The organism is Thalassospira tepidiphila MCCC 1A03514, from assembly GCF_001662875.1.
Lineage (GTDB): Bacteria > Pseudomonadota > Alphaproteobacteria > Rhodospirillales > Thalassospiraceae > Thalassospira > Thalassospira tepidiphila.
In genome coordinates this window covers 57,210-114,880 of the sequence record NZ_JPVZ01000002.1, presented here as the reverse complement: position 1 = coordinate 114,880, position 57,671 = coordinate 57,210, and the positions used below count along the sequence as shown (strand labels likewise).

The 57,671-nt window shown below is 55.1% G+C and carries 49 protein-coding genes and 3 tRNA genes (2 of these 52 cut by a window edge); 31 read left to right on the top strand and 21 right to left on the bottom strand.

Annotated elements, in window-relative coordinates; genetic code table 11:
- The 3 genes in view from TH4_RS04515 to hemC are tightly spaced (at most 57 nt apart) and all read right to left on the bottom strand, a layout consistent with a single transcriptional unit that may run on beyond the window.
- Nucleotides 1–302, bottom strand: partial view of a COG4223 family protein gene (locus TH4_RS04515; protein ID WP_064780112.1) — the start only. The gene continues 1,213 nt to the left of window position 1, outside the view; the window shows 302 of its 1,515 coding nt (coding positions 1–302); the start codon lies at nt 300–302; its stop codon lies beyond the left edge, outside the window.
- Nucleotides 303–359: 57 nt separating this feature from the next.
- Entirely contained in the window at nt 360–1,079 is a 720-nt protein-coding gene (locus TH4_RS04510) for a uroporphyrinogen-III synthase (RefSeq protein ID WP_064780108.1), read from the bottom strand.
- A gap of 37 nt (nt 1,080–1,116) precedes the next feature.
- Entirely contained in the window at nt 1,117–2,061 is a 945-nt protein-coding gene (gene hemC, locus TH4_RS04505) for a hydroxymethylbilane synthase (RefSeq protein WP_064780107.1), read from the bottom strand.
- 289 nt (nt 2,062–2,350) lie between these two features.
- On the opposite strand from hemC, the gene tsaD reads away from it, so the two are divergent.
- The 5 genes from tsaD to TH4_RS04480 all read left to right on the top strand — a co-directional run bounded on the left by tsaD (nt 2,351) and on the right by TH4_RS04480 (nt 5,613).
- A complete protein-coding gene (gene tsaD / locus TH4_RS04500) occupies nt 2,351–3,409 on the top strand; it encodes a tRNA (adenosine(37)-N6)-threonylcarbamoyltransferase complex transferase subunit TsaD (protein ID WP_064780105.1) in 1,059 nt (352 codons plus the stop codon).
- A gap of 68 nt (nt 3,410–3,477) precedes the next feature.
- Nucleotides 3,478–4,482, top strand: a complete 1,005-nt coding sequence (locus TH4_RS04495; protein ID WP_064780103.1) for an NAD(P)H-dependent glycerol-3-phosphate dehydrogenase — start codon at nt 3,478–3,480, stop codon at nt 4,480–4,482.
- 103 nt (nt 4,483–4,585) lie between these two features.
- A complete protein-coding gene (locus TH4_RS04490) occupies nt 4,586–4,864 on the top strand; it encodes a YciI family protein (protein ID WP_008888584.1) in 279 nt (92 codons plus the stop codon).
- 3 nt (nt 4,865–4,867) lie between these two features.
- Nucleotides 4,868–5,281: an EVE domain-containing protein gene (locus TH4_RS04485; RefSeq protein ID WP_064780101.1), complete on the top strand. Its 414-nt coding sequence runs from the start codon at nt 4,868–4,870 to the stop codon at nt 5,279–5,281.
- A complete protein-coding gene (locus TH4_RS04480; protein WP_064780099.1) occupies nt 5,278–5,613 on the top strand; it encodes a Rieske (2Fe-2S) protein in 336 nt (111 codons plus the stop codon). The genes TH4_RS04485 and TH4_RS04480 overlap by 4 nt, the downstream gene beginning before the upstream one ends.
- 38 nt (nt 5,614–5,651) lie before the next feature.
- Here the strand turns inward: TH4_RS04480 and TH4_RS04475 are convergent, their stop codons facing one another.
- Nucleotides 5,652–6,461: an alpha/beta hydrolase gene (locus TH4_RS04475; protein ID WP_064780097.1), complete on the bottom strand. Its 810-nt coding sequence runs from the start codon at nt 6,459–6,461 to the stop codon at nt 5,652–5,654.
- A gap of 39 nt (nt 6,462–6,500) precedes the next feature.
- On the opposite strand from TH4_RS04475, the gene TH4_RS04470 reads away from it, so the two are divergent.
- The 4 genes from TH4_RS04470 to TH4_RS04455 all read left to right on the top strand — a co-directional run bounded on the left by TH4_RS04470 (nt 6,501) and on the right by TH4_RS04455 (nt 9,959).
- On the top strand, nt 6,501–7,733 hold the full coding sequence (locus tag TH4_RS04470; protein WP_245227736.1) for a glycosyltransferase family 4 protein: 1,233 nt from the start codon (nt 6,501–6,503) through the stop codon (nt 7,731–7,733).
- The gene (locus tag TH4_RS04465; RefSeq protein ID WP_083996973.1) at nt 7,730–8,764 is read left to right on the top strand and encodes a glycosyltransferase family 9 protein; all 1,035 of its coding nucleotides are present in this window, start codon (nt 7,730–7,732) and stop codon (nt 8,762–8,764) included. Before TH4_RS04470 ends, TH4_RS04465 begins: the two co-directional genes overlap by 4 nt.
- 223 nt (nt 8,765–8,987) lie before the next feature.
- Nucleotides 8,988–9,503 (top strand): translation initiation factor IF-3, encoded by a 516-nt coding sequence (infC, locus tag TH4_RS04460; protein WP_008888578.1) that lies wholly within the window; start codon nt 8,988–8,990, stop codon nt 9,501–9,503.
- A gap of 51 nt (nt 9,504–9,554) precedes the next feature.
- Nucleotides 9,555–9,959 (top strand): response regulator, encoded by a 405-nt coding sequence (locus TH4_RS04455; RefSeq protein WP_064780096.1) that lies wholly within the window; start codon nt 9,555–9,557, stop codon nt 9,957–9,959.
- 63 nt (nt 9,960–10,022) lie between these two features.
- On the opposite strand, the gene TH4_RS04450 is transcribed toward TH4_RS04455, so the two are convergent.
- Entirely contained in the window at nt 10,023–10,973 is a 951-nt protein-coding gene (locus TH4_RS04450; protein WP_064780095.1) for an AEC family transporter, read from the bottom strand.
- Between the two features lie 253 nt (nt 10,974–11,226).
- Here TH4_RS04450 and rpmI point away from each other — a divergent pair, with 253 nt between their 5' ends.
- The 4 genes from rpmI (at nt 11,227) to pheT (ending at nt 15,396) form a co-directional block, all read left to right on the top strand.
- Complete coding sequence (rpmI, locus tag TH4_RS04440; protein ID WP_008888575.1) at nt 11,227–11,424, top strand: 50S ribosomal protein L35; 198 nt, start codon at nt 11,227–11,229, stop codon at nt 11,422–11,424.
- Between the two features lie 17 nt (nt 11,425–11,441).
- Complete coding sequence (gene rplT / locus TH4_RS04435) at nt 11,442–11,798, top strand: 50S ribosomal protein L20 (protein ID WP_008888574.1); 357 nt, start codon at nt 11,442–11,444, stop codon at nt 11,796–11,798.
- A 114-nt stretch (nt 11,799–11,912) separates the two neighbouring features.
- The gene (gene pheS / locus TH4_RS04430) at nt 11,913–12,983 is read left to right on the top strand and encodes a phenylalanine--tRNA ligase subunit alpha (RefSeq protein ID WP_064780093.1); all 1,071 of its coding nucleotides are present in this window, start codon (nt 11,913–11,915) and stop codon (nt 12,981–12,983) included.
- Between the two features lie 4 nt (nt 12,984–12,987).
- Complete coding sequence (pheT, locus tag TH4_RS04425) at nt 12,988–15,396, top strand: phenylalanine--tRNA ligase subunit beta (protein ID WP_064780092.1); 2,409 nt, start codon at nt 12,988–12,990, stop codon at nt 15,394–15,396.
- A 79-nt stretch (nt 15,397–15,475) separates the two neighbouring features.
- Here the strand turns inward: pheT and TH4_RS04420 are convergent, their stop codons facing one another.
- Nucleotides 15,476–15,949: a hypothetical protein gene (locus TH4_RS04420; protein ID WP_064780091.1), complete on the bottom strand. Its 474-nt coding sequence runs from the start codon at nt 15,947–15,949 to the stop codon at nt 15,476–15,478.
- Between the two features lie 100 nt (nt 15,950–16,049).
- Nucleotides 16,050–18,125 carry a sensor histidine kinase gene (locus TH4_RS04415; protein ID WP_064780090.1) on the bottom strand — a complete coding sequence of 692 codons (2,076 nt, stop codon included), beginning with the start codon at nt 18,123–18,125 and terminating at the stop codon, nt 16,050–16,052.
- Nucleotides 18,126–18,659: 534 nt separating this feature from the next.
- Between TH4_RS04415 and lepA the strand changes: the two genes are divergently transcribed.
- Nucleotides 18,660–20,465: a translation elongation factor 4 gene (gene lepA, locus TH4_RS04410; protein WP_064780089.1), complete on the top strand. Its 1,806-nt coding sequence runs from the start codon at nt 18,660–18,662 to the stop codon at nt 20,463–20,465.
- 131 nt (nt 20,466–20,596) lie between these two features.
- The gene (locus TH4_RS04405) at nt 20,597–21,061 is read left to right on the top strand and encodes a heme-degrading domain-containing protein (RefSeq protein ID WP_083996972.1); all 465 of its coding nucleotides are present in this window, start codon (nt 20,597–20,599) and stop codon (nt 21,059–21,061) included.
- A gap of 76 nt (nt 21,062–21,137) precedes the next feature.
- On the opposite strand, the gene TH4_RS04400 is transcribed toward TH4_RS04405, so the two are convergent.
- The 3 genes from TH4_RS04400 to TH4_RS04390 form a co-directional block, all read right to left on the bottom strand.
- On the bottom strand, nt 21,138–21,410 hold the full coding sequence (locus tag TH4_RS04400) for a hypothetical protein (RefSeq protein WP_008888565.1): 273 nt from the start codon (nt 21,408–21,410) through the stop codon (nt 21,138–21,140).
- A 172-nt stretch (nt 21,411–21,582) separates the two neighbouring features.
- Nucleotides 21,583–21,981 carry a GFA family protein gene (locus TH4_RS04395; protein ID WP_064780088.1) on the bottom strand — a complete coding sequence of 133 codons (399 nt, stop codon included), beginning with the start codon at nt 21,979–21,981 and terminating at the stop codon, nt 21,583–21,585.
- Nucleotides 21,982–22,017: 36 nt separating this feature from the next.
- Entirely contained in the window at nt 22,018–23,040 is a 1,023-nt protein-coding gene (locus tag TH4_RS04390; RefSeq protein ID WP_063086586.1) for an NAD(P)/FAD-dependent oxidoreductase, read from the bottom strand.
- A 241-nt stretch (nt 23,041–23,281) separates the two neighbouring features.
- Between TH4_RS04390 and tsaE the strand changes: the two genes are divergently transcribed.
- From tsaE to trxA (TH4_RS04360), 6 genes are all read left to right on the top strand, one after another.
- Complete coding sequence (gene tsaE / locus TH4_RS04385) at nt 23,282–23,758, top strand: tRNA (adenosine(37)-N6)-threonylcarbamoyltransferase complex ATPase subunit type 1 TsaE (RefSeq protein ID WP_064780087.1); 477 nt, start codon at nt 23,282–23,284, stop codon at nt 23,756–23,758.
- Nucleotides 23,755–24,879: an aminoglycoside phosphotransferase family protein gene (locus TH4_RS04380; RefSeq protein WP_064780086.1), complete on the top strand. Its 1,125-nt coding sequence runs from the start codon at nt 23,755–23,757 to the stop codon at nt 24,877–24,879. The genes tsaE and TH4_RS04380 overlap by 4 nt, the downstream gene beginning before the upstream one ends.
- Nucleotides 24,876–25,637, top strand: a complete 762-nt coding sequence (locus tag TH4_RS04375) for a nucleotidyltransferase family protein (protein ID WP_064780085.1) — start codon at nt 24,876–24,878, stop codon at nt 25,635–25,637. The genes TH4_RS04380 and TH4_RS04375 overlap by 4 nt, the downstream gene beginning before the upstream one ends.
- On the top strand, nt 25,637–28,798 hold the full coding sequence (gene addB / locus TH4_RS04370; RefSeq protein WP_064780084.1) for a double-strand break repair protein AddB: 3,162 nt from the start codon (nt 25,637–25,639) through the stop codon (nt 28,796–28,798). Before TH4_RS04375 ends, addB begins: the two co-directional genes overlap by 1 nt.
- Nucleotides 28,795–32,259, top strand: coding sequence for a double-strand break repair helicase AddA (gene addA / locus TH4_RS04365; protein ID WP_064780083.1), 3,465 nt, complete (start codon nt 28,795–28,797; stop codon nt 32,257–32,259). Before addB ends, addA begins: the two co-directional genes overlap by 4 nt.
- A 162-nt stretch (nt 32,260–32,421) precedes the next feature.
- Complete coding sequence (gene trxA / locus TH4_RS04360; RefSeq protein WP_008888557.1) at nt 32,422–32,742, top strand: thioredoxin TrxA; 321 nt, start codon at nt 32,422–32,424, stop codon at nt 32,740–32,742.
- A gap of 79 nt (nt 32,743–32,821) precedes the next feature.
- Here trxA (TH4_RS04360) and TH4_RS04355 read toward each other — a convergent pair whose 3' ends face one another.
- From TH4_RS04355 to glnK, 5 genes are all read right to left on the bottom strand, one after another.
- The gene (locus TH4_RS04355) at nt 32,822–35,266 is read right to left on the bottom strand and encodes a DNA translocase FtsK (protein ID WP_063086600.1); all 2,445 of its coding nucleotides are present in this window, start codon (nt 35,264–35,266) and stop codon (nt 32,822–32,824) included.
- 53 nt (nt 35,267–35,319) lie between these two features.
- Nucleotides 35,320–36,510 carry an aminotransferase class I/II-fold pyridoxal phosphate-dependent enzyme gene (locus TH4_RS04350; RefSeq protein WP_008888555.1) on the bottom strand — a complete coding sequence of 397 codons (1,191 nt, stop codon included), beginning with the start codon at nt 36,508–36,510 and terminating at the stop codon, nt 35,320–35,322.
- A gap of 200 nt (nt 36,511–36,710) precedes the next feature.
- A complete protein-coding gene (locus tag TH4_RS04345) occupies nt 36,711–37,949 on the bottom strand; it encodes an ammonium transporter (protein WP_063086602.1) in 1,239 nt (412 codons plus the stop codon).
- Nucleotides 37,950–38,280: 331 nt separating this feature from the next.
- Nucleotides 38,281–39,609: an ammonium transporter gene (gene amt / locus TH4_RS04340; protein ID WP_064780082.1), complete on the bottom strand. Its 1,329-nt coding sequence runs from the start codon at nt 39,607–39,609 to the stop codon at nt 38,281–38,283.
- Between the two features lie 23 nt (nt 39,610–39,632).
- Complete coding sequence (gene glnK, locus TH4_RS04335; RefSeq protein ID WP_008888552.1) at nt 39,633–39,971, bottom strand: P-II family nitrogen regulator; 339 nt, start codon at nt 39,969–39,971, stop codon at nt 39,633–39,635.
- Nucleotides 39,972–40,545: 574 nt separating this feature from the next.
- On the opposite strand from glnK, the gene ubiH reads away from it, so the two are divergent.
- Nucleotides 40,546–41,769 (top strand): 2-octaprenyl-6-methoxyphenyl hydroxylase, encoded by a 1,224-nt coding sequence (gene ubiH / locus TH4_RS04330; RefSeq protein ID WP_064780081.1) that lies wholly within the window; start codon nt 40,546–40,548, stop codon nt 41,767–41,769.
- A 198-nt stretch (nt 41,770–41,967) separates the two neighbouring features.
- Nucleotides 41,968–42,624, top strand: coding sequence for an OmpW/AlkL family protein (locus TH4_RS04325; RefSeq protein WP_063086606.1), 657 nt, complete (start codon nt 41,968–41,970; stop codon nt 42,622–42,624).
- Between the two features lie 105 nt (nt 42,625–42,729).
- On the opposite strand, the gene TH4_RS04320 is transcribed toward TH4_RS04325, so the two are convergent.
- The 5 genes from TH4_RS04320 to TH4_RS04300 all read right to left on the bottom strand — a co-directional run bounded on the left by TH4_RS04320 (nt 42,730) and on the right by TH4_RS04300 (nt 45,641).
- Nucleotides 42,730–43,116 carry a gamma-butyrobetaine hydroxylase family protein gene (locus TH4_RS04320; protein WP_064780080.1) on the bottom strand — a complete coding sequence of 129 codons (387 nt, stop codon included), beginning with the start codon at nt 43,114–43,116 and terminating at the stop codon, nt 42,730–42,732.
- 20 nt (nt 43,117–43,136) lie between these two features.
- Complete coding sequence (locus tag TH4_RS04315; protein ID WP_008888548.1) at nt 43,137–43,325, bottom strand: Trm112 family protein; 189 nt, start codon at nt 43,323–43,325, stop codon at nt 43,137–43,139.
- Between the two features lie 47 nt (nt 43,326–43,372).
- Nucleotides 43,373–44,065 (bottom strand): LON peptidase substrate-binding domain-containing protein, encoded by a 693-nt coding sequence (locus TH4_RS04310; protein WP_063086610.1) that lies wholly within the window; start codon nt 44,063–44,065, stop codon nt 43,373–43,375.
- Entirely contained in the window at nt 44,062–44,988 is a 927-nt protein-coding gene (gene trxA, locus TH4_RS04305; protein WP_083996971.1) for a thioredoxin, read from the bottom strand. Before trxA (TH4_RS04305) ends, TH4_RS04310 begins: the two co-directional genes overlap by 4 nt.
- 134 nt (nt 44,989–45,122) lie before the next feature.
- A complete protein-coding gene (locus TH4_RS04300; protein ID WP_064780079.1) occupies nt 45,123–45,641 on the bottom strand; it encodes a prolyl-tRNA synthetase associated domain-containing protein in 519 nt (172 codons plus the stop codon).
- 218 nt (nt 45,642–45,859) lie between these two features.
- On the opposite strand from TH4_RS04300, the gene TH4_RS04295 reads away from it, so the two are divergent.
- The 4 genes from TH4_RS04295 (at nt 45,860) to TH4_RS04280 (ending at nt 46,910) form a co-directional block, all read left to right on the top strand.
- A tRNA-Gly gene (locus TH4_RS04295) sits at nt 45,860–45,934 on the top strand.
- 37 nt (nt 45,935–45,971) lie between these two features.
- A tRNA-Gly gene (locus TH4_RS04290) sits at nt 45,972–46,046 on the top strand.
- A 37-nt stretch (nt 46,047–46,083) separates the two neighbouring features.
- Nucleotides 46,084–46,158, top strand: a tRNA-Gly gene (locus tag TH4_RS04285).
- Nucleotides 46,159–46,268: 110 nt separating this feature from the next.
- A complete protein-coding gene (locus tag TH4_RS04280) occupies nt 46,269–46,910 on the top strand; it encodes a DUF488 domain-containing protein (RefSeq protein WP_064780078.1) in 642 nt (213 codons plus the stop codon).
- 8 nt (nt 46,911–46,918) lie between these two features.
- Here TH4_RS04280 and fabI read toward each other — a convergent pair whose 3' ends face one another.
- Entirely contained in the window at nt 46,919–47,677 is a 759-nt protein-coding gene (fabI, locus tag TH4_RS04275; RefSeq protein ID WP_064780077.1) for an enoyl-ACP reductase FabI, read from the bottom strand.
- 369 nt (nt 47,678–48,046) lie between these two features.
- Here fabI and TH4_RS04270 point away from each other — a divergent pair, with 369 nt between their 5' ends.
- The 4 genes from TH4_RS04270 to TH4_RS04255 all read left to right on the top strand — a co-directional run.
- Nucleotides 48,047–52,882: an NAD-glutamate dehydrogenase gene (locus TH4_RS04270; RefSeq protein WP_064780076.1), complete on the top strand. Its 4,836-nt coding sequence runs from the start codon at nt 48,047–48,049 to the stop codon at nt 52,880–52,882.
- A gap of 296 nt (nt 52,883–53,178) precedes the next feature.
- The gene (locus tag TH4_RS04265) at nt 53,179–53,817 is read left to right on the top strand and encodes a TetR/AcrR family transcriptional regulator (RefSeq protein ID WP_064780075.1); all 639 of its coding nucleotides are present in this window, start codon (nt 53,179–53,181) and stop codon (nt 53,815–53,817) included.
- A gap of 135 nt (nt 53,818–53,952) precedes the next feature.
- Complete coding sequence (locus TH4_RS04260) at nt 53,953–55,128, top strand: efflux RND transporter periplasmic adaptor subunit (protein WP_245227734.1); 1,176 nt, start codon at nt 53,953–53,955, stop codon at nt 55,126–55,128.
- Nucleotides 55,129–55,166: 38 nt separating this feature from the next.
- On the top strand, nt 55,167–57,671 hold the 5' portion of the coding sequence (locus TH4_RS04255; protein ID WP_064780074.1) for an efflux RND transporter permease subunit. 675 nt of this gene lie beyond the right edge of the window; 2,505 of the gene's 3,180 nt are visible here — the first part of the coding sequence; the start codon lies at nt 55,167–55,169; its stop codon lies off the right edge, out of view.

The following is a 57,671-nucleotide window of genomic DNA, read 5'->3' as shown; positions in this document are numbered from 1 at the left end:
TTCGCTGTAGATGTCTTTTTATCGTCAGCGGCTTTGGTGTCGGGTTTTGACGTATCGGTTGCTGCGGCAGTTGTGCTGCTTGCGGTTTTGTCCGCAGGGCCGCCGTCCTTTTTCGCAGTGGTTTCACCAGATTTGATCGTACCTGAGTTTGGCACGCTGGATTTGGCAGTTGTGCCGGTATCGGCCGTTTTGGCGGACGATTTCGCATTGCCTTTGCTGTCGACGGAAATGGTGTCGGACGACTCTTTGGTGTCGGCCGATTTTGCGGAAGCATTGGTTTTTGGCGTTTCTGGTGTTTTCACGATCAGACCATTGCAGTTTGCGGTTATTCCCAAAACGGCGTCAGGCGCAGGAAGCCATTACGACAGGGACCCTAGCTCGGAAAGAAGGTATTCTTGTGTCGGTTGTGATGCAACGCGTGTTCTATACCATGTAAGATCGGATATCTTCGATTGCACCGCCGGACTTAGGCAAATCGCGCTTGTTCCGGACAAGTCTCTTTCCAGCTTATAGCTGCGGACCAGCTTAACAAAGGTTTCCGCAGTGCGGGGAGAGAAAAATAAAACAGCTTCAATATGATGATTGCGAAGCGCCTCTAAAACGTCTTCTGGGACCGAATTGCTTTCGTGTGCTTCATAAACGGTTTGCCGATCGACTTCATATCCATCAGTCAAAAGCATTTGGCCAAGATCACCCGCCGTTTTACGTGCGGCTGGATGGAAAAGTGGTCCATGTGCAGGATCAACTTTTTTGCGAATTAACGTTGCCAGATCGTTGATGTCACCATTAGCCGAATAAACATCATCAAAGCCAAATGTGGCGCACATTCTGGCCGTTGCGTCACCAACACAATAGGCAGGAAGCGACCGATCCCCGGTCAGTTTGGCAAATGCCCGGACCCCGTTCGCCGATGTGAAAATCACCGCTTGGTATTTCTTGATATCAAGCGGGCCTGTGGGCACTGGAAAGGTAATATTCAGCATTGGCGCAGACAGGTGACGATAGCCGCGCTTATCAAGTGCTGCCAAAAGGTCGGTAGAGTCGGTATCGGGCCGGGTATTTAGCACCAAGGGTCCCATCTGCGTCCCTGTCTGTTGCCTAGGGTCCTGATTCTAGTCAGGCGGTAATGAAGTCCGGTCCGCCACGTTGCTTGAGTTCTTCACCGGCATCCGTGCCAGCCGCCATCGCTGTTGCGATATCGGGTTTGGCGACCATGCGTTCGGTATCAAGGCGTTCGCTGCCGTCCGGGCGCACAATCGATACACGCAGGCGCAGGCTGCCATCATCCTGAAACTCGGCCAGTGCTGCGATCGGGGTGCGGCATGATCCATCAAGTGCCTTAAGCGCTGCACGTTCTGCTGCCACGCGAATGGCAGAGGTTTCGCAATGAAGCGCAGCAAGCCATTTTTTGCACTGTGCATCATCTTCACGGATGGTAATGCCAATGGCGCCTTGCGCAACTGCCGGCAACATATCGTCTTCGGAAATCGGGGCTGTGGCGATGTCGGGCTGCCCCAAACGGTTCAGGCCCGCCATTGCCAGAAGTGTGGCATCAACCTGTTCTTCGCTGAGTTTGCGCAAACGGGTTTGCACATTCCCGCGGAACGTCACCACCTTGAGGTCGGGATATTTGTTCAGGATCATGGCCTGACGACGAAGGCTGGCCGATCCGATCACGGACCCGGCGGGCATTTCGGCAAAGCTTTTGTATTTCAGCGAAATAAATGCATCGCGGACATCTTCGCGCGGCAGGATGGTTGGCAGGATCATGCCATCGGGCAGAACAGTTGGCACATCCTTCATGCTGTGAACAGCCAGGTCGATTTCGCCACCCAGAAGGGCGTCATCGATTTCCTTGGTAAACAGTCCCTTGCCGCCGATTTCCGACAAGGCGCGATCAAGGATCTTGTCGCCGGTTGTGGTGATCACGGTGACGGCAATTGCACCTTCTTCGGCTAGTTCCGGATGGGCATTTGCCAGTTTGTCACGGACCTCATGCGCCTGTGCCAAAGCCAGGGGCGAACCGCGGGTACCGATGCGAAGTTTTGCTGTATCTGTCATGAGTGAAGTCTTAGTCTTAAAACTGTTTAAAAACAAGGTCCGCGGGCAGCCTAGTGCCACCGGCAACAGGCTGAATTTTCGGTTATTGTAATCGCTCGAAACTGGGCTGCATTGATTTAGGTCGCGGTTCAAAATTTTCGCTGCCTTCGTGAAGCGCGATAACTGCATATGGCACTTGCGCTGCACGGGGGTGGAAAGCGCAGGAACTTTCCGCTACATCATCGTCACACCTGTAATAGGATTCCGATTGCCGTCCGTGTCGGCAGAGTTGGTAAAACGGATCAGGATCATGATCGTTCTGGGTATCGAAACAAGTTGTGACGAAACGGCCACTGCTGTCGTGAACGACAAGCGCGAAATTCTGGCAAACCGTGTGCTGTCTCAGCTTGACGATCATCGACCCTATGGCGGTGTGGTGCCGGAAATTGCCGCACGTGCCCATCTTGAACATCTTGATCGTCTGGTGGCCGAGGCCATGGATGATGCCGGTGTTGATTTTGATGATCTTGATGCCGTTGCTTGCACCGGGGGGCCGGGGCTGATCGGTGGCGTGATGGTTGGTACCATGACGGCAAAGGCGATTGCCTTTGCCGCCCAAAAACCTTTTCTTGCCGTCAATCATCTGGAAGGTCACGCGCTGACTGTGCGTTTGACCGATGACGTCGCCTTTCCCTATCTGCTGTTGCTGGTGTCCGGTGGCCATTGTCAGGTCCTGATCGTCGAGGGTGTTGGCAAGTACAAGCGCATCGGCACCACCATTGACGACGCGGTCGGCGAGGCGTTTGACAAAACCGCCAAGATGATGGGGCTAGGCTATCCCGGTGGTCCCGCGCTTGAAAAGGTCGCCGCCAAGGGTGATCCGAACCGGTTCGGTTTGCCGCGCCCGTTGCGTGGAAGGCCAGGGTGTGACTTCTCCTTCTCGGGTCTCAAGACAGCTGTTCGGACCTATCTGGATGGCTTCCCGGTCGAACAACAAACCGATGAGGTCAAAACCGACCTTGCTGCATCTTTCCAGCGTGCGGTGGGTGACACCCTGATTGATCGCGCGCGCAATGCCGTGTTTGAATTCATGCGCGATTACCCCGGCGGCAAAACGCTGGTGCTTGCCGGCGGGGTTGCGGCCAACAAGTATCTGCGTGGGCGTCTTGTGGAACTGACCGATCAGGCCGGGATGGAGCTGGTCGCGCCACCGCTTCACCTTTGTACCGACAATGCCGTGATGATTGCCTGGGCAGGGTTGGAGCGATTCCGTCTGGGTGAACGCGATGATCTTGATTTCAAGCCGCGTCCGCGCTGGCCACTGGATCCTGAGGCCCCCAAACGCCCGGGTGCCGGGGTCAAGGCGTAAGGTCCATCTGCCGCGTTTGACGTATTTGCCGATCCTCGAAACAACTTCATTTTTGCCGGACAAACATCATGAAAAAGCGCATTACAGTTGTGGGTGGCGGTGCTTGGGGAACGGCTCTGGCTGTGCAGGCTGTGCGGGCCGGTGAAGACGTTGAACTGATTTTGCGCAATGAAGAACTGACTGATCGGATCAACACCAAAGGTGAGAACGATCTTTACCTGCCGGGTATAGAGCTTCCGGGGGCGTTGCGGGCAACCACACATTACGAAGGTCTGCGCGATTCTGATGCGGTTTTGCTGGTGACACCGGCACAGCATTTGCGTGAGACCCTGATCAAGCTGTCATCGCATTGGCCAGATCAGCTTCCGGCGGTAATTTGCTGCAAGGGCATTGAAAAGGAAACCGGTGCCCTGATGGCACAGGTGGTCTCCGAAACCCTTGGAAACGTGCCGGTAGCGGTTTTGTCTGGCCCGACCTTTGCCAAGGAGGTCGCGATCGGCCTGCCAGCCGCAATCACGCTGGCCTGTGAAGACCGTGCCTTGGGCAAACGGCTGGTGGAGTTGATCGGCACGCCGGAATTCCGCCCCTATTTCAGTACCGACGTAGCTGGTGTTGAGGTGGCTGGCGCGATCAAGAACGTTCTGGCGATTGCCAGTGGCGTGGTGGCCGGACTGAAACTGGGTGACAACGCCCGTGCAGCCCTGATTACCCGTGGTATTGCCGAAATGTCACGTCTGGCGGTTGCTATGGGCGGCCGGGTTGAAACCATGCTGGGCTTGGCCGGTCTTGGTGACTTGACCCTGACCTGCACCGGCACGTTGTCACGCAATTACACCTTTGGCGTCGCACTGGGCGAAGGTCGCAAGGCACAGGACATTCTGGCCGAACGCCGTTCCGTCACTGAGGGCGTGCATACCGCGGCATCCATCACCGCCGTTGCCAGCAAATATGGTGTCGAAATGCCGATCTGTACGGCTGTTGATCAGGTCGCCAATCACGATGCGGATCTGCGCAGCACAATTAATGCCCTGCTGCAGCGCCCGTTCCGTGACGAGCTTGAAAAGGCCGACTGATTTTTCACATCGCGGATTGGCACAGTGTTGGTTCGGCTTGAGAATGGCTGAACCATCTGTCACATTACGGTCATTGATCCCATAAAGTAGCAGGAAACAGTCCATGCATTTCTACATCCGTTGTGTTGACAAGCCCGGCCACCTTGATGTGCGCAAGGCCAACCGCGAAGACCATCTTGCCTATATCAAAGGCGGTTTTGCTGATCGCATCGTTGCGGCTGGTCCGACCCTTGATCCCGATATGGAAGGCATGAATGGTTCGGTCTTTATCATCGAGTTTGATGCCATCGAAGATGCGCGCGAATTTGCTGCCAATGATCCTTATGCCAAGGCTGGCCTGTTCGAATCTGTTGTTATTCGCCCGTTCAAGAAGGTCTTCTGATCCATGGCGTATTGGCTGGTCAAAACCGAACCGGGAAGCTGGTCGTGGGACGATCAGGTCAAGAAGGGTGTTGAAGGCTGGGATGGTGTGCGGAACCATCAGGCAGCCAAGAACCTGCGCGCAATGAAAATCGGCGACAAGGCGTTCTTTTATCACTCGGTCAATGAAAAACGCATAGTCGGGATTGTTAAAGTGGTGCGCGAATATTACCCGGATCCGACCGATGAGAAGGGCAAGTTTGTTCAGGTTGATTTCGAGACAGTCAAGCCGCTGAAAACGCCAGTGACCCTTGCCGATATCAAGGCCGATCCGCGCTTTTCTGATCTCGCCTTGCTCAAGCAATCGCGTCTGTCGGTCATGCCGATTGATGAAGCGTCCTGGGCTGCGATCTGCGAGATGGGCGGGGTCGACCCATGAGTGACCTTCCTGCGGCGGGAACGGTCCTTTGCGCGCTTAGCGATCTTGATGCCACCGGCGCAAAGGGTCTTAATCTTGGCGGCACAGGCATTTTTGTCGTGCGCAGTGGTGACGACGTCTTTGGCTATATCAACAGCTGCCCGCATATCGGTGTACCACTGGATATGGAACCAGATGAATTCATCAGCGACTTTGGCGATGAAATCATCTGTTCGACCCATGGCGCACGCTTTCGCATCGAGGACGGTGAATGTTTATCCGGCCCGTGCACGGGTGATATGCTTGAACCGGTTGCAGTGAAAATAAAAGACGATCAGGTCGTTTTGGCCTGATCGTCTATCGGCATAAGTAATTTATGCGAGATAGCGCATTATCCCGTCGTCTTTGCGATCACTTCGTCGATATGTTTGGTGATCACGTCAAGCTGATCTGGCTCCGAAAGGCGGTGATCACCGGTCTTGATCAAATCTACACGGACATCCTCAGATACCAGCGCCTCGGTCAGGCGGATCGCTGTCTGCCACGGTACATCCGGGTCCTGCATGCCCTGAACCAGCCGGACCGGGCATTTCAGATTAATCCGCTTGCGCAATAAAAGCTGATTGCGGCCATCCTCAATCAGATCGCGGGTGATCGTGTATGGATCATCGCCATATTCGGTCGGCTCGATCAGCGCGCCTTTATCCATAATGGTCTTTTTCTGTTCTTCGCTGAACTGCGCCCACATCAGGTCTTCGGTGAAGTCGGGGGCAGCAGCAATGCCAACCAACCCGGCAATGCGTTCCGGTCGGGCGAGGGCTGCGAGAAGCATGATCCAGCCGCCCATCGAAGAGCCGACAAGAATCTGCGGGCCAGAGGTGATTTCATCAAGAACTGCAATGGCATCACGTGCCCACTGACCGATGGTGCCGTCGGCAAATTTGCCTGACGATTGTCCGTGACCAGTGTAATCAAAGCGGGTATAAGCCACCCCCTGCCGAATGCAGTGCGCCTCAAGGTGGGTTGCCTTGGTGCCGGTCATGTCTGACATGAACCCGCCGAGAAACATTACACCGGGTGTATTGTGCACCTGTACGTCAGATGGCTTGCCCGGCACGTGATGGTATGCGATTTTTAAGCCATCTGGACGGTTGAGATATTCGGGCTTTGCAGGCTGTGGCGTTGGCAAGTCATGGGTCATCCGGGGCAATTGTCCTTGGGTGTTGGTGGTTGGAGTTGCATGAGCGCGTCAGAAGTAATGACAGAAACAGTCTATCGATCAGAGCCCCAAGCGCAAGGCGGGGACTATCGGCCTGCCGTTATTTTACAGGTGCTTCCCGAACTTGATGCCGGTGGTGTGGAGCGCGGAACAGTTGATATCGCGCGCGCAATTGTCGATGGCGGAGGCAAGGCGCTTGTCGCATCCCAGGGCGGTCGGCTCGAACGTGAACTTGATCGGTTTGGTGCCAAGCACATCACCCTGCCGCTTAAATCAAAAAATATTCTGACCATGCGCAAGAATATCGATGCGTTGGTCAAGCTGATCCGCGAAGAGGGTGTTGATATCATTCATGCCCGTTCGCGCGCCCCGGCCTGGAGTGCCTATTTTGCGGCGCGCAAGACCGGCATTCCGTTTGTGACGACCTTCCACGGCACCTATTCCGGATACAACAACCCGTTTAAGCGCCGCTATAACGCGATCATGACCATGGGTGATCAGGTGATCGCGATTTCCAAGCACATCGCCAATCACATCAACAAATATTACAAGGTCGATCCGGATCGTCTCAATATCGTCCCGCGTGGGACGAATGTTGATTTGTTCAATCCGGAAAATGTCAGTCAGGAACGCCTGATTGCGCTTTCCAACCAATGGCGTTTGAATGGTGAGGAATATGTCATCATGTTGCCGGGGCGTATCACGCGCTGGAAGGGGCATGGTTTCCTGATAAAGGCACTGCCGGCCGTTCTTGAGGCACTTGGACACCGGAAGGTTCGCTGTTTGATTGTTGGATCCGATCAGGGCCGCACAGGCTATCGCGAAGAGGTCTTGCAGATCACGCATAAGCTGGGTCTTGAGGATGTTGTGCACATTGTAGACCACTGCAACGATATGCCAGCAGCATACATGCTTGCTGATGTCGTGGCCTGTCCGTCAACTCAGCCGGAGGCTTTTGGTCGTATCCCCTCTGAAGCGCAGGCAATGGGGCGGCCAGTTGTTTCTACGGCGCATGGCGGGGCGATGGAAACTGTACTGCCCGGCGAAACTGGTTGGCTCGTAAGTCCAGGCAAGGTTGATCAACTGTCCCGTGCTTTGGTTCAGGTTCTTAGCCTGACACCTGAAAAGCGCGCCAAGTTGGCGATAAAGGGACGGGATCATGTGATTGCAGAATTCTCTTTGGAACAAATGGCTGAGCGGACACTAAATGTCTATGCCAAGACGCTGAAACGGGTCATCGGGAACGCCGCATGACCGACAATAAAACCGAAAGCATGTCCGTGAATCCTGATGATTTCTGGGTTGATGAACAGCCTGTGGAAGGGACGGAAGAGTCCAAGCGCAAACGCATACTTGTCATCAAACTTTCTGCGCTTGGCGACGTTGTCTTGGCGATGGGTCCGTTTGCGGCCATCCGTGCCGCCCATCCAGATGCGCATATCACGGTGCTGACCACGCGGCCTTATGTTGATCTGATGAAGTCCAGTGGCTTTTTTGACTCAATTGCCATCGACCGTCGCCCGAAGCTGAGCCAGTTGCGCGAAGTCTTGGCACTGCGCCGGTTTTTGCGGAACGGTAATTTTGATCGGGTTTATGATCTGCAGACCTCGGATCGGTCCGGATTTTACTACAAGCTGTTTTGGCCGGGACCCAAGCCGGAATGGTCAGGGATTGCGCGTGGGTGCTCTCATCCACATGCCAATTCTGAGCGCTCAAATATGCATACGATTGATCGACATGCGGACCAGCTTGCTGATGCCGGTATCAAGGATGTTCCAGCACCATACATTTCGGGGCCCGATATAGACCTAGACCGCTTTGGCATTCGAAGCCCGTTTGTCCTGATCTGTCCAGGTGGTGCACCGCATCGCCCGGCAAAACGCTGGCCGGCTGAGCGGTTCGGTCTTCTTGCCAAGAAACTGGCAGACTATAGGTTGACCCCGGTTCTGATCGGAACCAATAGCGAAGCAGATGTTCTGAACCGGATTGATCAGATGTGCCCGAAGGCACGCAATCTGATGGGTCGTACCGGGTTTCTTGATATTGCATCGCTTGCAGCGCGTTCGGTTTTGGCGATTGGCAATGATACAGGGCCAATGCATATCGCCGCCGCTGCTGGAGCACCATCAGTTGTATTGTTTTCGCGTGACTCAGATCCGAAACTCAGTGCGCCGCGCGGTCATGGGCCGAATGCAGTCAGTATTGTACGCGAGAGTGATCTGCGCCAACTCACCGTTAACCGGGTGATGGAAGTCATTCGCGAACGTCTCGATTTGACAGACTAAAAATTCAGGTTTCAGTGTAATTTGGCGATCTCGGACAAAGGCGCGGAAAATGGCGCTTTGAGGGCGCTGTAATTGCCTAAAATCATTGCTTTCTGAACGCACGTGGATATGCTAGGTCAGGTTTCAAGGAAAACATCCCTGAACGTCCTTGCGTGTTTTTCTGTTTCTAACCGATTTGTTTGATGACCATAGGAGATTATCCATAGCACGACCACGCAAACCGATGCAGCCGACCAAGGAAGGTCCGCGCGTCAATGAGGATATCAAAGCCCGTTCCATCTGTGTTGTTGACTCTGAAGGCAACATGTCCGACCCGATGACGGTGCGTGAAGGCATTGAAATGGCAGCGGAAGCTGGACTTGATCTTGTCGAAGTCGCTCCGAATGCCGAGCCGCCAGTTTGCAAGCTGATTGATTACGGCAAGTTCAAATACGAACAAAGCAAGAAGCAAAACGAGGCCAAAAAGAAACAGAAGGTTATCGAGGTCAAGGAGATCAAACTCCGTCCGAACATCGATATCCATGACTACAACGTCAAACTGCGTGCTGCGCAGAAGTTTCTTGGCGGTGGAGACAAGGTGAAAGTCACGTTGCGTTTCCGCGGACGTGAGATGGCTCACCAGGACCTCGGTCTTGGCATGCTCCAGCGTTTTTCGGGGGACCTTGAGGACCTCGCAAAACCGGAGATGATGCCAAAGATGGAAGGCCGTGTTATGATTATGGTACTGGCGCCGCGTTAAGACGCGGCGTTTTGCCTTTTACCCCAAGGTTCAAGCCAAAGAGGGAATGCCATGCCAGTCGGAAATGATCTTTTGATCGTGGGCGTCGATGATGACCCCAAAAGTCTGGTTCTTCTGAAACGAATCGTCGAAAGCGGCGGGTTCACGTTTCAGGGTGTTTCCTCTGGCAAGGATCTTCTTAAACTTCTCATGACCAAACGTCCGCGCATCATCCTGATGGATATCATGATGCCTGACATGAACGGGTTCGAGACCGCGATCAATGTCCGGACCCAGTTTCCCGATCTGGCCTGCGCAATCATTTATGTCACGGCGCGTCAGGGGGAAGAAGACCTGCGGGGTGGTGTTGCCGCCGGCGGCAATGATTTCGTGTTGAAACCGATCAATCGCGAAAAACTGATGAGCCGAATCGAAAAATGGATCGGTAGGGCACACACTATCAAGACCGCTATCTGACCGTTGCCTGAAGCCCATGATGTTTTCGGCCATTCTTGCTGATCTCAGGCTGCTCCGGCCCTTTTAATGGCCAAGCCACCCGGCAATCGTCTCAATATAGACCGAGAAGATGGAAAAGCTGACCACGCCAAGTGCGGTGGTCACCAGCACGATCGACGAACTGCGCACGATATAGCGGTCATAGGTCGTTGCTATCACGAACACATTTCCCGCTGTCGGAAGAGCTGCCAGTAACAAGACGGCCTTTGTTTCAAGCCCGCTTGCCGAGCCAACAATCCAAAACCCGATAAATACTGCAATGGGGTGCACAATCAGTTTGGCAACCGACATGGTGGCAAGTTCGGCGCGCTTTTCGGCAATCGGTCGCCCAACCAGCGCAACGCCAATGGCAAACAATGCCGCCGGGCCTGCACTTTGCCCCAACAAGTCCAGCAAGTAGTCAACGCCGTCGGGCCAATCCAGATCAAGCAAGCTTGCAAGCACACCGATGATAATTGCAAGCACAACAGGGTTCGTCAGGGTACCTCTTATGATCTTGCCTGTCGGTTGGCTGCCCTTGGCGTGCTTTGTCCCTTCCAGCAACAAAAGCGAGAGCGGCAACATCACAATCAAATCAACTGCAAGTGCGACAATCAGCGGCACAGTCGCCAGTGGGCCAAGTAACCCGATGATCAGCGGAAGCCCCATGAAGCCGACATTGCCCATGGTTCCGGCAAAGGAAAACAGCGTCTGGCTGGCTGGATCAAGATGGAACACGCGTGAGGCGATGATCCGCGAAATGCCATAAACCACCAGAGTACCACCGCCGTAGGCGACGATGATGTCAGGCTGCCAAATCTCTGACGGGCTTCGGGTTGCAAGTGCCTTGAACAACAGGGCGGGCAGCGCAAAATAGAACACAAACCCGTTGATGCCGCGCATCCCGTCGGGTGATACGATCTTGAACTTGCCGCCAATCCAGCCAAGGCCGATCAGTGCAAAGAATGGCAAAATGATTGATGTGATTTGCGACATGTGATCAGTCAGATGGCAAAATGCGCGATGATGGATTGGGTCTGAAAAAGTGGTGCCTGCGCACAATGGCGGCTCAATGTCCCAAAAAGCAAGGGGAAAGGGCTGAATTGGCCCTTGAAAAAGGTAAAGTCGGAGTCTATAACCACCCGTCCCCAAAACAGGTGGTGAGGCTGGAAGGTTTATATAGATCCTTCAGGGCATGCCCAGCCGCCGTAGGGGATTTCGTTTTCATTGCTTTTGCAAGGATAGAAAAATGCCCAAGATGAAGACCAAAGCGAGTGCGAAAAAACGCTTTCGCCTGACCGCCAGCGGAAAAGTCCGTCACAACGTGGCAAACAAGCGCCACCTTCTGACTGCGAAACCGACCAAGATGAAGCGCCAGGCACGTGGCACGGAGATTCTCTGTGACGCAGATGCCCGCATCGTCAAAAAATTCCTGCCGTACGGTTAAGGTTGAAGGAGAGTTAAATGGCTCGTGTAAAAGGGGGCGTGTCTTCACACGCTCGTCACCGCAAGGTTATTAAGGCTGCCAAGGGTTACCGCGGTCGCCGCAACAATACTTTCCGCACCGCCGTTCAGGCTGTGGAAAAAGGTCTGCAGTATGCATACCGCGATCGTCGCGTTAAGAAACGCCAGTTCCGCTCGCTCTGGATTCAGCGTATCAACGCTGGCGCACGTGAGAACGGTCTGAGCTATTCCCAGTTCATGAATGGCCTGAAAAAGGCTGGTGTTGAACTGGACCGTAAGGTTCTTGCCGACATCGCAGTGCGTGAGCCGGAAGCTTTCAAAGCTCTGGTCACCCAGGCGCAGGCTGCACTGGACTGATAAACCTTTGTAAAAAGGTTTCATCGGCACTTGCCTGATTTGATCAGGGGCGGCCATATTGGCCGTCCCTTTTCTTTTTGTGATTTTTAAACCCAAGCCAAAGCGTCGGAAGTTATGGAAAACATCGAAGCATTGCGCGAAGAGGTTCTGGCGGAAGTCGAAAAGGCAGCGGATCTTACCGCGCTTGAAGACGTCCGCATCAGCGCCCTTGGCAAGAAAGGCCGCATTACCGGCCTGATGAAAAACCTTGGCAAGATGGACCCTGACCAGCGTCGTGAATTTGGTCAGACACTTAATGCTGTCAAGGACCAGGTCGCTGGCGCAATCGAAACCCGTAAAACTGCCCTTGAAGATGCCGCCCTCGAGGCGCGTCTGTCGGGCGAGCGGATTGACGTCACCCTGTCCTCGCGTCCGGATGAAACCGCGGGCCGCATTCACCCGATCAGCCAGACGATTGATGAAATCGTCTCGATCTTTGGCGAAATGGGCTTTGCCCTGGCCGAAGGCCCGGATGTTGAAGACGACTTCCATAACTTTACCGCACTGAACATTCCGTCGGAACACCCCGCGCGTGAAATGCAGGACACCTTCTATCTGCCCGAACAGGAAGATGGATCGCGCCTTGTGCTGCGTACCCATACCTCGCCGGTGCAGATCCGGACCATGCAGTCCAAAACTCCGCCGATCCGCATCATTGCGCCGGGTCGCACCTATCGCTCTGACAGCGATATGACCCATACGCCGATGTTCCATCAGGTCGAAGGTCTGGTGATCGACAAGAAAACCCATATGGGTCACCTCAAGGGTTGCCTGCTTGAGTTCGTCAAAACCTATTTCGAACTTGATGATGTGCCGGTGCGCTATCGCCCAAGCTTCTTCCCGTTCACCGAGCCGAGTGCCGAAATGGATATCGGTTGTTCGCGCAAGGGTGGGGAGCTCAAGATTGGTGAAGGCGACGACTGGCTGGAGATTCTGGGCTGCGGCATGGTTCATCCGCGCGTGCTGAGCGCCTGTGGTCTTGATCCGGAAGAATATCAGGGCTTTGCCTTTGGTATGGGGATCGAACGTATCGCCATGCTGAAATACGGCATTCCCGATCTTCGCACCTTCTTCGATACCGATCTGCGCTGGCTGAAACATTATGGTTTCGTGCCGCTGGATGTACCGAACATGGTAAGGGGCTGAGATTATGAAATTCACACTGAATTGGCTGAAACAGCACCTTGATACCGATGCGTCGATTGAGGTGGTTGCAGAAAAACTGACCGATATCGGTCTTGAAATCGAAGGCGTGACCGACCGCGCGGCAGCCCTTGCCGACATCCGTGTCGCCCACATTGAAGAAGCCGGACAACATCCGGATGCTGACCGCCTGAAGCTTTGCCGCGTTAATACCGGCGACAAAATCATTCAGGTCGTTTGTGGTGCGCCGAATGCCCGTACCGGCATCAAGGTTGCCCTGGCGCAGCCGGGTGCGATCATTCCGATTGATGGCTCAAAACTGAAGCCGGGCAAAATCCGTGGTGTTGAAAGCCAGGGCATGATGTGCTCCACCCGCGAGCTTTGCCTTGGTGAAGACCATGACGGCATCATCGAACTGCCTGAAGATGCCGAAATCGGTGCACCGGTTGCGTCTGTCCTTGGTGCGGATGATCCGATCCTTGAAATCGGCCTGACGCCGAACCGCCCGGATTGTACCGGTGTTCGCGGGATCGCCCGCGATCTGGCGGCTGCGGGCATCGGAACGCTTAAGGCCGATCCGCGCCAAGAGCCGGTTACTGGTGCGTTTGACAGCCCGATTGGCGTTACGATTAGCGGCGATATTGCTGCCAACAATGCAGTTCCGGCCTTCTATGGCCGTTACATCCGTGGTGTGAAAAACGCCGAAAGCCCGGAATGGCTGAAAGCCCGTCTGGAAGCCATTGGGCTGCGTCCGATTTCCACTCTGGTGGATATCACCAACCTTGTTACTCATGACCTTGGTCGCCCGCTGCATGTGTTTGATGCCGACAAACTGTCGGGCGACATCAACGTGCGTTATGCGACCAATGGCGAAAAGATCGCAGCCCTTGATAACAAGGAATACGCGCTTTCCGACTCCATGGTGGTTATTGCCGATCAGGCAAAGGCACTGGGCATTGGTGGCATCATCGGTGGTGAAGAAACTGGCTGCCTTGAAGAAACGACCAATGTGTTTGTCGAATGCGCACTGTTTGATCCGATCAGCATTGCCAAGACCGGTCGTAAGCTTCAGATCAATTCCGATGCGCGCTATCGGTTTGAGCGTGGCGTTGATCCGCAGTCGGTTGCCTGGGGCATGGAAGTTGCCACTCATCTGATCACCGAGATCTGCGGGGGTGAAGTATCCCATGTCGTTAAGGCTGGCGAAGTACCAAATCCGCGTAACGCCTTTGATCTGCGCATTGATCGTATTCGTGAGCTGGGCGGCGTTGCCGTTGAAGCAGATCGTGCGATTGAAATCCTGAAATCGCTGGGCTTTGAGGTTAGCGGTTCTGCACCTGTCGTTACCGCCGTCGCACCGACCTGGCGTCCGGACATCATCGGTGAAGCCGATCTGGTCGAGGAAGTCTTGCGCATTGTCGGGTATGACAAAATCCCGACCGTCCCGCTGGAGCGTGAAACCAGCTTGCCGATTCCGGCCTTATCGCCGTTCCAGAAACGCGTTGGCCTGACCCGCCGCGTTCTGGCATCGCGCGGTCTTTATGAAACCGTGACCTGGTCATTTACCGACTCGCGTTGGGCCAAGCTGTTTGGTGAACTCAAAGACGGTCTGTATCTGGCGAACCCGATCAGTTCTGACCTTGATATCATGCGTCCGAACGCCCTGATCAACATGATTGCGGCGGCCGGTCGTAACCAAGCCCGTGGTTTTTCCGATCTGGCACTGTTTGAAGTGGGTCCGGAATTCTTTGGCGATCAGCCGGGCGATCAGCGTCTGGTGGCCGCAGGCTTGCGTTCCGGTGCAAAAACCCCGCGCAGCTGGACCGGTTCACGCCGAGATGTCGACGTCTTTGACGTTAAGGCCGATGCCGAAGCCCTGATCGAAGCACTGGGTACCAATGCCGCCAATGTTCAGGTCAATACCGACGGTGCACGGGAATGGTATCACCCGGGCCGTTCGGCAGCCCTGCAGCTGGGTCCGAAAAATGTTCTGGGCTATTTCGGCGAATTGCATCCGAAGGTGCTTAAGGCACTTGGCGTCAAAGGTCGTGTTGTGGCGTTTGAACTGTTTGTTGAAAACGTACCGATGCCCAAGAAAAAGGGCACGGCCCGTCCGGCTTTGAACGCTTCAAGCTTCCAGTCGGTCGAACGCGACTTTGCCTTCCTGCTTGATGAAGCTGTGAAGGCAGAGGCGATCATCAAGGCCGCCAAAGGTGCCGATCGCAATCTGATCACGGATGTGACGATCTTTGACCTTTATGCTGGCAAGGGGATTGAGGATGGCAAGAAATCACTCGCCTTCTCGATCACGCTGCAGCCGACCAAGGCAACCCTGACCGAAGAAGAAATCGAAGCGGTCTGCAAAAAGGTTGTCGAAGCGGTTGAGAAAGCCACGGGTGGCTCTTTGCGCGCCTGATCTTTCGCCAAAGATACGAATAAAAACGGGCTGCTCCAATGTTGGGCAGCCCGTTTTGTTTGTGGACCATCGGTCAAATTTACCGACCGGGGCGTTTGCGCAGGATGGCGTATTCGTCCTCATCCAGATCAAGCGCGATCAGATCCGGCCCATTGGTAAAGACATGCCATTCCATATCGGTGTCGTCGCATTCGATGGTCAGCTGATCGACCATGCTGTTCCATTCGCAACGTTCACGATCATCATCGGCTTCCAGTCGACCTGTACCATCGTCATAAAGATGCATGACCAGAAGCTGCTCGTCCTCGTCAATTGAATAGACGGCATATGTTTCGTTTGCAAAACGGTAATTGATTTCTGCACCATCCAGCCGGCGCCAGCCCCGCGGCAGCGGCTCTCCCGGTTCATGTTCGGCAAAATAATAAGCCAGTTTCTGCATGTGGCTGTCATTCATGGTGCGCATGTCCGACCCACATGCGTTGAGCGCCAAAAGAGCCAGCATCACCGGAACAGATTTGAATACAGGGCGGAACAGGATCATGGTCTTGAACATCTAACGCTCCATAACAGGCACAGGGCAGCTTTTACCTGTCTGCCGGTCTAACCCTCAGTCTCAAGCAATATGCTTGCCATGCTGCCATGTGCTGAGACGTTCAAGGATTGTTTTGCCCAATGCGTGATGCCTCGGCGTGGTAAACCCGAAGCGTAAAGATGATGGTCGTGCCCGGGTCACTGAGCGGCCGGCTGGTATCAAGCCAGATACGGCCGCCATGCTGTTCAACGATCTTGCGGCACAGAGAAAGGCCAAGTCCCGTTCCGGAAAACTCGTCCTTATGCAGGCGCTGAAACAGGCGGAAAATCCGTTGTGCATGCTCGGGGTGAATGCCAATGCCGTTATCGCGGACTGAAAAACGCCAATAGTCGCGCATCACCGGGTCGGGTTCGACCGTAATGGATATGTGCGGTGATACGCCAGGGCGGCGATACTTGATGGCATTGGATAAAAGGTTCTGGAACAGCCGCGACAGGGCAATCCGGTCACCTTTGACGGTCGGGAGATCGTCATGCGTGATGGTGGCGTGTTCACGGCCAATCACGTCCTTGAGGTCCGCTTGCGCCTCGTTTAGCACCTGATTGCAGTCAATTGGTGCGAAATCTTCGCGGGTTCCGGTCTTGGCATATTCAAGCAGGTGGCTGATCAGCTTGTGCATGCGCTTGGCACCATCGACGGCAAAGTCGATATATTCGTCGGCTTCCTGATCAAGGCTGCCACTGTAACGCTGCTTGAGAAGTTGCGTATAGCTGGCAACCATGCGCAGCGGCTGCTGCAGATCGTGGGACGCCACATAGGCAAATTGTTCGAGGTCTTCGTTGCTGCGTTTGAGCTGATCAAGTGTATCGCGCAGCTTGTTGGCATTTTCGACAAACTCCGTCACATCCCGCGCACTGCAAAAGATCATCTCGTCAAATGGACCCACGCAATGCCACGCCAGCCAGCGAACATTGCCCTTGCGGTCGAGTACGCGCAGGATTGATTTGCCATCACTGATAGTCGCAGTGCCGTTTTTCTGGCGCATGGCCGTCATCGCGGTTTGTTGGTCCTCGGGAACAAACAGCATAAAGAAAGGTTTGTTGACGATGTCATGCACCGGCAACCCCATCAGCTCTTCAAGGGCGGGGCTAAACCCCTTAAGGATGCCATCCTGATTGACCACAATGGCTGGTTCCGGTGTATGACGCAGGTAGGTTTCAAACGGATGGCAGAGCTCCTGTTGAGCAGCAGTTTCCAGAAGCAAAACCGAAATAAATTCCCGATTGTCCTCGCTATAGCGATGCGCCATCAGATAGAAACGCTGCATCTGGTTTTTGGCAGTGCGAATATCGACCATGGTGCCAATCCGGGCATCTTGCCAGACATTGTCAATCAGCGGTCCGCGAAGCTTTGTGCGGGATTCCGGTGACAACCGATCAAGAAAATCCGTCATGGTTGGTTCGATGTTTTCGGCTGTCGGACCAAGGATTTCCGGCCAGTTCAGTTGTGCCGTCAGTTTTCCGTCGGTGGTCTCCGCCGGCCAGCTGATCACGGCACAGCCACATTCCGCCAAGGTATTTTCCGTATCGCTGAAATGTTCGGCAAGATTGGCAGCACGCATGTGCTGCCGTTTGAGGCGATGCCACAACCAGACCGCCAGGCCACAAAGAATGGTCATCGCCATGACAAACATCAGCGCGTGCAGGATAAAAGCATCGCGCCAGTTATTCAAAAGCGCGCTGCGCGGCGTATAGGCGACCACGATCCGGTTGATTTGTGGCAGTTTGCTATAGGCCAGAACCATGACTTCGCTGCTGTGAACACAGACCAGGGAATCGCGATCAGTTTGTTGGGTGCTGATATAGTCGCCCAGATCGCCGATCAGATGCGGCGGGATAAAGCCCTTGATCTGATTAAGCTGGTTATCAAGCAGACCAACGGTAATATCGGAATTGTCCGCCACGATCTTTTGCAGGTCGACATCATTATGAAGCAACAACATCGATCCCAACCGAAAGGCGGTTGCTTCAAGTTGGGCACTGGCGTGCTCGACCGCGCTGTCATAAAGCGTTTTCTGAATGAAGAAGAAGGAAAACAGCAGGACAAACACACCCGTCAGCGTCAAGGCGGCAAGCCGTTTGCGCAACTTGACAAGACTGCGCCGGGACAGGGATGGCTCGATTGACATTATGAACATGTTATTGGCGTGCCCCTGCCAGACAGAGTTATGGTTTCCTCAACCTTGAAATTTAAGACCTTTTCGCGCGGTTGAAAAGGATGCAAACAAATGAATGTAAGCGTTAAAGGCCTGTTTTGTGATGCACCCGACATCTTGTGACCAGGACCCTTAACGTGATCACGTTCCGACAACTGATAGCCGTGCCAGACTGCAGGTTATTCGCAGACGCCGTGAACATAACACAACGCTTCTAATTCCGTGCAAAAACCCCTATAAACCCGCTGGTGATTGATCCGGGATATATCAGAACCGATTTCCCGAACGATGCAATGATCACGCAATGCTGGTTTTTCCGATCGTGCCCTTTTGCATCCGTGATGCGATAAGGCCTGATGTCGCTGCCGAAATTGGCTGGCTGACGGGGCAGGGGATATTGGGAAGAATGCGAGTTGCGCGTTATGTATCAACCGGGTATCTGGTGATCACACCGTTTCGACACAATGTGCCACGCGGCGAAATGCCAGCCAATTTTAGTGCCAGAAGCAGCCAAAAATGACTGACCTTAAGAACATTCGTAACTTTTCGATCATCGCCCATATCGACCACGGTAAATCAACCTTGGCCGACCGCCTGATCCAGTTGACCGGTGGCCTGACCGAACGTGAAATGGCCGATCAGGTTCTCGATTCGATGGATATCGAACGTGAACGTGGCATCACCATCAAATCCCAGGCCGTGCGGCTGAAATACACCGCCAAGGATGGGCAGGAATATACGCTCAACCTGATGGACACGCCGGGTCACGTAGACTTTGCCTATGAAGTGTCACGCTCGCTCGCAGCCTGCGAAGGGTCGCTTCTGGTGGTTGATGCCGCACAAGGTGTTGAAGCCCAGACCCTTGCCAACGTCTATCAGGCGATTGAAAACAATCACGAGATCGTGCCAGTCCTGAACAAGGTTGACCTTCCGGCAGCCGAACCAGATCAGGTCAAAGAACAGATCGAAGAAGTGATTGGCATTGATGCGTCTGATGCTGTGATGATCTCGGCCAAAACCGGCCTGGGCGTGCCTGACGTGCTTGAAGCACTGGTGCACCGTCTTCCGGCGCCGACCGGCGATGCGAACGCACCGCTTGAAGTTCTTCTGGTTGATAGCTGGTATGACACCTATCTCGGTGTGATGATTCTGGTACGCGTGAAGGAAGGCACCCTCAAAAAGGGTCAGAAAGTCCGCTTCATGAATGCCAAGGTCACCCATCAGATCGAACGCGTTGGTGTGTTCACGCCAAAGCCGCTTGCGATTGATGAAATGGGGCCGGGTGAAATCGGCTTTATCAACTGCGGTATGAAAACCGTGGCCGAATGCGAAGTCGGTGACACGATTACCGAAGAAAAACGTCCCTGCGCCAAGCCGCTGGCCGGCTTCAAACCGTCCATCCCGGTTGTGTTCTGTGGCATTTTCCCGGTTGATACCAGCGAATATGAAGTGCTGCGCGATGCGCTTGAAAAGCTGCATCTCAATGACGCGTCCTTCCAGTTCGAGCCGGAAAACTCGACCGCCCTTGGTCTTGGTTTCCGTTGTGGCTTCCTGGGTCTTTTGCATCTGGAAATCATTCAGGAACGTCTTGAACGCGAGTTCGAGCTTGATCTGATCACCACCGCACCGTCGGTGTCCTACAAGATCACGCTGAGCAAGGGCGAAGAAATCCTGTTGCATAACCCGGCCGATTTCCCGGACGTTACCAAGATCAAGGCCATTGAAGAACCATGGATCAAGGCATCGATCATGGTGCCGGACGAATATCTTGGCGGCATCCTAACCCTTTGCACCGAACGCCGTGGTGTTCAGCTTGACCTGACCTATGTCGGCAACCGCGCGATGGCGGTCTACAAACTGCCGCTCAACGAAGTGGTGTTTGATTTCTATGACCGTCTGAAGTCGATCTCTCGCGGCTATGCCAGCTTCGATTACGAAATTGCCGGTTACGACGAGAGTGATCTGGTCAAGGTTTCCATCCTTGTGAACGAAGAGCCGGTCGATGCGCTGGCCCTGATGGTGCACCGTTCGGCGGCTGAATATCGTGGTCGTGAGATTTGTAAGCGTCTTAAGGACCTGATCCCGCGCCAGATGTTCCGCATCGCCATTCAGGCCGCTATCGGTGGCAAGGTGATTGCCCGTGAAACCGTATCGGCCCTGCGCAAAGACGTGACGGCGAAATGTTACGGCGGTGACGTTTCGCGTAAACGTAAGCTTCTTGAAAAACAGAAGGCTGGTAAGAAAAAGATGCGTCAGTTTGGCAAGGTCGAAATTCCGCAATCGGCCTTTATCAACGCGCTCAAGATGGGCGACGACAAGTAAGCCGAAATTACGATTTCGAAACAAAGGCTGTATCACATTGGTGGTGCAGCCTTTTTTCTTTGCTGTTTTCAGAGGCTAACCTGCTGCGCTATGGATGGACGCAGCCCAACCAATTGCCCAAGGAGTCCCCGATGGATCTGGAATTGCTCGCCAAGCAGGAAGAAATTCTGGTGTTTGATCGCTTTGACGAAGACACCGCCTGGTCAATCGGCTTCAAACTGGTTGGCGTCGCGCAGGCCAAAAACGCCCCGGTTGCCATCAATATCCGCACCCCGGACCGCACCCTGTTTCACGCATCCCTCGCCGGTGCCAAACCGGCCAACGATGCTTGGGCACGTCGCAAAAGCAATCTGGTGCTGCGTGAACATCAAAGCTCGATGCGCTTTGGCGCGGAGCTTAAGGCCAAGGGCAAAACCCTTGCCGATCACGGGATCGATTTTGCCGACTATGCCGATCACGGCGGCAGCTTCCCGGTCCGTGTTGCCGGTGTCGGCGTGATTGGCGCGATTACAGTATCCGGCCTCGCATCACACGAAGATCACGGCATGATCGTGAGCGTTTTGGCCGAGCACCTTGGCGTTTCGGTTAAGCTCTAAGACACAGCCGAGCCTCTGGACGCTATATTTGTGAGATACTTGACGTTGAACGGCGAAGTCGCGAAAGAGGCCAAGCTTACTCTTCCAGAATAGCCTCAACCTTGCGGGACACCCATTTCGATATGATGGTCGAACCAGCGACCAAAAGGCCGATCGCAACCGCTGTACCAATGACAATGATGAAGCTGCCTGCAGAACGTCCATGCATCATCATCTGAAAGGTGGTTTGGAATGTCACCATCATCAGTAAGGTGCCAAGCAGAAGCGTACCTGAACCAAACAGCATCAGTTTGCGCATATTCATTTTTCGGCGGCTGTTCGGTTGGTCGCCCTGATTCTGGTCGCTCATTTCGTTCCCCTGATGGTGATATGTGCGAATTCTACTCTTGGTAGAATTTTGCAGCCTGTCATGATTGGGCCCCGAGGGCCAGAGACAAGTTTCTTTTGTCCGGTACCTGTGATGTCACCAGTTTGGCAGGAACAAGCTTCAGTACTTTAAAAAGGGCGAGGGATCGTCGCACTTAATCGAAATGCTCGATCTCCGGGTCAATGCCCGCAAAGCTCGGCAGTGCTGTGCGCATCCAAAGATGCTTTTTAGCCTTGAACAGGCTTGGGTCATCAAAGGTGCCCAATCGGAAATCGATGAAGCTGTCATCATCGCCCTTGCGCCAGGTGATGCTTGATCCGCATTTTGGGCAAAATCCGCGATATTTGCCAGGCGAGCTTTCATATTCGCGCGGCTTGCCATCCCATGTGACGGCATTGGTCGGGAACGCGACAAAGGTCGAAACACCCGAACCGCTGTCCTTGCGGCACATGCCGCAATGGCAGTGATTGCTGCCAATCGGTTCCCCGGATGCAACAAAGCGCACCGCGCCACAAAGACAACCCCCACGATGTTCGGGATGTTTTGCGGTCATGGTGCGCTTCCTTGAAAACTTTGACCAAATGTCGGGTTATTCGTTCGGAACACCCGTCGTGGTCGAATATTCGAAGTGGAATTCCTTGTCCGGGAACATATAGGAGCGTGCGGCGTGGATCGCGCTCGCACCTTCGGCAAAGCCCGACAGGATCAGTTTAAGCTTGTGCTCATAGGTCGCGATATCGCCGATGGCAAAGATGCCCGGGACGGATGTTTCCATCGTCGCCTGTTTCACGCCGATATGGTTCTTCTCAAGATTAAGGCCCCAATCGGCAATCGGGCCAAGTTCCATGGCAAGGCCAAAGAACGGCAGAAGATGATCGGCTTCAAGCTCGCGCTCCTCGCCCTTCAGCGTCGCGACAACCACGTGCGACAGGATGCCATTTTCACCCTTAAGCCCCTTAAGCTGATAGGGAATGACCATCTCGATCTTGCCCGCCTCGGCGAGCGCCTGCAGTTTTGCACTGCTGTCAGGGGCCGCACGGAATTTCGGGCGACGATGAACCACCATCACCTTGGCGGCAATATCATGAAGCGACAGTGCCCAGTCGACAGCCGAGTCACCGCCACCGGCAATCACGACGTTCTTGCCAGCGAAGTCGGCACGACGTTTGACGTAATACTGAACGCCACCCGATCCTTCATACTCTTCTAGGCCGTCCATCGGTGGTTTGTTCGGGCCAAAGGCACCACAACCCGCCGCAATCACAACCGCACCGGCATCAATCACCGTGCCCTTGGTGGTGACCAGCGTGAAGCGGCCATCATCGCGTTTCTCAAGCTTGGTGACCTGCTGGCCCAGATGATAGGTCGGCTCGAACGGATCGGCCTGTTTGGCAAGCTCGTGAATAAGGTCCTGACCGGCGATCTGCGGATGGGCCGGAATATCGAAAATCGGCTTTTCCGGATAAAGTGCGCTGCACTGGCCGCCGACCATATCAAGCGCGTCAATCACATGGGATTTAAGCCCCAGCATACCGGCTTCGAAAACCGCAAAAAGCCCGACCGGACCTGCGCCAATAATGGCAATATCTGTGCTATGCGATGCGTCTGACATACTTATTCCATCCAAATAAAATCAAATTTGGGTAGGGGGCTGCCCCCAAGCCCGGCGGTGTGCGGGATTTCTTATGCAGCGAGATAGCATCTGGAACACGATATCGCAATGTAAACCGGCCTTTTTCCGGGTTTGCGCCGTGATTTGAACCACACGTCCCAATCGGCTTCGCAAAATCATTGCGAAGTGCGGCATCAACCCCCTAAAACAGAAGGCAAGAGCCACTCAAAAGACGGACATCATGACCAGGACAGTCACTGTCAGCGATCAGAACGGGACCGAAGCCCTTGCCGCCAAACTTGCCGCTGTTGCCGGGGCAGGCGACGTGATTTTGATGCACGGAACACTCGGTATGGGCAAAAGTGCCTTTTGCCGTGCCTTCATTCGCGCGGTGGCCGATAACCCGCATGAAGAAGTTCCCAGTCCGACTTTCACACTGGTTCAGATCTATGAGCTTGATCGCGTGCCGGTCTGGCATTTTGACCTGTATCGACTGTCTGATCCCGAAGAAGTCCACGAGCTTGATATTGAGGATGCCTTTTCAGATGCCGTCAGCCTGATCGAATGGCCGGATCGGTTGGAATATCTGACCCCGGAAAACCGTCTTGATATTCATATCGATCCCGGATCGACCCCGGATGGCCGTGTGTTCAAGCTTGAGCCGCATGGCGAAGACTGGATGACGCGGATCAATGATCTGGTGGTGGATCCGTCATGAAACGCGCAAGCCCCGATCAGGAACGACGTAATGCCGAACGCCAGGATTTTCTGGTCACCTGTGGCTGGCAGACCGCCCAGGTCATGCCGTTGGTTGATGATGCCTCGGCGCGGAGATATTTCCGCCTCGAACGGCGCCATGACACCGCCCTTCTGATGGATTTCCCGCCGACCGCGACCCATGTTGATCCGCACGGCATTCATGACAATCCCGAACGTCCGGCCTCTGTTTCACCAGTTCTGCAAACCACAAACCTGTTCAAACAGGCCGGTTGGCGGGTACCGGAAATCTATCAGGCGGATGAAAAGCGCGGCTTGGTCCTGATCGAGGATTTTGGTGACATCACCTTTACCGAGGCGCTCATGGGCAGTGCGATGCTTGATGGCACAACGCAGGATGCCCTTTATCTGCGTGCCATCGAACAGCTGATCACCCTGCACCGCTTCTGCGACGGGGGCGGGATGAACGATTGCGGGTTGGTGCGCTATGGCCCGGAAAATCTGCGGCGCATGCTCGCAAGCTTCAAGAACGATTATCTGCCGCTGGTCATCCGGGACGCAGCCAAGCGTGATGCGGCAAGCACCGCCTTTGATCAGCTTCTCGAAACCGTGTTGCCACTTTGCTGGCAGGTGGGTGAGGTGATCATTCACCGCGATTATCACGTTGATAACCTGATGCTGGTCGAAAATGGTGAGGGCGGTGATGATTGCGGCATCATAGATTTTCAGGACGCGGCCATTGCACCACGGCCGTATGATCTGGCGTCGCTTCTGCGCGATGTGCGCCATGATATCGGCCCGGACCTTGAAGCGCGGATGAAGGAATTCTATCTCGCCGCTTTCCCTGACATTGATCGTTCTGATTTCGAAACGGCCTATCTCGCCACCTCGATGGTGCGCAATTTCCGCATCCTGGGCCGGTTTGGCTGGCTTGCGATCAAGGCCGGAAAGACGCGCTATTTCGACTACATCCCGCGTTGTTGGGAGATGATCCTGCGCGGGGCGGCTGATAACCTGCCTGCCCTTCAGGATTGGGTGGATGCCCATATCCCGGCCGATGCGCGCACCGCCCCGGCACTCGCCAAAACCCGGAACCTGTCAGGCAAAGAGGCACAATCATGAGCGCACCAAACGCAAAGGCACAGGCCATGGTTCTGGCGGCTGGCCTTGGCAAACGCATGCGCCCGATCACCGATACCATGCCAAAGCCGCTGATATCGGTCGCGGGTAAACCGATGCTTGATCATGTGCTTGATAAACTCGCAAACGCCGGTGTCAGGCAGGCGGTGGTCAATTCGCACTATCTTGGGCAACAGATCATTGATCATGTCGCCACCAGAACTGCACCCGCCATTGTGACCTCGCCTGAGGAAGACCTGCTTGAAACCGGCGGCGGGGTGAAAAATGCCCTTTCGAAACTTGATGATGACGCGGTCCTGATTGCCAATGCCGATGTCTTCTGGACCGAGGGGGCGGAGCCACTGTTTGATCGCCTGTTCAATGCTTTTGACCCCGATCACATGGATGCACTTCTGGCCCTCTATCCGGTGGCAGATGGTTATGGCTATGACGGGGCAGGGGATTTCTTCTGGCAAGTGGATGGGCGGCTAAAACGGCGGGTTGATGCGCCGTCTGCCCCTTATTTCTTTACCGGTGTGCAGGTTCTCGCACCGCATCTGTTTGAAGACACTCCCGATGGTGCCTGGTCACTGAATGTCGTTTATGACAAGGCGCTTGCGGCTGGACGGTGTTATGGTCTGGTACATGATGGCGGATATTTCCATATCGGCACGCCAGAGGCGCTCAAGGAATCCGAACCAGTCATCGCACAGGCGCTTGAGGTTGAGCGCGCCAAGAAAGAAGCATCCGGGGGAGTTTGATGGCCGACCTGTTTGATTACATGGACGCGCCCGAATATGACGAAGCTTCCTTCGCGGGGGAGGCAACGCCGCCCTCAAACCTGTTTTTCATTCCGCCCGGCGTTGCCTTTGCCGATCTGATCGCCAAACAACTAATGGCGGAAACCGCCGATCAGCCAGATCGTCTGCCTGACTATGTCCTGATGGTACCCAATCGCCGATCCGCCAAGGTGATGCGCGATGCCTTTTTACGGCAGTCGCAAGGCGCGGTGACCCTGCTTCCGACCATTCGTCCCTTGGGCGAGGCGGATGAGGATGAATTGGCGATTTATGGTGCGGGTGGTGAACAGGCGGCCCTTGATCTGCCGCCCGCCATCCCCGATCTCCAACGTAAATTGCTGCTCACCCAGCTGATCATGGGGCGCCCCGATCATCGCGGTGAAAAGCCAACCGCCGATCAGGCCGCCCGTCTTGCCGGCGAACTCGCACGCTTTCTTGATCAGGTGCAAACTGAAAACTGCGCTTTTGACGACCTTAAGGGCCTGGTCCCCGAAGAATTCGCCGAACACTGGCAGCTCACCCTTGAATTCCTGCAAATCTTGACCATTCACTGGCCGGGTATTCTGGCGGCACAGGATGTCAGTGACCGGGCCATGCGGCGCAATGCCCTGATTGCCGCGCAGATCGATCTATGGGAAGAAAACCCGCCCGAAACACCGGTTCTGATTGTCGGATCCACCGGGCCGTTTCCGGCACTTCGCGATTTGATGGCGGCGGTGCTTAGAATGCCGCAGGGCCGTGTGGTTTTGCCCGGCCTTATGACAGGGCTTAGCCACGAAGACCGGGCGGCGATTGCCGATGATGCCGCCCATCCACAACATCTTCTGGGCAAGACGTTGGGCCATATTGGTCGCCATGCTGACAGTGTCCTGCCTTGGCCGGCCATTGAGCCCGAAAGCGATGCCACGATTGAGCGCCGCCGTCTGGCCCGCGAGGCATTGCGACCGGCCAAGACCACCCATCACTGGCGTCACATCGCTGGATTTAGCCCGGATGTGATGGATGGCGTTTTGCGTGTGGATTGTTCTGGTGCGCGTGAAGAGGCAACCACCATTGCCCTTATGATGCGCGACGCCCTGGAGCATCCTGAAAAAACGTGCGCACTGGTCACGCCGGATCGCGGTCTTGCCCGGCGTGTGGCCACCGAACTGCGCCGGTGGGAGGTTGAAATTGATGATTCGGCCGGAATCCCGCTTCATGACACGGCACCGGCAATATATCTGCGCCTTGTCGTGCGTGCCGTGCAGGAGGAATTTGCCCCTGTTCCGTTGCTGGAGTTGCTCAAACATCCGTTATCGGCGGCGGGACTTTCACCCGAAAACTTCCGGGTTCTGACCCGGTTGCTTGAAAAGGAAGTCCTGCGCGGTGCCCGACCGGGTCCGGGGCCGGATGGTTTGCAAACCGCCCTTGATGGCTGGTGCGAGGATACGGTTGCCCGCCTCAGCACATCCGGATCAGATAACGTGACGGGCCGCATTGAACGCATTCGCGATGATCATGCGCGCCTTAGTGATCTGGTGGAACGCATTAAAACCTGCCTTGATCCGATTGATGATCTGACTGGCGATAAAACGCACGCGCCGGTGCATCTGCTGCGCAGTCATGTTACGGCGGCTGAGGCGCTGGCAGCCAGTGATACGCAAACCGGTGCGGATCGCCTGTGGCGCGGCGAAGCAGGCGAGGCATTGGCGGATTTCGTTCATGAACTGCTGAATGCGCTGACAGATTTCGCGCCGATGCCGGGCAATCGGTATAGCGCGTTTCTCGATGCGCTGATGGCGGATCGCGCGGTGCGTCCGCGCTATGGCAAACATCCGCGCCTGTTTATCTGGGGCACGGTCGAAGCCCAGATGCAGCAGGCCGATCTGACCATACTGGGTGGGCTGAATGAGGGTGTCTGGCCACCTGAAGCTGGGGCCGATCCGTGGATGAGCCGCCCGATGCGGCGTAATTTCGGCCTGCCCGCCCCCGAACACCGGGTTGGGCAATCGGCCCATGATTTTCAGCAACTGTTTTGTTCGCCCGATGTGGTGATGACCCGTGCATTGCGTATCGAGGGCACGCCAACCGTGCCGTCACGCTGGTTGTTACGCATTGAAAACATTCTGCGTAAATCGGGCGTTTCGATGGAAAAGCCCGATGCGGCCGAGTGGCGTGCACTGGCTGATCTTATTGATGAACCGGCCTCGAGCATGCGGATCAAGATCGGACGCCCCGCACCCAAACCGCCTGTATCGGCGAGGCCGGATCGCCTTTCGGTGACTCAGATCGAAACATGGATGCGTGACCCCTATGCGATCTATGCCCGCCATATCCTTGGCCTGCGCAAGCTCGATGGTATCGACGAAGATCCCGGTGCAGCCGATTACGGCAACCTGATTCACGACGCCCTTGATCAGTTCATCGCCCGCCATCCCGAACATTTGCCACCGGATGGCGAACATGAATTGCTGATCATTGGTCGCGAAGTGTTCAAGCCGCTTGCGGCACGCCCCGGTCTTTGGGCCTTCTGGTGGCCGCGGTTCGAGCGCATCGCCAAATGGTTCATCCAGACCGAAGCAGCGCGCCGCGATGCCGTGCGTAAATCCTATACCGAACAATCCGGAACCCTTGATACCAGCAGCGGTTTTCAGGTCTATGCCCGTGCTGACCGCATTGATCAACTGCGCGATGGCGGCATTGCGATCATTGACTATAAAACCGGCCAAGTACCTGCGAAAAAAGATGTAGTGAGCGGTTTTGCCCCTCAATTGCCGCTCGAAGCGGCGATTGCTGAAAAGGGGGGCTTTGGCGACGTGCCTGCGGGGCCTCCGGCCAGTTTGGCATTTTGGAAGCTCTCCGGCGGTGACCCAGCAGGAAAAATTGAAGAACTGGACGCCAAGAGTTTGAAAACCACTCCGGCCGAACTGGCACACGCGGCGGTGGACGGGGTTAATGGGCTTGCTGCGGCCTTTGCCGATCCCGATACGCCCTATCTCAGTGTTCCTCATCCTGATCACGCACCGAAATATTCCGACTATGTCCATCTCGCCCGCCTGCGTGAATGGATGGGCAGCGAGGATATTGATGATAGCGCTAACACCGAAGAAAAACAGGATGTTGGTGAAGGGGATAAATCATGACCGAAATGAGCGGAACCGATCCCAACGTCCTGCAACGCAATGCATCCGATCCGACAGCATCGGTCTGGGTGTCGGCTTCGGCAGGCGCCGGCAAGACCAAGGTGCTGTCAGATCGCGTCTTGCGCCTGATGCTTTCTGGGACAGAGCCGCATCGTATACTCTGTCTGACCTTCACCAAGGCCGCAGCGGCCGAAATGGCCAACCGTGTCAACGAACGATTGGGTCTGTGGGCCACGATGGAGGATCGCGATCTTCAGGCTGATCTTGCCAACCTAGCAGGTATGGCGCCGAGTACCGATGAAACCATCCGTGCGCGCCAGCTTTTTGCCCGTGTGCTGGATGCGCCGGGCGGAATGAAAATCCAGACCATCCATGCGTTTTGTCAGTCGCTGTTGCGCCGTTTCCCGCTAGAGGCCGGTCTGGCACCGCATTTTGAAATCATGGATGACCGTACAGCGGACGAAACTATGGCTGCGGTACAGGAAGAAGTTCTCGCATATGCTCGCACAGGAAGGGATGATCAGCTTGCTCGATCCCTTGCAATAGTGACGGCTCAAGTCGGTGAAGGTGCCTTCGGCGATTTGATGCGGGAACTCGCTCGGGAGCGTGGGCGGCTGAAGCGCATGTTGCACAGTCATGGCGGCTCCAACCGAATGCACCAAGCAGTCTATAAAGCACTTGGTGTGCCTATGGGTTTGGATGACGAGGAGATATTACGTCGTGCGCTTTCGGATGATGCTTTTGATCGAGACGGCTTATTGCGAGGTCTTGCAGCTCTTGAGTCCGGGAAAAAAAGCGACCTCAAGCGGGTGCCCGGACTTGCTCAATTCCTTGAAAAGACGACTGTTGAAGATCGAGTAGCTGTTTTTAACGACTACATCCGAGTGTTCTTCACTGAAAAAGGAAAGCCCTTTGACAAGCTGATCACGAAGGATGCCGCCGAAAATCACCCGATGGGGGCCGATGCACTTGAACAGGAATGCGCGCGTCTGGTCGAGGTCGACCGACAACGCAAGGCCGCCGCAATGGCCGGGGCGACATCGGCGCTAATCACCATCGGCAATGCGATGCTTGATCGCTATGCCACCAAAAAGGCCCTGCATGCCCGCCTTGATTATGATGACCTGATCCTGACCAGTTTGCAGCTTTTGCAACGTCAGGCCGGGATTGCCGGTTGGGTATTGTTCAAACTGGACGAAGGCCTTGATCACGTCCTGATTGACGAGGCGCAGGATACCAACCCCGAGCAGTGGGAAGTGGTGCGTATTCTGGCCGAGGAATTCTTTATCGACGCCGGGCGCCATGCCGATAAGCCGCGTACCATCTTTGCCGTCGGCGATGCCAAACAATCGATCTATAGCTTCCAGCGCGCCGATCCGGAAAAGTTTGCTGAAATGCGCCGCTACTTCCGTGAACGGGCGCGTGAAATTGCCGCCGACTGGCGCGAAGTACCGATGAACATCTCGTTCCGGTCTACCGATGCGGTGCTGGGCACGGTGGATCGTGTCTTTGCCGGGCCGGTCGCCAAGCAGGGTGTGGGCGATGATGGCGCCGATGTGCTCCATAGCCCGTTTCGTGTCGGGCAGGCCGGGCGGATTGAACTTTGGCCTGCGGTTGAGCCCGAAGAACGCGCACCCGAAGACCCATGGACGCCGCCGACCCGCATTGTCCGCCTTGAAGATCCGGAAATCCGCCTTGCCCGCGTCATTGCCGGGCGCATCCGCCATGCGATTGATGAAAAGGAAGTCCTGACGTCGCGTGGCCGTCCGGTGCGGGCAGGTGACTTCATGATCCTTGTGCGCCGTCGTACCGCCTTTGTCGATGAGGTCGTCAAGGCACTTAAGGAACGCAACGTACCGGTCGCCGGTGTTGACCGCATGCAAATCACCGATCAGCTTGCGGTCATGGATCTGGTGGCGTTCGGGCGGTTCCTGTTGATGCCCGAAGATGACCTGACACTGGCCGAGGTGCTTAAAAGCCCGTTGATCGGCCTTGATGATGATCAGCTGTTTGAAATTGCCCATAACCGCCCCAGAACCCTGTGGCATGCGTTGCGTAAAAAGGCGGCGTTGGTCGAAGACGGATCGCCATTTGCGCGTGCCTATGCCTTTTTGTTCAAGTGGCTGGGCCGGGTTGATTACGAACGCCCGTTTGAACTTTATGCCGAATTGCTGGGCGGTCGTGGTGAGGAAGCGCGTGGTGTTCGAGCCCGCCTGGTGGGCCGTCTGGGGATCGAGGCCAATGATCCGATTGACGAATTCCTTAACCTCGCCATGGGCTATGAGGCTGATCATGCGCCGACGCTTCAGGGCTTCCTGCACTGGCTGATGGCGGGCGATGCCGAGATCAAGCGTGACCTTGAACAAAGCGGGCGTGATGAAGTCCGCATCATGACCGTGCATGGTGCCAAGGGCCTTCAGGCCCCCATTGTGTTCCTGCCCGATACCATGCAGGTGCCGACACAGGCACCCAACCTGTTCTGGCAGGAAGACCGCAACCTGATGTTCTGGTTGCCGCGGGTGGCGCTTGAAACCGATCTTGTTGCGCGCCTGCGCGATGACATCGCGCTCAAACGTGATCAGGAATATAACCGCCTGCTGTATGTCGCCCTGACACGCGCCGAAGACCGGCTTTACATCTGTGGTTGGCAGGGGCGGCGCAAGGCACCAGAGCATTGCTGGTACAATCTGTGTAGCCAAGCGATGGAAGGCTACGCCAAACCGGCCCAGATTGATCTTTCGACCTATTCCGGATCAGGATGGGAAGGCGAAGGCTGGGTCTGGGAAACCGATCAAAGTCAAGCGCCCAAACCGGACCGTTCAGATGATATTTCGGATTCAAAACAATCTGCAAAACGCCAATTAATTCGGGCAGTTGCGCCAGAAGAATCCTTCCCGCCAAAGCCACTGGCTCCCAGTCGGCCGCTTGAAGATGAACCAGCTGTTCAATCACCGTTGGGTGGCGATCAGGGACAAAGCTTCAAACGTGGTCTTCTGATCCATAAGCTTTTGGAACTTCTGCCAGACCTTCCGGAACAGGCACGTCAGAAGGCAGCCGAACGCTTCCTTGCCCAGCCAGTCCATGCGCTTGATGCCGATCTGCAGGCCGAAATCGCCAAGGAAACGCTGGGTATTTTCGACAGCCCGGCCTTTGCCCCGGTCTTTGCGCCGGGATCGCGGGCCGAGGTGCCGTTGGTTGGTATTGTCGGCGGGGATGTGGTTTCGGCCCAGATTGACCGGCTTGTCGTGCGCGATGATGAAGTGATGATTGTAGATTACAAAACCAACCGTCCGCCGCCCCGCGATGTCGAAGACACGCCGCGTGCCTATCGTCGCCAGATGTCGATCTATCGCGCGGCCTTGGCGCAAATGTATCCGGGCAAAAAGGTCAGGTGTTTCATTCTCTGGACCAATGGGCCGTGGATGGTAGAGTTGCCCGATCACATTCTGACATTTGGTTAGGGAACCGACTCTGCAGAACGCCTGCTTTGACGAAGATCGCTTTCGCGCGGATCGCCCAATGCGCTTGACGTTTGCGTCAGTGCTGCCTACCTTGGCCTCATAAAGCGGATCGAGGTTTGCGGGTTCGCCCGCCTTGCCTCGTAACAACTAGGATCTGAAAGTATGACCACGATTAAAGTTTCCGACGGTTCGTTCGATACCGACGTTCTGGGTTCCAACGACCCGGTTTTGGTCGATTTCTGGGCTGAGTGGTGCGGTCCGTGCAAACAGATTGCCCCATATCTCGATGAAATCGCTGGTGAACTGGGCGGCAAGCTCAAGATCGCCAAGGTGAATATCGATGAAAACCCGAACACCCCGGCGAAATACGGTGTTCGTGGCATCCCGACCCTGATGATCTTCAAGGGTGGTGAAGTCGCTGCGATGAAAGTCGGCGCACTTCCGAAAAGCGCCCTTGTCGACTGGATCAACCAGTCGATCTGATCTTCACCGGATCAATGAATTAAAAGGCGGGCTGAATTTCAGCCCGCCTTTTTCTTTGCCCGTTTTACAGCGCACTGCCCTAGTACTCGTAGGGCGTGCCGTCCATATTTTCCATCAGCACTTCACGCTTGCCGACATGGTTGGCGGCGGAAACGACGCCGTTTTCTTCCATCTGCTCAATGATGCGGGCTGCGCGGTTATAGCCGATTGAAAGTTTGCGCTGGATGAAGCTGGTAGATGCCTTCTTTTCACGCAGGACAATGCCAACCGCCTGATTATAAAGATCATCATCTGATCCGCCGCCACCAGCCCCTGCATTGCCACCGGCCATATAGGCCGCGACCGGGTCTTCTTCGGGTTCTTCGGTAACGGTTTCAAGATAGGCCGGGTCGCCCTGATCGCGCAGGTGTTTGACGATACTTTCGACTTCTTCGTCGGAAACAAACGGGCCATGGACACGCTGCAAACGGCCGCCCTGACCCATGTAAAGCATATCCCCCTGACCCAGAAGTTGCTCGGCACCCATTTCACCCAGAATGGTGCGCGAGTCGATTTTTGATGTCACGGAATAGGAAATACGCGTCGGGAAGTTGGCCTTGATCGTACCCGTGATCACGTCCACCGACGGACGCTGGGTCGCCATGATCAGGTGCAGACCAGCCGCACGGGCCATCTGTGCCAATCGCTGGATGGATGCCTCAACATCCTTGCCGGCAACCAGCATCAAATCGGCCATTTCGTCGACGATGATGACGATAAACGGCAGCGGCTCCATCGGGAGTTCCTGATCTTCAAAGATCGGTTTGCCGGTTTCCGGATCAAAGCCGGTCTGTACACGTCGGGTCAGCTGTTCGCCCTTGGCGGCGGCTTCCTTGATGCGTTTGTTATAGCCCGCAATGTTACGCACGCCGACCTGGCTCATGGCGCGATAACGGTCTTCCATCTCGCGCACGGCCCATTTCAGGGCAACAACTGCCTTGTGCGGGTCGGTCACAACCGGCGTCAAAAGGTGCGGAATGCCGTCATAGATCGACAGTTCCAGCATCTTGGGGTCGATCATGATGAAGCGGCATTCTTCGGGCTTCAGGCGATAGAGCAATGACAGGATCATTGCGTTCACACCCACCGATTTACCCGAACCGGTGGTACCGGCAATCAGCAAGTGCGGCATTTTCGACAGATCGGCAATCACCGGCGTGCCGCCGATATCCTTGCCAAGGCTCATATTGAGTTTGCCGGTGTTCTTTTCAAAGTCACTCGATGCCAGGATTTCATGCAGATGCACGGTTTCGCGGCGCGAGTTTGGCAGTTCGATCCCGATGACGTTGCGTCCGGGTACCACGGCAACACGGGCGGCAATCGCACTCATGGAACGCGCGATATCATCGGCCAAACCAATCACGCGCGATGATTTCACACCTGCCGCGGGCTCGAGCTCATAAAGGGTGACAACCGGGCCCGGGCGGACCTGAACAATCTCGCCCTTTACGCCAAAGTCCTGAAGCACGGTTTCAAGCAAACGGGCATTCTGCGCCAAGGCTTCCTGATCGATCTGGTTGGCATCTGCCGGATCAGGTTCACCAAGCAAATCAAGCGGCGGGAAACGATACTCATCCGAGCCCAGATCAAACGATGCCTGACGCTGCGCTGCAGCCTTCTGGCTGGGTTGCAGCTTGGCCGCCGGGGCCGCGACAATATGAACCGGCGGTTCGTGATCGTCATCGTCGTCAAACCCGTCATAATCGTCCGGGTCGACATCCGGTTCGGATTTCCGGGTTGAAATGGCCGTGCCAAGCTTGGACTTGCCTTTGTCCATCGACGGTTCCTGACGCGAACCCGGGGCACGCTTGGCAAGCGGCTCATCGTTGCTGCCGGTCGGAATAATGGCACGAATGCCCGCAATCACCTTGCCACCGGCAAAGGACAGGGCCGTACCCAACCGTCCCCATTCAGACAGCGAATAGGCCATGCAAAAGATCGTCAGTGCCAGACCAAGCATCATGGATGCCAATGCGATCAGCGCCCGTGCGCCGGGAACCCCAATCATCGCAAAACCGGCCTGAAGCTTGCCCAGCAGCAAGTCACCGGCGAAGCCACCCAGACCAACCGTCAGCGGCCAATGCATACCCGGCTGAATGGCGGCTGCCGAAACCGCGACAAGAAGCAGTGCCAGCGGTAAAACAAGGAAACGTGCCCACATCCAGCGGAACGGTTTGACTGCAATCAGGCGCAGGCCCCATGCGACAAGCAAAACGGTAATCAGTGCGGATGCCAGACCAAGGGTACGCAGCATCAAATCCGCGCCATAAGCCCCGACGATCCCCAACGGATTAAAAACCGTCGTGCGGTCGGTTGCGTGGTTAAACGATGGGTCACCCGGATGAAAACCAATCAGCATGATGAACAGGGCTATGGCCAGCAATACCAGCCCAAGGCCGCAAAACCGCAAGCCACTGCGCTTGAGCAGTGTCACGAGACTGCCGGGCATGAAAGCGGTTCCAAGAGTGTTTGACTGGCTGCTCATCTGGGTATCCGTTCTGGTTAAGTCCTGCTGTTCTGGTCGGGCGAAGTATCGGTTTAGCTTTCCAATGCCTTCGCGATGCGGGTCAGTCCTTCCCGCGTGGTTTCAAGATCATGCACAAGGGCAATGCGGATGAACCGTTTGCCCGGATTGTTGCCATTTGCATCGGTCAATGACAGGTAACTGCCTGGAATGACCTTGACCCCGGATTCTTTCCAGATTTTCCGGGTGGCGGCTTCATCATCGCCGACATCAAGCCACAGGAAAAATCCGCCGGGCGGGCGATAAAATCCAAACCGGTTGCCAAAGACTTCCTCGGCGATGTCGATTTTGGCGCGATAGATATCCCGGTTGGCCTCCGCATGGGCATCATCGTTCCAAAGAGCGGTGGATGCGGCCATGACTGGCATCGGAATGGTGGCCGAGCAATAGCTGCGCAGTGCGGTAAAGCGTTTGACGATCTTTGCATCACCGGCAACGAAGCCTGAACGCAGGCCCGGCGCGCTGGACCGTTTCGAAAGACTGTGGAAGACAAGGATGTTGTCCATGTTTCCACCCTGTGCCGCACAGATTTCAAGCGCGCCGGTCGGTGCGGTGCTGTCATAGATATCGGCATAGCATTCATCCATCGCCAGCACGAAGTCATGCTTGCGCGCCAGTGAAATGATCTGTTCGAGGTACGCACGCGATGCAATCGCCCCTTGCGGATTGGCCGGCGAGCAAAGGAAGAACAGCGCGCAGGCATCAAGATCCTTGGCATCAATCTGATCAAGGTCGGGCAGGAACCCGTTTTCCGGCCCCGCCGCCAGCGGCACCATTTCGGCATCATTCAGCACCGCCGCCCCGCAATAGACCTGATAGAACGGGTTGGGCAGCAAGACCTTTGGTTTGGGACCCGGTTGATCCTGTGGAATGACGGTGGTGGCAATCAGATAAAGTGCCTCGCGCGTGCCTGCGACCGGCAGGACGTGATCATCACGGTCGATCATGCCTTTGGGCAGGTTATAGCGGCGATCAAGCCAGTTTTTGATGGCGTCGCGCAGCTCCGGCGTGCCGGCACCTGGCGGGTATTTGTGCCAAAGGCTGGCATGTTTGACCATTGCCTCGGTGATCATGGCGGGCGGTTCATGCTGTGGCTCGCCGATCGACATTACAAGCGGCGGCTGACCGGGTTCGATCCCGTCAAGCAGGGTTGCCAATCGCGGAAACGGATAGGCAGGCAATTGATCCAGGCGCGCGTTAAACATGGTCGTCGTCAATCCAGCATGATCTGTGGTCCGCCGTTCGCGGTCCCGTTATTCGGAAGATGGGTAAAATCCCCTGACTTTACCCCTATGCCAAAAGTGCAAAGAAACATTTAAGAGCACGGGTAAGCCAACGCAAAAAGCCCGGAAAGACGCGCTTTCCGGGCTTTAAAGAGTATTAACTCTGTGGCGGGTCGCGCAGCCTAGCTCGCGCGGAGATCATCCTCGGGATATGCGCCGATGTTGTGGATCGAGATATCCGCACCATCAAACTCGGCTTCTTCGGACAGACGGATGCCAATGGTGGCTTTTAGGGCGCCATAGACAACAAAGCCGACCACGGTCGCAAAAACGACACCAATCAGCGATCCTGCCAGCTGTGCGCTGAACGAAACACCGCCCATGCCGCCAAGGGCCTCAAGGCCAAAGATGCCACAGGCAATTCCGCCCAGAAGGCCGCACATGCCGTGCAGCGGCCAAACGCCGAGAACATCGTCAATTTTCCATTTTGCCTGACACTGATTGAAGCCCCAGACAAACAGCGCACCGGCAAGACCGCCGGTCACAAGTGCACCCAACGGATGCATGACATCTGACCCGGCGCAAACGGCAACAAGTCCGGCAAGTGCGCCGTTATGGACAAACCCGGGATCATTTCGACCGGCAATCAATGCCGTCAGAATGCCGCCGACCATCGCCATCAGCGAGTTAACCGCAACCAGTCCGGTGATGCCGCTTATTGATTGTGCGGACATGACGTTAAAGCCAAACCAGCCAACACAAAGAACCCAGGACCCCAAAGCCAGGAAGGGAATGTTTGACGGCGGAATACCGACGAGGCCGCCGGTTTTGGTGTATCGCCCGCGACGAACGCCGAGATTGATCACAGCGCCAAGGGCGATCCATCCGCCAACGGCATGAACGACGATGGAACCGGCAAAATCATGGAACGGTGCGCCAAAAGTGGCTTCGATCATGTCCTGGAAACCAAAGTTGTTGTTCCAGGCCATGCCTTCAAACAGGGGATAGCAAACCCCCACCAGAATGGCGGTGGCGAATAACTGCGGATAGAAACGCGCGCGTTCTGCAATACCGCCAGAAATAATGGCCGGGATCGCTGCTGCAAACGTCAAAAGGAAGAAGAATTTGACCAGATCATAACCGCTATCAGCAAAGGACGGGCTGTTTTCGGGGCTGATCTGACCGCTCAGAACACCAGCATTGGCAAAGAAATCAACGCCATATGCGATGCTGTAGCCGACAAAGAAATAGGCAATGGTCGAAACAGCGAAATCAACAATGATCTTAACCAGTGCGTTAACCTGGTTCTTTTTGCGAACCGTGCCGACTTCAAGAAAGGCAAAACCGGCATGCATTGCGAGCACCATAATAGCGCCCATCAGGACGAAAAATACGTCCGAGGCAGTCTGGAAGGCCCCCATAAGGCGTCCCCTTTTCAAATAGCGTTTCCTCTCGGTCCGGTCTTGTCGGGGCAGCCGGACTCTGGTTCGGGGCAGCCAAGATCAATTTTCGTGCCAATGCCACAAAACCGGGCAGCAAAGCGTAAAATGCCAAGGCTGTTGCTCGGTATTTGACTGTCGGGGTGAGGCATTCGGTTTTAGGAGCAAAAAACGCCTTTGCCTTCCAAGTGATCAAAACGCTGCCCAAAAAGGCAGCATGGAACAAAAAAAGCCCGCCCGGGTTTCCCCGGACGGGCTTTTGATCTGATCGATCAAGTGCCGTGCGAACACGGCACCTGTCAGAAAGTCTTGCTTAGAAGCGCTGGGAACCCTTACCGAATTCCGGATAGGCTTCCAGACCAAGCTCGGTCGCGTCCGAACCGTTGGCTTCTTCTTCCTCGGAGAGGCGAATACCAACAGTGAACTTCAGAGCCAGCCATACGATTGACGAAGCAACGATGGTGAAGGCACCCATTGCAACGATACCGGTGATCTGCGTGCCGAAGGAAGCACCGTCATTGGTGAACGGAACAGCAAGCGTGCCCCAGATACCGCAAACAAGGTGAACCGAAACAGCACCGACAACGTCGTCGATTTTCAGTTTGTCGAGCAGCGGAACTGCAACAACAACCAGGATACCACCGATTGCACCGATGATGATCGCCGAGCCAATGGTCGGGGTGTCCGGAGCAGCCGTGATCGAAACCAGACCAGCCAGTGCACCGTTAAGTGCCATGGTAAGGTCGACCTTTTTGTAAAGGATCTGGGTCAGGATCATTGCTGCAACCACACCGCCGGCAGCTGCCATGGTGGTGTTGCCATAGATGTTGGCAATGGCGATGACGTCAGCACCGGTACCCATAGCAAGCTGGGAACCACCGTTGAAGCCGAACCAGCCGAGCCACAGGACGAAGGTACCAAGCGTTGCAAGCGGAAGGTTCGAACCCGGCATCGGGTGAACCGAACCGTCTTCGCCGTATTTGCCTTTACGTGCACCAAGGATGATAGCACCGGTCAGAGCAGCCCAGCCGCCGACCGAGTGAACAATGGTGGAGCCGGCAAAGTCAGAGAAGCCCATTTCCGACAGCCAGCCGCCGCCCCAGGTCCATGCACCGGTGATCGGATACAGAACGCCAGTCAGAACAACGACGAAGATCAGGAACGGCCACAGTTTGATACGCTCGGCAACAGTACCCGATACGATCGAAGCTGCGGTGGCAACGAAGACCATCTGGAAGAACCAGTCGGACGTTGCGGAATAACCGCCAGAGAAGTCGCCACCAAGGGCAGCGGAGTCATCTGCGCTCCACAGGCTCAGCGAGCCGATCCAGCCAGATACATCCATGTACATCAGGTTGTAACCGATGAGGTAGTACATGATGCCTGCGATTGCGAAGAGCGAAATGTTCTTCAGCAGGATGGTGGTAACGTTTTTGGTACGAACCAGGCCGCTCTCAAGCATAGCAAAGCCGGCCGCCATGAACATGACGATTGCGCCACTGAACAGGAAGCTAAAGCTGTTGAGAATGAACTGGGTTTCAGCCGGAACGCCTGCGTCCTGAGCAAAAGCCGGAGAAGCGATTGCCAGAAGGGCGGTAGCTGCAGCCGCAGCAAGGCCGGTTTTCTTCATGGAAATAGTCATAATGTCTCCCCTTGTCTCTGGACTTACAGGGCGTCGTCGCCGGTTTCACCAGTACGGATACGAACCGCCTGATTCACATCAAGAACGAAAATCTTACCGTCCCCGATTTTCCCGGTTTGAGCAGTTTTGGTGATGGCTTCGACAACCTGATCAACCAGATTATCCGTGATGGCGACTTCCAGCTTCACCTTCGGCAGGAAGCTGACCATGTATTCAGCACCACGATAAATTTCGGTCTGACCTTTCTGGCGACCAAAACCTTTAACTTCGGTGACCGTCAAACCCTGGACGCCCAGTGCGCTAAGCGCTTCACGGACTTCGTCCAGTTTGAACGGCTTAATGACAGCAGTAACAAGTTTCATAATAATGCGACCTCCCGGCATATCCGTTGAGTACCAACGTGGTAATCACGATTTCGCAGTCGCAGTCTCCAAACCAAGAATCGTGCCAGACTCAGAATAAAAATCGTAAATTACTGTTTTTGTTGAAAAAAATGATGAATCGATCCGACGAAATTATGACTTCGTTCTGTCATGACCGGATTAAAATCTGCACAAAATCTGTGGCTGTTCAAAAAATATGCATATTTTTTAATCAACCTGTCGCGTAATTGAAAAGCGCTTACAGCTCAAGGCTCTGTGGCAAATCGCATTCTTGTTCCGCGGGACTTGTCGCAACCAAGGGGTGATATGTCTTGGCGGGTGGCGATGGCGCATTCACGGCTGTCAAAGATGGTTTTGCCCCGATGTTGCGCTGGCAAAGGTGTGATAACTGCGCGTCGATGATCGGTGCGGGTTGTGGCTGCGTATCTGGCAGGGTAAAGATGTGCAAACAACGCTTTCACGACGCCCTATTGCGTCAGGTCAACGCAGGATGCCGAGCTGCACTGTAAACCGGCATCACTGGCAAAGGCCAAACGACACAGGAAATTGCGATATGCATGATCAGCAGCCACTTCAAACCGATGTCATTATTCTTGGGGGCGGCTTGAACGGTGCCTCTATGGCCTTGGCGCTGGCCCATGGCGGCATCAAGTCGGTGGTGATTGATTATGCAGACCCCAAAACCATCCTGACGGCCAATTACGATGGACGTACCTGCGCGATTGCCGCTGCCTCCAAATCGGTTTTGGAAGTGATCGGTGCCTGGGAAAACATGGCCGATGGCGCGGAGCCGATCCTTGATATCCGCATTGCCGATGGTCAAAGCCCGCTTTTCCTCCATTACGACCATCATGATGTCGGTGACGAACCGCTTGGTTATATCGTCGAAAACCTTGTCACGCGCAGTGCGCTTTATCGTGCGATTGAAAAAAACGATCTGGTCAAAATGATTGCACCGGCCAAGGTCGAAACAATTGCACGTGATCAGGGTGCTATGACCATTACGCTGGCCGGTGGGCAAGTCGTGCGCGCACCACTTGCCATCGGGGCAGAAGGGCGCAAATCCATGTTGCGCGAATGGGCGGGCATCAAGACCTATAACTGGAGCTATAAGCAAAGCGCGGTGGTTTGCACTGTCAAGCACCAGCAGCCCCACAAAGGGCTGGCGGTCGAGCATTTCCTGCCGGCAGGCCCGTTTGCAATCCTGCCGATGACCGATAACCGTTGCTCGATTGTCTGGACCGAGGCCACGGATCAGGCCAATTATCTGGTCAATCTTGATGATCAGACCTTCCTCGATGAATTGCATCGCAGGTTTGACGGCTACCTCGGTGATCTTGAAGTTATCGGGCCACGCTTCTGCTATCCGCTTGGGCTGCAGCACGCCTATCACTACACCCAGGATCGCTTGGCGTTGATTGGTGATGCGGCGCACGGCATGCATCCGATTGCCGGTCAGGGGCTGAATATGGGGATCCGCGATGTTGCGGTTCTGGCAGAAATTCTGGTCAATGCCCGTCGTCTTGGTCGTGATATCGGCAGTGCCGATGTGCTGGCAGAATATGAACAATGGCGCCGTTTCGACAACACGGTGATGCTGGCGGTAACCGATATCACCACGCGCCTGTTCTCCAATGACATCGCGCCCATCCGTTGGGCGCGTGATATCGGACTGGCGATTGTCGAGAAAATCCCGCCCCTAAAAAAGACCTTCATGTCGCATGCGATGGGCTATGCCGGTACCTTGCCAAAACTGATGCAGGGCAAGCCGCTGTAACCGGATCGCCTTTTGCTGCAACCGGGAACTGTAGCCAGATCTTCCGGTCGAAAAATCACGATAGATGATCAAAGGTCATTTAAAACCATTCAAAAACATGTCGTTTTTTGTGGGTGAGTGTTGATTTGTGTCAACAAGTCAGCAAACAGAAAGGCGCAATGTCCCCGTCGAGTTGATCAAACTAACAGGGGACAGATAATGTCATTCAAATCCAAACTCCTTGGTGCCGCATTGTTGGGTGGCATGATGGCCGCTTCGTTTGTTGCTGCCAATCCGGCTTCCGCACAGACCGCCGAATTCAAAACCAAACAGGCTGGCGACATCGTTGTTCGTGCCCGTGCCATTGCTATGGTGCCGGACGAAGATACCTATGATGACACGATTGGTTCTGGCGAAGGCCAACTTAGCAACGACGTTGTTCCGGAAGTCGATTTTTCCTACTTCCTGACTGACAACATCGCGCTCGAACTGATCGCAGCAACCACGCAGCATGATCTGGATTGGTCGAACCCGAGCCTTGATGCTGGTTCTGTGCGTCTTCTGCCGCCGACACTGACCCTGCAGTATCACTTTATGCCGGAAAGCCGCTGGAGCCCGTATGTTGGTGCAGGTATCAACTACACCTTCTTCTATGACTCCAAGCCGGGCCAGTTCAATTCTGTCAAATATGACGACGGCTTTGGCTACGCTTTCCAAGCTGGTTTTGACTATGCGATTTCTGGTCCGTGGTCTGTCAACCTCGACGTCAAGAAGATTTTCCTTGATACCGATGTCAGCATCAATAACGGTGCGAACACCTCCAAAGCCCATCTTGACCCGTGGGTCTTCGGTCTCGGTATTGGCTATCGCTTCTAAGAAAGCGTGCGTCCGAGGATAACCTGCCCGGACAGCAAGACACTAAAAGCGGTCCTGTCTTTGGCAGGGCCGTTTTTGTTTTGGGACTTTTAGAAAGAAGGGGGATTAGCGCTTGGCGGGGTCGCGTGACAGGCCGCGTGCTTTGAGTGCGGCGAGATAGTCGTTCCAGAGCTTGTCCTGATTGTCGTGCAGTTCGCGCAGATATTGCCAGCTAAACAGGCCGCTATCGTGCAAATCGTCGAAGGTAATGCGCACGGCATAGTTCCCGACCGGCACAATATCGATGATGCCGACATGCCGGCGGCCGGCGATGATCTTCTTTTCTGATGGATGATGGCCTTGAACTTCGGCGGACGGGCTTTCCACCCGAAGCAGCTCGGCGCCAACGCGTGTTTGAACACCGTCATCCCAGATGATTTCCAGAATGCGGTCATCACGCAAATAGTTGATTTCAACCGGGGTGAAAGCAGGCGTAAAACCGTCGCTGGGCATGGTGGCAGGCAACCTTTGCCTTAGTCTTCGATGGCACGGGCTTCGTCGGGCAGCATGATCGGAATGCCGTCGCGGATCGGATAGGCAAGACCAGCCTTCGGGCTGATCAGTTCGTTATTTTCACGATCATATTCCAACGCCTGTTTGGTCACCGGACAGACTAGGATTTCAAGAAGTTTCGGGTCTACCGGGCTATGGGTCGCGGTCATCAATTCAGCTTTCGGGTTGGATTTGCCGTGTGCGGCGGCAAGTATGTTCAGTTGGCATTACTGTGCGCGTGCTTGGGATCGGCATGGACCGCCATTTCAAGCAACGACGTTAGCATATCACCGCGATCATACAGCGTTGTGCATTCGAGCAAAGCCTGTTTTTCAAGCGGACTGAGGCGACAGCCCATGGAGATGGTGGTGATCAGCATTTCATCATCACTATCTGCCAGTGTGTCCCAGCATGATTGCAGCGAATGTTGCGCGAAATAGGCGTCAAGCGCCATGCGCAGGCGATCACGATTGATCGGCGTATCGTCATCCTTGGGTGTGGTCAGATCCTTCTTCCACGGCGCGAAATCGCCGCGTACCCGGCGATATCCGCCGGAATTTTCGGGCAATTCCTCGATCACCGTAAATCGGCAGACACCCGTGAGCGTGATCAGAAAACGTCCATCGTCGGTTTCGCTAAAGGCGGTAATGCGGCCCGCACATCCTGTCGAAAAGATCTCCGGGCGATCCGGGTCCATGAAATAGGCGTTACGCTGATCCGGCCGGGGTTGAATCATCCCGATCATCCGGTCCTGTCCAAGCGCATCCGTGATCATATTCATGTAGCGCGGCTCAAAGATATTGAGCGGCAAATGCCCGCGCGGCAGTAAAAGTGCACCGCTTAGCGGGAACACCGGCATGGTTTCCGGAAGGTCCGAAAGTTCAGGATCAAAGGGGCCGCATATGCTCATGAGAACAATACCGTCGATAATGCACGGCGTCCGGCGACGCTGGCAGGGTCCATCGGACCCCAGGCTTCAAAAAACTTCAGGAGCTGGGTGCGTCCTGCGTCCTCGTTCCATTCGCGGTTGGTGCGAATGATGGTGATCATGGCGTTGACCGCTTCTTCACGCTTGTTCTTGGCAAAACAGGCCATGCCGTAATCATAAAGCGCCTGCGGGTCGTTCGGGTTGGCTTCCGCCTTGGCGCGTGCGACTTCAAGGTCTTCACCCGAAACCCCGGTCTCGGCCAGTTCAAGCGCGCTGATCGCGGCTGCAATCGGTGCCTTCAGGCGATCAATATCGGACATGTTGTCAACGAAGTGGCGGGCTTCTTCAACTTCATCCATGCCCACCATGCAACGGATCATGCCGCCAATTGCGGTTTCGTTGTCCTGTTCGCGTTCAAGCACGCTGACATAAAGACCATGGGCTGCTTCAAAGTTTTCCTCGGCAAGTGCGGCACTCGCCTGTTCAAGCAGTCCCTCGATCGGGCTTTCAATCGGACCACCGGCGAGTTTTTCATAGAATGCGCGCACTTCGCTTTCGGGCTGCGCACCCTGAAAACCATCGACCGGGCGGCCGCCCTTGAATGCGTACACGGTCGGTACCGACTGAATGCGAAGCTGCATCGCCAGTTCCTGGTTTTCGTCAATATTGACCTTGACCAGTTTCACACGCCCGCCAGCCTCACGGGTGACTTTTTCGATCACCGGTGTCAGGCTTTTGCACGGACCGCACCATGGCGCCCAGAAATCGACAACCACCGGCACTTCCATCGACGGTTCGATAACGTCCTGGACGAAGGTTTCGACACTGCTGTCCTTGATCAGGTCAGAATTCTGATTTTGGGTGGTGGCGCCATCCGGCGCATTCGCATCAAGAATGATCGACATTATTGTTCACTCGCTAATTCTGAATTCTAGATGATACCGCCATGCCCGGACGACAAGAGGCAGCCATGTGATATTGCGTGTCACTTATACTTGAATATAAGAAGATTTAAGGGCTTACCTCAGATGTCCGTGGTTCATTTATCATCGGCCGCGGCGGGTTCGGCATCAAAATCAATGATCATCGCCTCATAACCAAGTGAGCCGATGAAGGTTAGTAGGTCTGCCGAGGAAATTGTCGTGGTGCGGTCATTTCGCAAGGGGTGAAAGTTCAACAGGTCCCCGTTGGCAAGCTTGGCATCAAGGGCCAAGTTGACCTTGCGGTCCCGATCATTGAGCAATGCAAAGGGGGTGACGGACCCCGGTTTTATGCCAAGCGTTTCGATCAGAAGCTCCGGCTTGCCAAACGACAGGCGCGCGCATCCCAGCCGCTTGTGCAGGTGGTTCATGCGGATTTCGGTCTCTTCCTCGGCAACCACCAGCCACAATGCGCCCTTCTTGTCTTTTACAAACAGGTTCTTGGAATGAAGCCCCGGCAGTTCACCACGCAGTGCCTGCGAATCCTCAACCGTAAACAACGGTTCGTGTTCATGTGTTTTCGTTTCGATACCCAATTTGGCCAGATGATCGAAAAGCGGGGTTGATGGATCACTCATGCTCTTTCCCTTGTGGCTGTGCGCCAAAAGATAACCAAGTTCAAAACCGGACGCAAATTTGCATAAATCGGGTCGGATTTCGGCAATTGGGACGCTTAAAGTCAAGGAAAACCGCCAAAATTCCTGATGTCGCGATTTCAAAGAAAAAAGGGTTGCAATCGCTCTTTGTTGGGCTATTATCCGCGCCGCTCCACAGGGGCAGAAACAATCTGATGAACGCGGGCGTAGCTCAGGGGTAGAGCATAACCTTGCCAAGGTTAGGGTCGAGAGTTCGAATCTCTTCGCCCGCTCCATCAGACCGGTTTCACATATCATCGCTTTCATGATGATGCGGGCGTAGCTCAGGGGTAGAGCATAACCTTGCCAAGGTTAGGGTCGAGAGTTCGAATCTCTTCGCCCGCTCCATCAGACCGGTTTCACATATCATCGCTTTCATGATGATGCGGGCGTAGCTCAGGGGTAGAGCATAACCTTGCCAAGGTTAGGGTCGAGAGTTCGAATCTCTTCGCCCGCTCCATGATGAAAGTTTTAAAAGGCCGTCCTTCGGGGCGGTCTTTTTGCATTTGGGCCAAGGCTGTCGACTGTTTCGCGCTTGCAAGCAAATGCGAATTGTCGTGTGCTTCTGTGATGTCTGATCCGAATAATGCAAAATCCACGTCATCAGGGCGCCTGATCTACACAGTCGGCTATGCTGGCCATGACCGTGAAAGCCTGCTTGCGCTTTTCAAGGCCCACCGCATCACGGCGGTGGCAGATATTCGGACCTTCAAACGATCAAGTTATTGGACAGCATTCGACTCTGACAGTTTCGGGCCGTTCCTTCGCGAAAACGGTATTGCCTATGTGTTCATGGGCGATGTGATGGGCGGAAAGCCGCAAGTTCCTGAACTTTATCCTGATGGACAACTTGATTACGGCCTGATGGCAGATCAGCCTGATTTCAAATCGGGGATCGAACGGCTGGTTTCGGGGGCGGAAAAATATCGCATCTGCCTGATGTGTGCCGAAAGGGACCCGCTGGACTGCCATCGCACGCTTCTGATTGCGCCTCCCCTGAAAGATGCCGGGTTAGATCTTTGCCATCTGGTCGATGGGCGGGTTGAAAGTCAGGCGGAAACCGATGCCCGCATGATCGCAATCAATGGTGGGGATGTCCCCGATCTTTTTGCCGCCGCCGCACCCGACCCGGATGCCGAAGCCAAACTGGCATTGGCGCGCCAGATCAAGCGCGTCGCCCCCAAGGCCGAGGATGCGATCAAGCGACGCTAGCTGGTGGTTCAGCCCATGATGTTGTAGCCACCATCAATATGCACCACATCACCGGTCAATGATTTTGCCCGGTCACTGGCCAAAAACGCGGCCAGTTCACCAATTTCATCAATTGTCACCAGGCGACGGGACGGCGCGCGGTCTGTGGCCTGGTCCATCAGGTGTTGAAATTCGGCAATCCCCGAAGCCGCGCGGGTTAAAAGCGGTCCGGGTGAAATTGCATGGCAGCGAATGCCTTTCGGGCCCAGTTCGGCCGCCATATAGCGAGTCGTGCTTTCAAGGGCTGCCTTTACCGGCCCCATGACCCCATAGTGATCAATCACGCGCTCCGATCCCATATAGGTCACGGTCAAAAGCGCACCGCCACCCTGCATCAATGGCTCTGCCCGTTTGGCAAGCCTCGCAAACGAATGGCACGATATATCCATCGCCGCCAGAAATCCGTCGCGTGAACAATCGGTTACCCGACCGTGCAGGTCATCTGCCGGTGCAAAGGCGATCGAATGCAGCACGAAATCAAGTTTTCCCCACTTTTGTTCGATTTCGGCGAACAGCGCGTCTGCCTGTGCCTCATTGCGGACATCAAGTGGTACGAAGATCGGGGCATTGATTTGGTTGGCCAATGGTTCGACAAAGCGTTTGGCCTTGTCGTTCAAATAGGTCACTGCGATGTCAGCACCTTCGCGCTTGAAAACGCGCGCACAGCCCCAGGCGATGGACATTTCATTGGCAATTCCGACTATTAGCCCTTTTTTGCCTTCAAGCATGCCGTGGTTCCTTTCGGATCATGTGCGAGTGCGAAGAAATTCTCAAATCGGGGCGTATTTCAAAGTGTAGCGGGTTTTGCGCCGCAAAAAAGTGCAAAATTCTGTGACAGTTCATGTCCACCGACGATCTGGCAACCAAAGGCTAGCTTATTGGTTAAATGAATTTTTTTTGTGCAGAAGCATAGTTTTTAGGCAGATGATCCGTTATGTGTAAGCGTGAAGGGACACAAGGGATTTCCAGGTGGGTCTATGGTGGAAATTCCTGCTTTCCTTCCCAAATAACGAGACAAATCAGTGGTGTGTGACACCGGTCGCAAAGATCGGTGTTTCGGTTCTGGTAAACAGAGCCGGGAAAAAGGGAAATTGGTCATGAAAGCCCGAAACGGCGACCCAAAGCGGGAAGTCATCGACAAGGTTGTCGAAAAGATCCATCAACGAATGTCTGGTGAAACGGCGAAGGGTGCAGAAGCATTCGTTCGCCTTTTTTATAAGGATGTTCCGCCTGACGACATGGCGGGTCGCTCGGTCGACTCGCTTTATGGCGCGGCACTTACACTTTACAAATTCGCGCAAAAGCGCCCCTCGGCTGACACAGCCAAAATCAGGGTCTATAACCCCGATCTCGAAGAACATGGCTGGACGTCTGATCACACGGTGATCGAAATCAACAATACCGATATGCCGTTCCTGGTGGACTCGGTGACAGCCGCCCTGCATGAACTTGATCTGACCGTTCATCTTGTCATCCACCCGATCATGCGCATTGCGCGTGATGACAAGGGTGAATTGCAAAGTGTTGCCAGCGTTGAAGAAACCAATGATCCGCGTGAATCGGTCATGCATGTCGAAATCGACGAGCAGACCGACAAGGACGTTCTGGCCAAGGTCCATGACGCACTTGAAAACAGTCTGACCGACGTCGCACTTGCTGTCCGCGACTGGCAGCCGATGCTGAAAAAGGTCACCGAAGTTCTTGATGAGATTGGCGATGTCAAGGCAGGCGCGCCAGACGAGGACCGCCGCGAAGTGCAGGACTTCCTTGGATGGCTGCACAATGACCACTTCACCTTCCTTGGTTACCGGGAATACAGCTTTAAAAATGCCGGCAAAAAGGGCCCGGTGGATGTCGAGGTCAAAAATCAGCTCGGCATTCTGTCGCGCGAAGGAACCCACGTCTTTGATGAGTTGCGCCAGATTGGCAACCTTTCAGCCGAGGTGCAGGATTTCGTCGCCAAGCCGAACCTTCTGATGGTGACCAAGGCCAACAAACAATCGACGGTTCACCGTCCAGTGCACCTTGATACGATTGTCGTCAAACAGTTCGATGCCAAGGGCAAAGTCGTTGGTCAGCACCTGTTTGTCGGCCTGTTTACTTCGGTCGCCTATAACCTGTCCCCACGTCTGATCCCGCTTCTGCGCATGAAGCTTGCAGAAACCGTCAAGCGTGCCGGTTTCCCGCCAGCAAGTCATGATGGCAAGGCGCTGGTCAATATTCTGGAAACCTATCCGCGTGATGAGCTGTTCCAGGTCGATCTGGACGATCTTTATCATACGTGCATGGGAATCCTGCATCTGCAGGAACGACAACGCATTGCGCTATTCGTGCGCCGCGATGCGTTTGAACGGTTTGTCTCCTGTCAGCTGTTCTGCCCGCGCGATCGCTTTACCACCAAGCTGCGCCTGAAGTTCCAGACCGTGATTGAAAACGCCTTTGATGGCAAAGTCACGGCGCACTACACCCTGATCGGCGACAGCCCGCTTGCGCGTTTGCACCTGTTGGTCAAAACCAACCCCGGCGAGCTGCCCGAATACAGTGTGGCCGATATCGAACGCCAACTGGTCGAGGTGGCACGTGACTGGTCCGATACCCTGCGTCAGGTCCTTGTGCGTGAACTGGGTGAGGAACGTGGTCTGGCGCTGCATCGTCGCTATGGCGAAAGCTTCTCGACGGAATATCGTGAACGCTTCACGGTCGAGAGCGCCGAGCTTGATATCGAACGCATCGAGGAGGTCATCAATGCCAATGACCTGCGGGTAAATCTTTATCGCCCGATCGAAGCCGCCGAGAATGAACTGCGCTTCAAGATCTACAATCCCGGTGCGCCAGTACCACTGTCCGATGTTTTGCCCATGCTGGAAAACATGGGGCTCAAGGTCATTACCGAAAATCCCTTCACGGTCAGTCCGCGTGATGTCGGGATTGATGTTCGCATTCATGATTTCGGGGTCGAGGTCGACGGCGAATTCAGCCTCCATGATGTGCGCAACAAGTTCCAGGAGCTGTTTGTCCGTATCTGGCATGGCGAAGTTGAAAACGATGCGTTTAACCGCCTTGTGCTGCTGGGCAATCTGAATTGGCGCGAAGTGGTGATCCTGCGGGCCTATGCGCGTTATACCCGCCAGACGGGATCGGCTTTCTCGCAGGCTTATATGGCCAAGACGCTCGCCAACAATCCGGCGCTGGCATCTGCCCTGGTGTCACTGTTTATTGCGCGCTTTGATCCGGATCGCGATCCGGCCAAGGGTGACGAGGTCGCAGCGATTGAGGCTGACATCATCAGCCGCCTCGAAGACGTGATGAACCCGGATGAAGACCGCATCTTGCGCGCCTTCCTCAATCTGGTGCAGTCGACACTTCGCACCAACTTCTTCCAGCACGATGCGGATGGAAATCCGAAATCCTATCTGTCGGTCAAATTCAACTCGGCCGTGATCGAAGATTTGCCACTGCCGCGTCCGTGGCGTGAAATCTTTGTCTATTCCCCGCGGGTTGAGGCCGTCCATTTGCGCGGTGGTCCGGTGGCCCGTGGCGGCATTCGCTGGTCGGACCGTCAGGAAGATTTCCGTACCGAGATCCTCGGTTTGGTCAAAGCGCAGATGGTCAAGAATGCGGTTATCGTCCCGGTCGGCTCCAAGGGCGGTTTTGTCGTTAAACGTCCGCCGGTCGATGGCACGCGTGAAGCGTTCCTCGAAGAAGGCATTGCCTGCTACAAAACACTGATGAGCGGGATGCTCGACATCACCGACAATATCGTTGCCGGTGAAATCGTGCCGCCAAAACGCGTTGTACGTCTCGATGATGATGATCCCTATCTGGTTGTTGCGGCTGATAAGGGCACGGCGACCTTCTCGGACATCGCTAATGGCGTCGCCCGTGATTACGGCTTCTGGCTTGACGATGCCTTCGCTTCGGGCGGCTCACAGGGCTATGACCATAAGAAAATGGGCATTACCGCCCGGGGTGCGTGGGAGTCGGTCAAACGTCACTTCCGCGAAATGGGCAAGAATATCCAGACCACGCCGTTTACCGTTGCCGGTGTCGGCGATATGTCGGGTGACGTGTTTGGCAATGGCATGCTGCTGTCAGAGCAGATCAAACTCGTTGCTGCCTTCAACCACATGCACATCTTTGTCGATCCGGATCCGGACCCGGCCAAAAGCTTTGCTGAACGCAAACGCCTGTTTGACATGCCGCGTTCAAGCTGGACCGATTATGACAAAAAGGTCCTGTCCAAGGGGGGCGACATCTTTGATCGCAAGGCCAAGACCCTTGATCCGTCACCCGAGGTTCGTAAAGTCCTCGGACTGGATAGTGGCAAGGTCACCCCGGCTGACATGATGAAGGCCATCCTGAAATCCGATGTCGAGCTTTTGTGGTTTGGCGGGATCGGGACCTATATCAAGTCCAGTCTTGAAACCAACGCTGATGCCGGTGACCGTGCCAACGATGCCATCCGCATCAATGGTCGCGAAGTCCACGCAAAGGTCATTGGCGAGGGGGCAAACCTTGGTGCGACTCAGCGGGGCCGTATCGAATACGCCCATGCCGGTGGCCGCCTTAACACCGATGCGATCGATAACGCGGCGGGTGTTAACTGCTCGGACCACGAGGTCAATATCAAGATCCTCGTGGGCGAAGTGGTTGCGGCCGGCGACATGACCGAAAAGCAACGCAACAAGCTGCTTGTCGACATGACCGACGAGGTCGGCGAACTGGTGCTGCGCGATAACTATCTGCAAAGCCAGGCCATCTCGAATGCTGATGCGGAAAAGGCCGATATCCTTGATGCACAGGTCCGTTTGATCCGCATGCTCGAACGTGAAGGGCGCCTGAACCGCGAGATTGAATACCTTCCCGATGACGAGGAACTCAGCCGTCGTGCCAACGCGCATGAAGGCCTGACCCGTCCGGAAGTCTCGGTTCTGATGCCTTATGCAAAGCTGTGGCTTTATGACGAAATCCTTGAATCCGACCTGCCGGACGATCCGGTTCTGGTCGAGGAACTGGTGCGCTACTTCCCGACACCGCTTCGCAAGAAATACGCAAACGCGATTTCAAGCCATCGTCTGAGACGCGAAATCATTGCGACCGTGGCGACCAACAGTCTGGTCAATCGGGTTGGCGGCACGTTCGTCCATGACATGATGGAAGCTACCGGCATGTCGGCAGTTGATGTGTCGCGCGGTTATCTGATCACGCGGTCTGTCTTTGGGCTGCGCGAAATGTGGGAAGGCATCGAAGCGCTTGATAACGTCGTGCTGGCGAAACTTCAGACCAGTATGTTCCGCGAAATCAACCGCATGGTGAACGATGTTACCCAGTGGTTCCTGCGCAATTGCGAGGAGCTTAATGTCGGCGCAAAGATCGAGATGTTCCGCCCGGCGGTTTCCAAGGTGATTGAAAGCTTTGATGAAATCGTCCCCGAGGATGCTGCTGCACGCAAGGCGCTGGAACAAAAGGCCAAATCGCTGGTTGCCCAAGGTGTCCCTGACGACCTCGCCTGGCGTGTGGCGTCTGCGACCCAGTTGGTGGCGATCTGTGACGTGGTTCGTATCGCCGAGGCAACCGGTCGCGATGTCATCGAAGTGTCGGCCACCTATTTCGCAGTCGGTGCGCGTTTCCAGTTGGGCCTGATGCGCTCTGCCGCCGAGTCGATCGAAGCCGATACCCATTGGCAGAAACTGGCACGTGCGGCAGTGATCGACGATCTGTTCGGACATCAGCGCGAACTGACCCGTTCGGTTTTGGCTGCAGGCAAAAAAGGCTCGTCCGGCTCCGACCTTGTCGATATCTGGGTGCAAGATCGTCAGCGTGGCTGTGCACGTTGTGATGATTTGATCAATGAACTGCGTTCGGCCGGTCAGATCGATCTTGCCATGATCACGGTGGTCAACCGCCAGATCAGGGCCCTTATCGGGGCCTGATGTCTGGCGGGTCGGAAGACCTTGTTTTTAAAAACTGGAAGGGCGCCTGTAACGGGCGCCCTTCTTTTATTTTCAATCAATGGCCTTTGCTCATGCGCGTCATTGAGAAAACATACCGCCTTATTGGCGAAAAAGACGATGCAGCGTGATTTGCGCTAGATCACGGAAATCAAGGGGAAATCCTGTCATTCTGCTGCCATTATTATATGATGGGATCAAAATATTGCCGGTGTATTCCTTGAAAAATACCAACCGGTATGTATATCTGAGACATATAAACAAAACAGGTTAATGTTATGAGGAACGCCACAGAAACCCGGATCAAGCTGCTTGAAACGGCGATGGAGCTATTGGCAACGCGCAGTTACCACGACGTTGGCGTCAGTGATGTATGCAAGCATGCCGGGGTAACAAAGGGTGCGTTCTATCATCACTTTGACAGCAAGGCAGAGTTGTTTGCAGCAGCCGCCCGCCATCATTGGGAAAAGGGCAAGGACGAGCTTCGCGCCATCTTTTCCCCGGATGTCCCGCCGCTTGAACAGCTTAACAGCTATATCGAGCTCATTTGCAACAAGCAGGAACGCTATGCCGTTCCCGGGGAAAACGAAGTCTGTGTTTGCCCGATCTTCACCGCCGGTGGGCAGGTCGGGCCGGAAGATGAGCCGATCCAGGCCTGTTCACGCGAACTTGCCGAAGAACAGATCAAATATCTGGCGTCCATGGTGCGCGGCCTGAAGGGCGAGGGCATGCTGGGTGAAGATGGTGATGCCACAACTTTGGCGCGATTGATTTTCCAGTATGTTCACGGTTTGCTGACCTATGGCCAGGTTTTCAATGATCTTGATACCGTTCGGTCTGACATTCGTAACGGCATCTGTCGAATCCTTAATTTGCAATGCAAATACAGGGATATAGACGCGGAAACAGCCGCCTGAATCCCCTGAAAACTTCGTTGTCCAGAGAAAATAGTTCACTTTTTTCTCTAAATTCACTTGCAAACATACCGATCGGTATCCATTTTTCTTCCAAACGTGCTGCCTGTGCGCGGCGTAACCTATTTGGAAGATGGAATGATGCAGTCTCGATCAAAACGCAAAATTTTGCTGCCAGCTGCCGCCTTGGCGCTGGTTGCTGCCGCCGGTGGATATGGTCTGCATATCACCGGATCCGCCGCTGATGAGGTCGCGGTTCAAACCGAACAAGCAGCCCCTCCGGCAACCCCGGTCACCGTATCGGGTGTCAAAACGCAATCTGTCCGCCTCTGGAGCAACTTTTCCGGCCGTCTGAGTGCGGTCGAGGAAGTCCAGCTGCGCCCGCAAGTCAGTGGTGCGATTGTCGAAATCCTTTTTGAAGACGGTGAATTGGTCAACGAGGGCGATATCCTTGCCGTGATTGACCCGCGCAGCTATCAGGCCGCGGTCGACGAAGCCCGCGCCGAACTGGCCGCCGCCCAGCAAAACCTGTCGCTGGCGAAAAAGGAAAAGGAACGGGCCGAGAAACTCGTTTCCAACGGCACGGTTTCCAAGCGCGTCTATGACGAACGTCTCAGCACCCATCAGGTTGCCCAAAGTGACGTCAGCCGCGCCAGGGCGAAACTTGAACTGGCCGAAATCCAGCTTGATCACGCCTATGTCAAAGCACCGATCAATGGCCGTGTCAGCCGGGTTGAGCTGACGGTTGGCAACCAGGTCAATGCCGGCCCCAATGCCCCGGTCCTGACAACGATTGTCTCAACCGGTAAAATCTATGCCGACTTCGACCTGGATGAGCAAACCTTCTTTGCAAGTCTTGGCGACAGCGGCAAAGTCGATGCTGCTGCCCAAACCATTCCGGTCAATATGACGCTGTCGAATGGTCGTCATGTGTCCGGTCACGTGCACAGCTTTGACAACCGTATTGATCCGCGGACCGGCACCATCCGGACCCGTGCGCTGTTTGATAACCTTGATGGCAGTCTTCTGCCCGGCACCTTTGCCAGCCTTGAGGTTGGTACATTGGCCAAAAGCAACGTCATCATGGTCTCGCCAGAAGCTGTCAGCACCGATCAGGACCGCAAGTTTGTCTATGTTGTCGAACCCGACAATACGGTTGCCTATCGTCAGGTAACGCTGGGGTCTGAGATCAATGGCATGCGCATTGTGACGTCGGGGCTGAACGAAGGTGATCTGGTGATCGTCAATGGCATCATGAAGGTTCGGCCGGGTATGCCTGTCGCGCCGGAAATTCTGCAGGCCTCCGCATCGTAATCGATGTGTGACTGCGCTTTAATGCAAGGCTGAAAAACATGCAGAATCTTTCCCGCTTTTTTGTGGATCGCCCGATCTTTGCCGGCGTCCTGTCCGTCTTGATCTTGTTGGCGGGCCTGATTGCCATGTGGCGTTTGCCGATTTCCGAATATCCGGAAGTCGTGCCGCCCTCGATCGTGGTCGAAGCCAAATTCCCCGGTGCGAACCCGGCCGAGATTTCCGAAACAGTTGCCTCCCCGCTTGAAGAACAGATCAACGGGGTTGAGGGGATGCTTTATATCAACTCACTGGCCACCACCGACGGCAATCTGTCCCTGACGGTGACGTTTGAAATTGGCACCGACCCGGATCTGGCCCAGCAAAAGGTCCAGAACCGTGTTTCGCAGGCCGAGCCGCGCCTGCCTGATATCGTGCGCCAGCTTGGTGTCACGGTGTCCAAACGTTCGCCTGATTTGACCATGGTCGTGCATTTGCGTTCGCCCAATGAACGCTATGACATGCTGTATCTGCGGAACTACGCGACGCTGAATGTGCGTGACCGTCTGGCGCGTATCACCGGTGTCGGGCAGGTCGGGCTGTTTGGTTCAGGCGATTACGCCATGCGTGTCTGGCTCAACCCCGACAAGGTTGCCGAACGCAACCTGACCGCGGGCGAGGTGGTTTCAGCCATCCAAAGCCAGAACGTACAGGTCGCAGCCGGCATCATTGGTGGTGCGCCTTATGACACTGGTGTGCAGTTCCAGTTGCCGATCAATATCAGCGGTCGTCTCGAAAGCCCGGAAGAGTTCGAAAACATCATCATCAAACGCGAAACTGACGGCACGATCACGCGTTTGGGCGATGTTGCGCGCATCGAAATGGAAGCCCAGCAATATGCGCTGCGCTCCCTGCTTGATAACAAGCCGGCGGTGGCAATCCCGATCTTTGCATCGCCGGGCTCGAACGCGCTTGATATTTCAAGCAACGTCCGCGCCACCATGGAAGAACTCAAACAGAACTTCCCGGACGATCTGGACTACTCGATTGTCTATGACCCGACCGTGTTTGTTCGTGGTTCGATCAAGTCGGTCATCATGACATTGCTTGAGGCGGTCGCCCTTGTGGTTGTCGTGGTGACAGTGTTCTTGCAGACATGGCGTGCGTCGATCATTCCGTTGCTGGCCGTGCCGGTATCGATCATCGGTACCTTTGCGCTGATGCTTTTGATGGGCTTTTCGATCAACGTGCTGTCGCTGTTTGGCTTGATCCTGGCCATCGGGATCGTGGTCGATGATGCGATTGTCGTCGTCGAAAACGTTGAACGAAACATCGAGCGTGGTCTTTCACCGCGCGATGCAACGGTTGCTGCCATGCGCGAAGTGACTGGACCGATCATTGCGACCTCACTTGTCATCACCGGTGTGTTTGTGCCGATTGCCTTTATTTCCGGCCTGACCGGCCAGTTCTATCAGCAATTTGCCCTGACCATCGCCATTGCCACGATCATTTCCACCGTCAACTCACTGACGCTGAGCCCGGCCTTGTCGGCTGTGCTTCTGCGCAGTCACGACGCGCCAAAAGATTGGCTGACACGCGGGATGGACTTTGTCTTTGGCTGGTTCTTCCGCGCCTTCAACCGGTTCTTTAACCGCAGCACCGATCTTTACGCCGGTGGTGTGAAGCGCCTTCTGGGTGTGAAGGCCATCATGATGGTGCTTTATGTCGGTCTTCTGGCCTTGACCTATCAGGGCTTCCAGATCCTGCCGACAGGCTTCGTACCGCTTCAGGACAAGCAGTACCTTGTCAGCTTTGCCCAGTTGCCGCAGGGCGCGACGCTGGACCGGACCGAAGACGTCATTCGTGAAATGTCTGACATCGCGCTTCGCGAACCCGGTGTTGAAAGTGCTGTGGCCTTCCCGGGGCTTTCGATCAACGGTTTTGTAAACAGCTCAAGTGCCGGCATCGTATTTGTCACACTGACGGATTTTGCCGAACGCAAAAGCGATGATCTGTCGGGTCTTGCCATCGCCGTCAAGCTCCAGCAGAAATTTGGTGCGATTGATGAAGCCTTTGTCGCCATCTTCCCGGCACCGCCGGTGCAGGGGCTTGGCACCGTCGGTGGCTTCAAGCTGCAAGTACAGGATCGCTCCGATCAGGGCTATCGTGCGCTTGATGATGCAATGAAACAGGTCCTTGCCAAGGCATGGGCCGCACCGGAACTGACCGGTGTGTTTTCAAGCTACAACATCAACGTACCACAGCTTCAGGCAACGCTTGACCGTACCAAGGTTCAGCAGCTTGGCATCCCGGTTGATGAAATCTTCCGGACCATGCAGGTCTATCTGGGGTCGATGTATGTCAATGACTTCAATGCCTTTGGCCGCACCTATCAGGTGATCGCGCAGGCAGACAAGCCATATCGTTCAAGCCCCGATGACATCCTGCGCCTGCAAACCCGCAACGCGGACGGCGACATGGTGCCGCTTGGTTCTGTGCTGTCGGTCTCCGAAACATTCGGGCCGGATACGGCAATGCGCTATAACGCGTTCCGTTCTGCCGATCTG

Excerpts from the sequence above, each read along its gene's own strand:
- TH4_RS04470 (WP_245227736.1), top strand. The coding sequence starts at position 6,501 with ATGAGCGCGTCAGAAGTAATGACAGAAACAGTCTATCGATCAGAGCCC.
- lepA (WP_064780089.1), top strand. The coding sequence starts at position 18,660 with ATGACTGACCTTAAGAACATTCGTAACTTTTCGATCATCGCCCATATC.
- pheT (WP_064780092.1), top strand. The coding sequence starts at position 12,988 with ATGAAATTCACACTGAATTGGCTGAAACAGCACCTTGATACCGATGCG.
- amt (WP_064780082.1), bottom strand. The coding sequence starts at position 39,609 with ATGACTATTTCCATGAAGAAAACCGGCCTTGCTGCGGCTGCAGCTACC.
- TH4_RS04480 (WP_064780099.1), top strand. The coding sequence starts at position 5,278 with ATGAGTGACCTTCCTGCGGCGGGAACGGTCCTTTGCGCGCTTAGCGAT.
- tsaD (WP_064780105.1), top strand. The coding sequence starts at position 2,351 with ATGATCGTTCTGGGTATCGAAACAAGTTGTGACGAAACGGCCACTGCT.
- TH4_RS04395 (WP_064780088.1), bottom strand. The coding sequence starts at position 21,981 with ATGACCGCAAAACATCCCGAACATCGTGGGGGTTGTCTTTGTGGCGCG.
- TH4_RS04315 (WP_008888548.1), bottom strand. The coding sequence starts at position 43,325 with ATGACCGCGACCCATAGCCCGGTAGACCCGAAACTTCTTGAAATCCTA.
- TH4_RS04415 (WP_064780090.1), bottom strand. The coding sequence starts at position 18,125 with ATGTTCATAATGTCAATCGAGCCATCCCTGTCCCGGCGCAGTCTTGTC.
- pheS (WP_064780093.1), top strand. The coding sequence starts at position 11,913 with ATGGAAAACATCGAAGCATTGCGCGAAGAGGTTCTGGCGGAAGTCGAA.
- TH4_RS04485 (WP_064780101.1), top strand. The coding sequence starts at position 4,868 with ATGGCGTATTGGCTGGTCAAAACCGAACCGGGAAGCTGGTCGTGGGAC.
- TH4_RS04495 (WP_064780103.1), top strand. The coding sequence starts at position 3,478 with ATGAAAAAGCGCATTACAGTTGTGGGTGGCGGTGCTTGGGGAACGGCT.
- TH4_RS04355 (WP_063086600.1), bottom strand. The coding sequence starts at position 35,266 with ATGAGCAGCCAGTCAAACACTCTTGGAACCGCTTTCATGCCCGGCAGT.
- TH4_RS04325 (WP_063086606.1), top strand. The coding sequence starts at position 41,968 with ATGTCATTCAAATCCAAACTCCTTGGTGCCGCATTGTTGGGTGGCATG.
- addA (WP_064780083.1), top strand. The coding sequence starts at position 28,795 with ATGACCGAAATGAGCGGAACCGATCCCAACGTCCTGCAACGCAATGCA.
- TH4_RS04510 (WP_064780108.1), bottom strand. The coding sequence starts at position 1,079 with ATGGGACCCTTGGTGCTAAATACCCGGCCCGATACCGACTCTACCGAC.
- TH4_RS04320 (WP_064780080.1), bottom strand. The coding sequence starts at position 43,116 with ATGCCCAGCGACGGTTTTACGCCTGCTTTCACCCCGGTTGAAATCAAC.
- TH4_RS04345 (WP_063086602.1), bottom strand. The coding sequence starts at position 37,949 with ATGGGGGCCTTCCAGACTGCCTCGGACGTATTTTTCGTCCTGATGGGC.
- trxA (WP_008888557.1), top strand. The coding sequence starts at position 32,422 with ATGACCACGATTAAAGTTTCCGACGGTTCGTTCGATACCGACGTTCTG.
- infC (WP_008888578.1), top strand. The coding sequence starts at position 8,988 with ATGCAGCCGACCAAGGAAGGTCCGCGCGTCAATGAGGATATCAAAGCC.
- TH4_RS04380 (WP_064780086.1), top strand. The coding sequence starts at position 23,755 with ATGAAACGCGCAAGCCCCGATCAGGAACGACGTAATGCCGAACGCCAG.
- TH4_RS04465 (WP_083996973.1), top strand. The coding sequence starts at position 7,730 with ATGACCGACAATAAAACCGAAAGCATGTCCGTGAATCCTGATGATTTC.
- TH4_RS04475 (WP_064780097.1), bottom strand. The coding sequence starts at position 6,461 with ATGACCCATGACTTGCCAACGCCACAGCCTGCAAAGCCCGAATATCTC.
- addB (WP_064780084.1), top strand. The coding sequence starts at position 25,637 with ATGGCCGACCTGTTTGATTACATGGACGCGCCCGAATATGACGAAGCT.
- TH4_RS04375 (WP_064780085.1), top strand. The coding sequence starts at position 24,876 with ATGAGCGCACCAAACGCAAAGGCACAGGCCATGGTTCTGGCGGCTGGC.
- glnK (WP_008888552.1), bottom strand. The coding sequence starts at position 39,971 with ATGAAACTTGTTACTGCTGTCATTAAGCCGTTCAAACTGGACGAAGTC.
- TH4_RS04450 (WP_064780095.1), bottom strand. The coding sequence starts at position 10,973 with ATGTCGCAAATCACATCAATCATTTTGCCATTCTTTGCACTGATCGGC.
- TH4_RS04265 (WP_064780075.1), top strand. The coding sequence starts at position 53,179 with ATGAGGAACGCCACAGAAACCCGGATCAAGCTGCTTGAAACGGCGATG.
- ubiH (WP_064780081.1), top strand. The coding sequence starts at position 40,546 with ATGCATGATCAGCAGCCACTTCAAACCGATGTCATTATTCTTGGGGGC.
- TH4_RS04400 (WP_008888565.1), bottom strand. The coding sequence starts at position 21,410 with ATGAGCGACCAGAATCAGGGCGACCAACCGAACAGCCGCCGAAAAATG.
- TH4_RS04490 (WP_008888584.1), top strand. The coding sequence starts at position 4,586 with ATGCATTTCTACATCCGTTGTGTTGACAAGCCCGGCCACCTTGATGTG.
- fabI (WP_064780077.1), bottom strand. The coding sequence starts at position 47,677 with ATGCTTGAAGGCAAAAAAGGGCTAATAGTCGGAATTGCCAATGAAATG.
- hemC (WP_064780107.1), bottom strand. The coding sequence starts at position 2,061 with ATGACAGATACAGCAAAACTTCGCATCGGTACCCGCGGTTCGCCCCTG.
- tsaE (WP_064780087.1), top strand. The coding sequence starts at position 23,282 with ATGACCAGGACAGTCACTGTCAGCGATCAGAACGGGACCGAAGCCCTT.
- TH4_RS04350 (WP_008888555.1), bottom strand. The coding sequence starts at position 36,510 with ATGTTTAACGCGCGCCTGGATCAATTGCCTGCCTATCCGTTTCCGCGA.
- TH4_RS04390 (WP_063086586.1), bottom strand. The coding sequence starts at position 23,040 with ATGTCAGACGCATCGCATAGCACAGATATTGCCATTATTGGCGCAGGT.
- TH4_RS04280 (WP_064780078.1), top strand. The coding sequence starts at position 46,269 with ATGTCTGATCCGAATAATGCAAAATCCACGTCATCAGGGCGCCTGATC.
- TH4_RS04260 (WP_245227734.1), top strand. The coding sequence starts at position 53,953 with ATGATGCAGTCTCGATCAAAACGCAAAATTTTGCTGCCAGCTGCCGCC.
- TH4_RS04300 (WP_064780079.1), bottom strand. The coding sequence starts at position 45,641 with ATGAGTGATCCATCAACCCCGCTTTTCGATCATCTGGCCAAATTGGGT.
- TH4_RS04270 (WP_064780076.1), top strand. The coding sequence starts at position 48,047 with ATGAAAGCCCGAAACGGCGACCCAAAGCGGGAAGTCATCGACAAGGTT.
- rpmI (WP_008888575.1), top strand. The coding sequence starts at position 11,227 with ATGCCCAAGATGAAGACCAAAGCGAGTGCGAAAAAACGCTTTCGCCTG.
- TH4_RS04455 (WP_064780096.1), top strand. The coding sequence starts at position 9,555 with ATGCCAGTCGGAAATGATCTTTTGATCGTGGGCGTCGATGATGACCCC.
- TH4_RS04310 (WP_063086610.1), bottom strand. The coding sequence starts at position 44,065 with ATGAGCATATGCGGCCCCTTTGATCCTGAACTTTCGGACCTTCCGGAA.
- trxA (WP_083996971.1), bottom strand. The coding sequence starts at position 44,988 with ATGTCGATCATTCTTGATGCGAATGCGCCGGATGGCGCCACCACCCAA.
- rplT (WP_008888574.1), top strand. The coding sequence starts at position 11,442 with ATGGCTCGTGTAAAAGGGGGCGTGTCTTCACACGCTCGTCACCGCAAG.
- TH4_RS04420 (WP_064780091.1), bottom strand. The coding sequence starts at position 15,949 with ATGTTCAAGACCATGATCCTGTTCCGCCCTGTATTCAAATCTGTTCCG.
- TH4_RS04405 (WP_083996972.1), top strand. The coding sequence starts at position 20,597 with ATGGATCTGGAATTGCTCGCCAAGCAGGAAGAAATTCTGGTGTTTGAT.